Here is a 45,159-nt window from a genome sequence, read left to right on the forward strand (position 1 = left end):
GCTCCGAGTACCGCCGCCCCGACCCGGAACCCGCTGTACGGAGCGTACGCGTTCTCCATCGCCTGCTTGCTTGCTTCGATCATTTCATTCAAAGCCATATCAACCGCCGATGAACGCCGATGGACGCAGATGGAAAGCTCTAGTATTTATTGACTACTCGCTTGACCTGCACTCTAGGCGTTCCGAAGTTAATTAGAAGACAGAGATTCAGCCCCGTTGCCTTCAGGTAGTTCAGACACTGAGCCATATGCACGTCGTCGAGCGCCTTGACTGTCTTCAGTTCAAGGATCACACAATCATTGACCAGGATGTCGGCGAGGTACTCCCCTACGACAACGCCATCATACAGCACGTTGATCGCGTGCTGTTGTCTGGCTGTCAGTCCCGACTTTCGAAGCTCATGCGCCAGCGCATTCTCGTACACCTTTTCGAGGAAACCGTGCCCGAGGTTATTCCCGACAGTGTACGCGCAGCCGATGACCGTCCTCGATATCTCATCCAATCCCGATCTGCGTTCATCCGCGTCCATCGGCGGTCCCATATCACGCTCCGAGTTCCGCCAGCGCCTGCTCGACCTGTTCCGCGTTCGGGGCCTTGCCGTGCCAGTCGCAGACGCCCTCCATGTACGAGACGCCCTTGCCCTTGACGGTGTGCGCGACGATCATCGTCGGCTTGCCCTGTACCCTCCGCTCGGGAGCGAGCGCGTCGAGGATCTGCCCGAAGTCGTGCCCGTCTATCTCGATCACGTTCCACCCGAACGCGCGCCACTTGTCCGGGACCGGCATGACGGTCATGATGTCGCAGAGCGGGCCGTCAATCTGAAGGCCGTTGAAGTCGGTGATCGCGGTCAGGTTGTCGAGCTCGAAGTGGGCCGCCGCCATCGCGGCCTCCCATATCTGCCCCTCCTCCGACTCGCCGTCGCCGACCATGCAGAAGACGCGGTAGTCCTTCGAGTCGAGCTTGCCCGCGATCGCCATCCCGCACGCGCCGGAGAGCCCCTGCCCGAGCGAGCCGGTGGTGAACTCGACGCCGGGGAGCTTCTTCATGTCCGGGTGGCCCTGGAGCCGGCTGTCAATGCGCCGGAAGGTGGTGATCTCCTCCTTCGGGTAGTACCCGGCCTCAGCGAGGGCCGCGTAGAGGACGGGGGAGGCATGGCCCTTGCTCAGGACGAAACGGTCGCGGTCGGGCCGCTTCGGGTCCTTCGGGTCGTGCCGCATGACGTGGAAGTAGAGCGCGGCGAGGATGTCCGCCGCGGAGAGCGACCCGCCCGGGTGGCCGGAGTTCGCCGCTCCAACCATCGTGATGATGTCCTTCCTCATCTCCGCCGCCTTGCTCTTCAGGCGCTCGATCAGTTCTTCAGGGTATTCTGTCATGTAGTTGCTCCTTGGTTACGCTTTCGTGCTGAACCCACTCTGAAGAGTCCGTATGTACAGGGACCAGCACCGCCAGTCCTGAGTGCGTCCTCCGGGACGTGTATCGAAGGACGGTCGGGCCTCCAATGAGGTCCGGCAACACAAGGCCGCCCTTCGATACATGCCGTCATTCACCGGCACACTCAGGGCTGACGGTTCCCGCTACTCCGATCCCTTTCTATCCGCGTTCATCGGCGGTCATGATTTCTTGAACGTGACGACGGTCGCGCCCGCGCCGCCTTCCTCGCGCTCTCCCAGGCGGAACGACTCCACCGCGTGGTGGTTCTGCAGGTAGTCCCAGACGGCCTTCCTGAGAGCGCCCGTCCCCATCCCGTGGATGATGCGCGCGGACGGCAGGCCCGCGAGGTACGCGTCGTCGAGGTACTTGTCGAGGTTCTCGACGGCCTGCTCCGCCCTCTGCGCGATGAGTTTCAGCTCCGGCGAGACCGTTCCCGCCTTCGAGGTCGAGATCACCGACGCGCCGGAGGCCTCTTCCCTCGGCTTCTCCGCCGCACGCCGCGTCGGGCGAAGCGCCGCCACCGGCACGTTCACCTTCATCGAGCCGATCAGCACGACCGCCTCGCCGCCGCCCGGGTCGGTGAGAAGCTGACCGTCGAGGCCGAACGTCGTCACCGTCACCGTGTCGCCCTTCGCGAGGACGTACGGCTCGTCCGGCTCCTCGTACTCCGGCTCGAGCGCCTCCGCGACCTCCTGCTTCAGCTCCTTGACCCGCTTCTTGAACCTCTCCCGGCCCTTCTGGACGACGCTCTCCTGACTCCTGGCTCCTGACTCCTGATTTCCCTGCTTCAGCTCCTCGATAATCTCGTCGAGTTCGGCGACCTTCTCCTTGACGCGGCGCTCGACCTCTCCGGCGAGCTGCGCGCGCATCTCCCGCCGAAGCTCCTCGATCTCCTCGAGGCGGTGCTCGTAGCGAGTCCGAAGTATCTCCGCGTCGCGGGACGTGCGCTCCGCCATCTGCTTCTTCTCGGCGGCCGCCTTGTGCGTCTCCTCTATCCGCCGGATGATCTCCTCGGACTTCTCCCCGCCCTGGATCATGCCCCGCGCGTCGGCCACGATCTCGTCCGGGAGCCCGAGCCTCGACGCGATCGAGAAGGCGTTGCTGCTCCCCGGCACGCCGATCATCAGCCGGTACGTCGGCGACAGGGTCTCCAGGTCGAACTCCACGCTCGCGTTCTCCACTCCCTCGCGGATGAACGCGAACTCCTTCAACTCCCCGTAGTGCGTCGTCGCGACGGTAAGCGCCCCGGCGTCCAGAAGGTGGTTCAGCACCGACTTCGCCAGCGCCGCCCCCTCGCCCGGGTCGGTCCCCGCGCCGAGTTCGTCGAGGAGTACGAGCGATCTCCCGCCCGCCTGCGCGATTATGTTCACGATGTTCGTCATGTGCGACGAGAACGTGCTGAGAGACTGCTGGATGCTCTGCTCGTCCCCTATGTCCGCGAAGACCTCGTCGAACACCGCCAGCCTGCTGCCCTCCCGCGCCGGGATGTGCAGGCCGGACTGAGCCATCAGGGTCAACAGCCCGACCGTCTTGAGCGTCACGGTCTTGCCGCCGGTGTTCGGGCCGGTGATGAGCAGCGTCCTGAAGCGCCGTCCCAGCTCGATGTCAATCGGCACGACCTCGCCCGTCAGGAGCGGGTGCCGCGCCTCGATCAGCTCCACGTACCCCTCGCGGTCCAGCTCCGGCTCCACGGCGCTCATGTCGCACGAGAGCCTGCCCTTCGCCGCCGCGAAGTCGAGCCGGCCCAGGGAGTCGAGGGTCAGCCGAAGCTCCGGCGCCGCGACCGAGACCATCCCCGTCAGGCGGCGGAGTATCCGCTCCACCTCCGCCTCTTCCGCCGAGACGAGCGTGCGGATCTCGTTGCCCATCTCCACCACCGCCGCCGGCTCCACGAACACGGTGGCGCCGCTCGCGCTCGAGTCGTGGACTATGCCGGGTATCCCGTGCCGATGCTCGGACTTCACCGGCACGCAGTACCGGTCGCCGCGCTGGGTGATCACCGGGTCCTGGATCATCGTGCGGAACTCGGCCGAGTGGATGATCGAGTTGAGCTTGTCCATCATCCGGTTGTGGATCGTCTTGAGCTTGCTTCGGATGCGCGCGAGTTCCGGGCTCGCGGTGTCTCGGATTTCGGCCTTGTCGCTGATCGCATCGCCGACCGCGCGCTCGAGCTGCGGGAGCGGCGTGATGTTCGCGGCGATCTCCATCAGCCTCGGGCTCTTTTCCTCGCGCTTGAGGATGAACGCCCGCAGCCTCTGAGCCGACGAGAGCGTTCCGGCCACGCGGAGAAGCTCCTCCGGCTGGAGAAGCGCGTCCACCGCCGCCTTTCCGACCAGCGGGCGGACGTCGTGGATGCCGCCGAGCGGGAAGCTCCCTTCCTCGCGTATGATCCGCGCGGCCTCCGAGGTCTCACGCTGGCCTTCCTCGATCCGAAGCGCGTCCGAGACGGGTTCCAGCGCGCGGGCGAAGTCCTCTCCGAGGGGGGAGGCCGTCCGCTCGACGAGCATGTCGGCGATCGCTTGGTATTCCAGAACCTGCAGGGAATGTGAGTCCATAACCGCACAATCTTACCAGAAACGGCACGCTCGAACAAGGCTTGGGGCCCGGGGCCGGGCGCCTCTCGATACGGCCGCAGACGGCCTACTCGAGGAGATCGGTGGGGTTTCTCGGGAGGCAGGGCCCGACTGATGTCGAGTAGCGAAGCATATCGAGACACGGCTCCACCTTAGCGCGAATATGGTATAATGCCGGCAGTTGGGAGGTCGTGCTCGTCATGAAACCGATACGACTGACCGCGCATGCCCGAGTGCAGTGCTCCGAGCGCGGCGCGTCCGAGGATGAGGTCGCCCGAGCCGTGCGGGACGGCACTCGCGAGCCCGCGAAGAAGAGCAGGCTGCAGTGCCGGTACAACTTCCCGTTCGGCGGCACATGGCAGGGCAAGCGCTACCCGGTCAAGCAGGTGGCTCCCGTGATCGTCGAGGAAGCCGATGAGATCGTGGTGATCACCGTGTACACCTACTATTTCTGAGAGAGGCCGACGATGAAGATAACATACGATCCCGAAGGCGACGCGCTGTACATCCGCCTCATCGAAGGCGATTGCGAGTGCCGTACCGTCAGGCTGAACGAGGAGATTGCCCTCAACATTGGCCCGGACGAGAAGTTGGTCGGCATAGAGATAATAGACGCCAGGGAAGTCCTCGGCAAGGGCGAGCTTCCCAACGTCGTGCTGGAGAACCTGACCCTCGCCTCCGCGGCATGACCGCGTCCGATCTTCTACGGGGTTCATCCCACCAGGAAGGGCAGCGTTTCCGGCCGCCTCGATTTCGCGCCCCAAGGGTAGTGGCGGAAGAGGCAGGGCCACGTCGGCCTCCGGAAGCTATCAAATGGAGTTAACAGAGAAAACCCTCGAATCTCAGCGGATATACGACGGCAAGATCGTCAACCTGCGGGTGGATACGGTCGAGCTGCCGAACGGGCGCGTCTCGAAGCGCGAGGTCGTGGAGCACAAGGGCGCGGTGGCGGTCGTGCCGATGCTCGACCACGAGACGCTGATCCTCGTTCGCCAGTACCGCCAGCCGGTCGGCGGGACGATATTGGAGATACCGGCGGGGACGCTCGAACGGGGAGAGGACCCATTCGACTGCGCGCGGCGGGAACTCGTCGAGGAGATCGGTTACTTCCCGGAGAAGCTGACCGAGATGTTCCACTCGTATCTCTCTCCCGGCTACTCGAACGAGCTGCTGCACACGTTCTTGGCGGAGGATTTGCGGGAGGAAGAAGTGAACAGGGATTCCGACGAGTTCCTGGAGATAGTACGGATCAGGCTGAGCGACGCGGAGGAGATGATCCGCTCGGGAGAGATCGTGGACGCGAAGAGCATCTGCGGGATCCTGCTGGCGTCGCGGCTTTTCAAGGGGTGCTAGATGAAGTCAGGGAGTAGGCTCGAGCGGCTGCTCGAGGCGGGGAAGTTCGCGGTGTGCGGGGAGCTCGGGCCGCCCCAGAGCGCCGATCCCGAGGCCGTGACTAAGAAGTGCAAGAACTTCGCGGGATTTGTGGACGCGGTGAACCTCACGGACAACCAGTCCGCGATAGTCCGCCTGTCGAGCGTGTGCAGCGCGGCGCTGGTGATGCGGGAGGGCCTCGAGCCGGTCATCCAGATGACGTGCCGGGACCGCAACCGGATCGCGATACAGAGCGACATCCTCGGCGCGGCGGCGATGGGCGTGAAGAACATCCTCTGCCTCTCGGGCGACCACATGACCTCGGGCAACCATCCGCAGGCGCGCGGAGTCCACGACCTCGACGCGGTCAGCCTCATCGCGATGGTCAAGAAGATGCGCGACGAGAAGGCCTTCCAGTGCGGCGAGGAGATCAAGGTCGAGCCGCGGATGTTCATCGGCGGGGCGGCGAACCCGTTCGCGGAACCGTTCGACTGGCGCGTGAGCCGGCTCGAGAAGAAGGTCAAGGCGGGCGCGGATTTCATACAAACCCAGGCGATCTTCGACGTGCCGCGATTCGAGGAGTTCATGGCGGACGTCCGGAAGCGCGGCCTCCACAAGCAGGTCTACATCATGGGCGGGGTCCTTCCGGCCCGGTCGGCGAAGGCGCTCGGGTACATGGCGAGCGAGGTGCCCGGGATGCGCGTGCCCGAGGAGTACCTGAAGCGCATGGAAGCCGCCGAAGACCCGAAGGAAGAGGGAGTCGCCATCTGCGTGGAGATCATCGAGCGGCTGAAGGAAATCGAGGGCGTCGCCGGGGTGCACATCATGCCGGTGATGTGGGAGTCCATCACCCCGACGATCGTCGAGCGGGCGGGACTGCTCCCGAGGCCCGAGCCGCCGGAGTACGCGGAGACCGCGGAGTGAACACGGAATGGGACGCATGGGTCACATAGGTCCCACAGCATCATAAGGAGAACTGATTATGCTCATCATCGGAGAGAGAATCAACACCAGCAGGAAGATCAAGGGAGAGCCGGTCATCGAGAACGCCGTCAGGGCGCGGGATGCCGACTACTTCGTTGACCTCGCCCGCAAGCAGTACGAGGCCGGGGCGCACTACATTGACGTGAACGCCGGCACCCTCGTCGGCGGCGAGCCCGAGGCGCTCGAGTGGCTCGTCACGACCGTCCAGGGAGCGCTCGACGTCCCGTGCTCGCTCGACAGCCCGAACCCGGTCGCCATCGAGAGGGCGCTGAAGGTCCACAAGGGGCAGGCGTTCATCAACTCGATCACCGCCGAGAAGGACCGCTACGCGGCGATACTGCCGTTCGTCAAGGAGTACGGCACGAAGGTCGTCGCGCTCAGCATGGACGACGAGGGCATCCCGACGACGGCCGATGGGCGCATCCGAGTCGCGCGGAAGCTGGTCGCCGACCTCCTGGACGAGGGGATCAAGCCGGAGAACATCTACTCCGACCCGCTCGTCTACCCGATCGCGACCGGCGGCGACTACGGGCTGGCGGTCCTCGATACGATCCGCACCGTCAAGGCAGAGTTCCCGGACGTGCAGACGATCGGCGGCCTGAGCAACGTCTCGCACGGCATGCCGGTCAGGAAGTACCTCAACCAGGCGTTCGCGGTGATGTGCATGACGGCGGGGATAGACGCGGCGATCATTGACCCGATGGACAAACAGCTCATGGCCCTGATCTGCGCGACCGAGGCGCTTCGGGGCCGGGACGAGTACTGCGCGGAGTACATCTCTGCCTCCCGCGAGGGGAAGTTCGAGTAGGAAGCATTCAGGAGCCAGTAGTCAGGAGGCAGAATGGGGGCAGCCCAGTTGTGTACCTGCCCCCATTCCTTGTCCGAGGTAGTCTGCCATGGCGAATGCCCCAAGTACCGGCAAATGGCGTTTCGTGCTGATCGTCCGGGTCGTCGGAACTACGCTCGATGCGACGACGACGCGCTACTATCACTTCGATGCGCTCGGCTCGACCAGGTTCCTGACGGACGGCTCGGGAACGGTGACCGATACCTACACGTATGACGCATGGGGGAAGCAGACGGCGAGCACCGGCTCGACCGCCCAGCCGTACCGCTTCGTCGGGCAACTCGGGTACTACTCCCACTACCAGGACTCGAACCTGTTCGACCAGTCCGGCTACCAGTTCCTCCAGCTTGGGGTGCGGTTCTATGACGCACTCAGCGGACGGTTCACGCAGAGGGATCCGGCTAGACACGGCATAGACTCGTATATGTACGTGGAGGGGCGTCCTACCATTGCAACTGATCCGCAAGGCTTGAAGTCATACTGGGAGTATGAGAAGGAGTTCCTGGGTTGCGTATGGGATTGCCTGGGCATTCCCAGCGTTGCCGGCGCATCCACAGCGTTAGGCTCAGCTCTTGGAAACTGCTTCAAGAACGGTAAGTGGATTGGTTTCAACTCGTGCGCAAAGTTACTTTGTGATGCGACCAAGAAGCTGGCGAAAGTGTTTAGAAGTAAACAAGGAGGAGGCGGGCTCAGAATCGGAGCACAACGTTGCCTACTTGTGGCCGAGCTGACAGTGGTAGCGTGTGAAGGGTATTGCTACTATAAACTCTTGCGCTAGGCAAGCGGAGGGTGGCAGAGGACGAGACTATGGGGGATAGACACCTTACTTGGCAAGATGTGTGGCCTGCCCTGTTCTGGATTGTAGGGCTTAGCATATGGCTCTTGATATCTGAGTACCTTCGTGGGCTAACGTGGTGGTGGCAGAGAGGTGCGGAGGCTTTCCTGATAGTGATTTGGGTGACGGCATCCCTCTACCTGCGACAGCTGACATCCAAGCCTCGTGAGCAGAGGTTGCCCGTGTGGACGCTTCTGGTTCTGGTATCACTGGTGACCCTCTGCATCATGCTACTGGTGAACGTAAGACACTTGGTATGACTCTATGATCGAACGGCCTCCGGGGTTGCTGACCCGGGGGCAGTTCGACGCTCGAAGGCCCTGTGCGGTGGCAAGGCGGATGTGGATACCATCGCCCAGAGGGAATCAGCGTATGGCCGGCGAATATGGAGGCGTGCAGAACTCGCCGTCGAGCAGCATGACGTGGGATGCCGACGGCAACCGGGTGAGCTTCACCAGTTCTGAGGACAACACGACGACCGAGTTCGTGTACGACACGACGGCGGGCATCCCGGCGGTGATCGAGGAGAACGACGGTGATCCGGTCTACTACATCCGCGAGCCGGGCGGACAACTCGTCGCTCGAATCGGTGCTAACACCCACTACTATCACTTCGACGCGCTCGGCTCGACGCGCATGCTCACCGGAGCGAGCGGAACCGTCACGGATGAGTATACCTACGACGCGTGGGGGAAGTTGCTCGATCACGACCAGGAGACCGGTTCTGTAGATCAGCCGTACCGGTTCGTGGGGCGACTCGGGTACTACTCGCACTACCAGGACACGAACCTGTTCGACCAGTCCGGCTACCAGTTCCTCCAACTTGGGGTGAGGATGTACGATGCGCTCTTGGGTAGGTTCACACAAGTTGACCGGGTCAAGGACATGACGCGCTCGACCTATCTTTACTGCAGAGCAGATCCGCTCGGCTTCATTGATCCCAGCGGTATGGCTAGCGTCGAGATGTGCTACGATCCGTATTTTCCGTTGGGTTCACATGCGTACATCTGTATCGGTGATAAGTGCTACGGGTTCTATCCCGGAGAGAGCGTTACGCACGGGCGCGGCGAAGTTGTAGATACGGATGCCCGCAAGAAGAACTCCAAGTGCTACATCACCTGCGTGTCCGACAAGGCTCTAGCTTGTATCAAGAACCACATCCAGCGTGACTTGCGCGAGCAGGATCATTACTACGCATTCCACGGCTTGAGTAGTTGGGGAGGAGTATACAACTGCGTGACCTGGATCGTACACGTGTTTACGGAATGTGGATTCAAGTGCCCTGCCGTCCTCGCCCCTGCCGCGATAGGCAACTATGCAACATGCATAGATCCTGACGGTAAGGAATGCTGTAAATAGAGTAGTAGGAGGCAGGTGTGTTTTCGCCGTCGAAGACGAAGGTTACGGTCATCTCACTGCTACTTGTGGCAACAGGAGCCACTCTTCTCAGTGTGAGTTCCATACTTCGCACTGGTCGCCGCCTGGAGTGTGGTGCCAATCAGTGTACGTCCGTGATCGCATTCCTCGACCGGCAGACAGATGCAGTATGCGTCTACTCGGCAGAGCATGGGACCAGCGTAGCAGATGGGTGTGTGGATGGATGGCACGTAGTATCATTGCTCAGCGGGATGCGGCGTCCACAGGGATGGTTGTGCAAGGCCTGCAGTCCGAACTCCGAGACTGGCCAGTTTGTCATGCTGGGTGACGGCAAGATCCACCCGATACCAGTCCGAGGCGGCGGCGAAGCCGGTGTGTATGATGGCCGCATTGGTATTGCAGATGCAGCAGATGGTAGGGCCGTCTTGACCTGCTATGACCTGAAAGGAAAGCGCTCTTCAGCGCGTATCCTGAAGGTGCCAGGGCACCACGTCACTGCCGTGCACAGCCCGGTAACGTGGAGCACTGATGGACTCGCTGCCGTTGCACTGTCAGTCGATTTGGAGCGGGAGAGCCGCGTCTATGTGTTCTCAGAGTCAGGCACGTTGCTGGCCGATCTCGGGCCTGGCCACCTACCAGCAATCGATCACAAAGGTGGTCGTGTGGCTTACTTGCTGCCAAGTAGCTCCTCCTTCCACCAAGTACAGGTAGGGCTATATGACATCAAGGCACGGACGAGAACGCAGATAGCCGCTTGGTATCCGACACGTCCCGCAGAACTGCTTCCGTATTGTGGAGCGACCGATGTCCATGAAGTCAAGTGGTCGGATGATGGGAAGTGGCTGATATGCGCGCTAGGGGAAGCGACGCGTCCGGATAGCCTAATATGTGCGGTACAGATGGATAGCCGGCGCTGGTGCCGACTGCCGATTCGTGTATTGCATGGTAGGTGGGCTGTAGGAAATGGGGACATGAAAAAGGGGACAGAGAGAAACGGACAGTAATGGGGGACAGGGGGGCTGCTGAAGAAGGCATCGGTAGTTTAATCTATAAGAAGGACAATATGCGGCTCTAGAGGCTTCTATGCTAGGGCAGGATCACTCTTTCTAGGAGACGCCCGTGTTCCGAGACAAACGCCCAACCCAGGAGACGATCTTCGTCCCCGGAAGGCCTGCCGACTACCTCTACTACGCGAACGGGTGGCTGAAAGAGGTGCAGGAAAACAGCGCTTCCATCGCCGAATACATCTATGACGAGGTAGGCAACCGGACGCGGGTTGAGCTCGGGAATGACGCGTATACGACGTATGACTACCATTCCACCGATCCGAGGTACTTCGTGAGCGAGATCGAGCACTTCCAGCCCGATGATCAGAGCATCGGCGCGATAACCTACTCGCAGCGGGACGACTCGGGGAACCCGACCTCCGTGACGTATCCCGGCGGGGCGGTCAGCTACACCTACGACGTGAACAACCGCCTCGTGAGTGAGAGCTCGTCGTCCTTCGGGTACGACTGGGTCGGGAACCGGCTGAACCCGCCGGCAGACCCGAGCCCGATGGTCTATGACGACACGGACAAGCTGGTGACGTGGCCCGGTGAGCATCAGTATACCTACTACCCGACGGGGAGTCTCTATCAGCAGAAGAACAGCCAGGGGAGCGTTCAGAAAACGTTCACCTACACCGGAGCCGAGCTGCTGGAGTCGGTAACGCACGCCGGAGTGAACGATCCGAGCGAGATGGAGTGGGACGGTGATGCGAACCGGGTGAGCTTCACGAGGAGCACGACTCCCATAGGGACCTGGTACTTCGTGTACGACACGACGGCGGGCATCCCGGCGGTGATCGAGGAGAACGACGGTGATCCGGTCTACTACATCCGCGAGCCGAACGGGGCGCTGATCGCCCGGGTGGACGGCGCGACGACGAACTACTATCACTTCGACGCGCTCGGCTCGACCAGGTTACTGACGAACGGCTCGGGAACGGTGACCGACACCTACACGTATGACGCATGGGGGAAGCAGACGGCGAGCACCGGCCCGACCGCCCAGCCGTACCGGTACGTCGGGCAACTCGGATACTACTCCCACTACCAGGACGAGAACCTCTTCGACCAGTCCGGCTACCAGTTCCTCCAACTCGGCGTCCGGTTCTATGATGCCTTGACGGGGAGGTTCACGCAGAGAGATCCGGCTAAGGATGGGCTGAACTGCTTCGTGCATGCTTCTGACGATCCTCTAGGCCGAGTCGATCCTTCTGGGCTTGCATGCACAGCTATCGAGAGGGCAGTTCGCGATGATGCCCTGTCTCTTGTCCCGGCTCCAACGTTGGTCAGGCATCTCCGGACTGAGCATTCGTGGAAGCAGGTGGGATACGAGCCGACCTGGGGTATTGCTTGGGGGAGCGACAACATGGTTGGCTGCAACTGCATCTGGCAGCGGAGCGAGAGGAGTGTGGACCTCTGGAAGCGTCTCGAGCCGATGAAGCAGAAGATGTCCTGCCAGACCTGGGGGCCGTGCGGATACGGCGGCAGTTGGACATACTGGCGGCACTTCGTCAGACCAGTGTTCTACGAACACGCCGGGGATTGGCGTTTGCTCCCAAGGTTGTCACTTCAGGACACGCGGAAGACGCCCGGATTCGTTATTCTGACGAGTACCGGGGAGGATTGCTTGTGCCGTATGCCACAGTAAGCTGTCTGAATGACGGCGAGGATCTCGAATAGAAAGGTGGGATAGGTGATATCTATGTCAAACCGTTCTCAGAAGAGACTGCCCATTGCTATCGTGGCGGTGCTGCTCCTAGCAGTGGTGGCGGTGTTCTATGCGGTGCACAACCGGTCAGGGTCGCAGCCCGCAGCCTTCGTTGTTCTGCCGAACGCCGAGGGGCCTGAGTTCGTGACCTTCCAGGGCACTAGACAGATGCGATACGAGTTCATTGAGCCGTATCCGGGAAAGGCAGCGCTCAAGGGCATCTCAGACCGACTTGGCCGCCTTGGCTGGAAGCCGCTGCAGAACAGCTATCTGCAGCCGGACCGCCCCTCGTCCCATGTAACCGGTTGGGAGGAATTCCAGGACGGCACAAAGACGCCTTGGGTATACGTCAGACAATGGATGGGCGAGTGGACAAGCCCCAGTGGCGACGTCGTCTCGTATATCTTGCGGTATGAATGGCCGAATGATGCATCGGCTCCAAATACCGACAGGGTGCGTTTGAACAGCATACTCATCCCCGCGAAAGTTGCGGCGTCGCGAAGAGCGGCACTACCGAAAGGCACGAACTCAGACAACTAGTGCTGGGTGAGAGATGGCCGTGGACGAAAGGTCAAGTGGGCATGTCTTGCTGTGAACCCCGAGTCCTCACGGACTGGAAGGGAACGGTCAGCTACACGTATGATGCCTGGGGGAAGCAGACCGCGAGCACCGGCTCGACCGCCCAGCCGTACCGGTACGTCGGCTGGCTCGGGTACTACTCGCACTACCAGGACGGGAACCTCTTCGATGAGGAGGGCCCGCAGCTCCTTCAGCTTGGGGTAAGGTTCTACGATCCCCAGACCGGGAGGTTTACGCAGAGGGACCCTGTGCCTTCCGTGAAATTGTCCAACTACGCTTACGTCAGCAATGAGCCAGTGTTGGCGGTAGATCCGTCTGGGGAGATCGTAGAGCAACTCCTGTGTGCTGCAGCCAGATGGTTCATTTCCTGTCACAGTTGCAGTCGGCGTGCTGCCAACGAGGGCTGGGTAGAGGCAGAGAAGTATCTGGCAAAGAAGAACATCCAACTTGATGACAGCGGTGGCGAGGGCAGAAACGAGAAGAACGCCGTTGGTCACTGTGTTCGAGCCTGCCAGACGATGAGGGACTGCAAGGGGGTGTTCGACTGCGTCGGGGCGACTGGTGTGCGCACCTATCTCAATACTGTTTACGAAGCTCCGCTACCCGAGTTCTTAGTGCCAGACCGGGCAGAAGAGTGCAGCATGGATAAGCACAATAACAACATTGGCATGTCATGCGCCGCAGCCAAGAGCAAGTCGTGTATCGAGTGTTGCATGGAGCACCACAAGGAGTTAGTGATCCTAGACCCTCCCAAGCCTAAGCGATGAGAGCACTACCCCGTGGTAGCAACGAACAGAACTGGAAGGAGTGATCAGGCCATGAGGAAGCGCCAGAAGCCAGCTCTCCGTTATCTCCGAGTCCTGTGCGCTACTGTCTCAATGCTGGTCGTAGTCCCTTGTGGCTGCTCAAAAGGGGACGCTAGGCGCGACCAGTTGGTCAGGGCCATTAGGAACAACGACTACACAAGCGCAGCTCAACTCCTGAGGCAGTCGCCCAAGCTGGCAAACGCAGAGGTTTCGACAATGAGGGCTATCCGGACTCCGCAGTCTGTATTGATCATAGCTGTGGAGAACAACCATGCGAGCATTGCGGAGCTTCTGATTCGCAAGGGAGCAGAAGTGACGTATAGGGATTACCGTCAGTGGACGGCGCTGCATTACGCTGCCGAGCGCGGCAGTTCTCAGATCATAGAGCTGCTGCTGGCTGCAGGTGCCGATCCGGACATTTGTGACAATGACGGGCTGACACCCATGATGCTTGCGGTTGAAAGTGGAGAGCGTACCGCAGTTGACCTGCTTAGGAATTCGGGAGCTAAGTCTGGGTGCAGACTACATGAAGCTGCCGCGCTGGGCGACTTTGATGCGGCAATAGCCGAGGTGAAGCGTGCCCCACAGGCTATCAACTCGAGACAACACTATTGGTCACCTTTGGCTCTTGCTGCGCGACATGGGCACCTCGAAGTAGCTGCGTTTCTTGTGAGAAACGGTGCGTGCGTGGACGATGAGGCATTCAGAGAGGCCGCTAGGTCCGGGCATCTCAGCGTGGTGAAACTACTGCGTCCCCACATCCTCAATATCGACGATAATGGGGGAGGATCTGTCCAGTACACGGCCCTGCAGGTCGCCGCAATGGAAGGGCACACGGCGGTAGTAACCTACCTATTGCATGAAGGAGCAGACCCAGAAGTGGTGACACAGGGCTTCACAACTATCGAGCTAGCGCGAAATGCCGATCAGAATCGAATCGCGGACTTGCTAGTACGTCACATGCAATCCAAACCATGACTGATCGACCTACGGCTACGACGCAGGATCCCAGGTATTTCGTGGATGAAATCGGGCACTATGACTCGTCGAACGCGTTGTTGACCAGCGGTCCGATCAGCTACAACACACGGGACGACTCCGGCAACCCGACCGAGATCCAGGACTGGGACGGCACGCGGAGTTACGGCTACGACACGAACAACCGCCTCGCGAGCGAGAGTTCGTCGTCCTTTTGGTACGACTGGGTCGGGAATCGGCTGAATCCCCCCACCGCTCCGAACCCGATGGAGTACAACGCCGCCGATCAGCTGACCAGGTTCCCCGGTGAGCACCAGTACGACTACCTCGGGACCGGCAGCATGGAGAACCAGTACGACGACGACTCGCCGAGAAACCTGGAGAAGACGTTCGAGTACACCCCGGCGAACCTGCTTTCGTCCGTGACCCACGTCGGGGCTAACTATCCCACTGAGATGGAGTGGGATGCTGATTCCAACCGAGTGAGCTTCACGAGCAGCGACACCGACACGACCTGGTACTTCGTCTACGACACGACGGCGGGGATACCGGCGGTAATCGAGGAGGAGACGCCGAGCGGATCGGTATACTACATCCGCGAGCCGGGCGGACAACTCATCGCCCGAATCGGTGCCAGCACCCATTACTACCACTTCGACGCGCTCGGCTCGACCAGGTTCCTGACGAACGGCTCGGGAACGGTGACCGACACCTACACGTATGACGCCTGGGGGAAGCAGACGGCGAGCACCGGCTCGACCGCCCAGCCGTACCGCTTCGTAGGGCAGCTCGGGTACTACTCCCACTACCAGGACTCAAACCTGTTCAGCCAAAGCAGCTACCAGTTCCTCCAGCTCGGCGTCCGGTTCTACGATGCGCTGACGGGGCGGTTCACTCAGAGGGATCCGATCCAGGATGGACTGAACTGGTACTCCTACGTCGGCGGCAAGCCGCTAATGTGGGCGGATCCGTTCGGCCTTATGAGCCGCTGGCGTTTCGTGGACATGTGGGACGCATACATAGGTGGCACACAGAACAGGCCTTATCATCTGCCGATAACCGAGCTGAATCTCGACGCGATAGATATCTCAAAGTGGACCACCATGTATGGGCTGATCAATGGTGGTAGACCCGGGAAGTACCAGATTGACGAGTACCGACTGGTCAGTTTCGACCCAACGAAGAGCCTTTTCGACGCCTATGCTGTCGGCACACTAGAGTTGCGAATAAAAGGCACCCTCGAGATCTGCTCCGCGAATTCCTGGACGTTTGATGGTCGGGTGGTCGGGGATCGTGACACGTTCGACTTTCAGAGAAGTACTCACCGGACGAGAATGGCTGAGTTTCTAACGACTCTGGGGCGCTCGTTTGAAGGAGTGGGCGCAAAGCCGTACCCTGTTAGCATAGACGGTTATGCCCCCGTGGCCTGGGCATCGTTCCACCGACCGCCTGGTCAATACACAGTACCAAGACCACTTCTTGATCCGCTTAGGCTTATGCCAAATGTGCGGATGCCCTATTTCTAAAGGTGTTTGTACATTCTCAAAGAACTCGAAGGAGTGCTCAGATTGACTATACAGACGGTCGACGAAGCAGTTAGACGAATCGCATTCGGCCTTGCGGTCTTGTTGTTGGTGATGAGCGTGATCGGCTGTACACCCAGGAAGAAGGTCACGTATGCCGAGGCAGAGCAGATCGCGGATGGGTACATGGTCGAGCTCTGTGATAGATGGAAGTTGAAGACGACGGATTTCACCGGGCCCCGTTCATTCGGAGCGAAGACACTCGACGGTGTCAAGTGGTGGAGTTTCTTCTACCAGTATAAGTATGCCACCAATGCGAAGGTGCATATTGCGGTGAGCGAGTTCGGCGACTCAGATGTGGCCGCTATTGGGCCAGGGGTTCCCGATCGGAGCGCAGGAACAGATCGGAGTGACAAAGGCAGTGGCAAGACGGCACCCTAGTGCAGCATCCAGAATCCCGGCGGTGATCAAGGAACTGCACGACGGGACTCCGGTGTACTACATCCGGGAGCCGAACGGAGCGCTGATCGCCCGTATCGACGGCGCGACGACCAACTACTATCACTTCGACGCGCTCGGCTCGACCAGGTTCCTGACGAACGGCTCGGGAACGGTGACCGACACCTACACGTATCCCCATTCCGACTTGCGGCTCCTGTATCCCTCACCTACATGTAGAGCAGATACGGCCGCCGCTTCACCATAAACTCCTCGAGGCCGCTCCGCCACGGGAGCATGATCTCCTCCACCGACGCGCCCGACTCGATCCCCTCGCGAACCTTGTCCGTGCCGAGCAGGAGGTCGAAGTACCGCTTGCCGGACGCTCCCGGCGCGCGGAACTGGAAATCCTTCGGGAAGAGGTCGCGCAGCGCCTTCACGAGGTGCAGGCCGAGCGGGACGGTCTGCAGCTTGCCCCGATCGGTGACGTGCGCCTGCACGCCGAAGCACTGCGCCTCCTTGTGCTTGGAGAGGCTCGGGTAGAAACTCGTCGGCCGGAAGCGGACGCCCGGCAGTTCGAGCGAGTTCAGGCGGTCCGCGAGCTTGTAGCCGTCAATGAAGGGCGCGCCGACCATCTCGAACGGCTTGCTCGTGCCGCGCGCCTCGGAGACGTTCGTGCCCTCCATGTAGCAGAGCCCGGTGTAGAGGACCGCCGCGTCCATCGTCGGCAGGTTCGGAGAAGGCATGATCCACGGGAGGCCGGTCTCGTCGTAGTACATCGCGCGCTTCCATCCCTGGCACGGGACGACCTCGAGGTCGGCGCCGAATCCCAGCTCTCCGTTGAAGAACTGCGCCGCCTCGCCGACGGTGAATCCGTGCCGGATCGGGATCGGGTGCAGGCCGACGAACGATGCGAACCCGGTGTCGAGGATGTTGCCCTCGACCGCCGTGCCGTTCACCGGGTTCGGGCGGTCGAGCACGACGAACTTCGTGCCGTTCTGCGCGCACGCCTGAAGGCAGTACGACATGGTGTAGAGGTATGTGTAGAACCTCGCGCCGACGTCCTGGATGTCGAATAGCATGAGGTCAATGCCCGCGAGCATCTCGGGCGTCGGCTTCCTGGTGCGCCCGTAGAGGCTGTGGACCTGAATGCCCGTGCGGGGGTCCAGGTACGAGACGAACTCCCGGCCGTCCGCGACGTCGCCCCTGACGCCGTGCTCGGGTCCGAAGAGCGCCCTGATGTCGGCGCCCACTGCGAGCAGGGCGTCCACGACGTGCGTGAAGTCGCCCGTGACGGCGCTGTGGTTCGTCACGAGGCCGATGCGCTGCCCGCGGATGATCTCCATCTTCTGCTCGAGCATTACTTCGAGGCCGGGTTTGACTCTCGGCATGTTTGATACTCCTTGTCCATCCGTTGTGTGCATTCGGGTTCGGTCGGCGGAGATGCCACCGTCTCTCGATATGCCCTGCGGGCTACTCGAGACTGGACGGGGTTTGGGCCTGGGCAGCCTGGCATACCATCCAACCAATCTCCTCGAGCAGCCGCGGGTTACAGGCCCGGGGCATCCTCAACCGATCTCCTCGAGCAGCCGCTCCGGCGGCACATCGAGAGGCTTGCCCACTCTGCAGAAATGCCCCCCGCGGTCCAAAACTCGTTGACTTCCGCGGCGGGACTCTGGTATAATGCCGTCCGAGTGGGGCAGTGGCTCAGTTGGGAGAGCGCATCCCTCGCACGGATGAGGTCGGGGGTTCGAATCCCCCCTGCTCCACCACTCCTCCTCTGATTTCGTTTCTCCTGTTCGCAGCCCCGTAGCCGCACCCTTCATGGGTGCGCTCTGGTTTCGCAGGTATAAAGCCTGCGGCTAGGGGCTGAACTCCCAGGCCCCGAACCCGTTAGTCCTGAGTGCGCGCTCCGGCGCGTGTATCGAAGGACGGCCTCATGCCGCAAGCCGCCCTTCGATACACTCTCCGCTTCGCTTCGAGCACTCAGGGCTCACGGAGCGGGAGGGCAGCCGCACCCTTCATGCGCGCGTGTTGCGCGCAGACACAGAGCCTGCGGCTACGGGCCGTACCTAGTACAGCAGATACCTCTCTCGCTGCTTCTTGAACCAATCGAGGCCGTCCATGTACGACGCATAGATGTCATCCGCGGGGACTCCCGCCTCCAGCCCGGATTGAGTCTTGAGGCTGCCGACGACGTGCGCGAAGTGGTTGCGCCCCGACGAGTTTACCGGCAGGAACTCGAAGTCGTTCGGATGCAGGTCGCGCAGCGCCTTCACCACGTGCAGTCCCGTGCGGACGGTCTGGACCGCATTCCGGTCCATGAAGTGGATCTGCACCCCCCTGCAGGAGACGCCCTGGTGCTTCGACGTGCGGGGGATGAAGTGCGCCGGCCTGAACCGCACTCCGGGCAGCCCGACCGCGTTCAGGTGGTCCGCCAGCTTGAACGGGTCAACGAACGGCGCGCCGACGATCTCGAACGGCCGGGTGATCCCGCGCCCCTCCGAGAGGTTCGTCCCCTCGATCAGGCAGGTGATCGTGAACGCGAGCGCGCTGTCCACCGTCGGTATGTTCGGCGAGGGCACGACCCACGGCAGGCCCGTCTCCTCCCACCACATCCCGCGCGACCATCCCTTGCACTTCACGACGGTCAGGTTCGTGCCGTATCCGAGGGTGTCGTTGAACATCGCTGCCAGCTCGCCGATCGTCATGCCCGGGCGGTCGGGGATCGCGTGCAGGCCGATGAAGGAGGTGCAGTCCATCTCGAGCACCTGCCCGTCCACGGTCACCCCGTTCACCGGGTTCGGGCGGTCGAGCACGATGAACCCCTTGCCGCTCTCCGCCGCGGCCTGCATGCAGTTCGTCATCGTGGACATGAACGTGTAGTACCGCGCGCCGATGTCCTGCAGGTCGTAGATCAGGACGTCCACATCCTCCAGCATTTCGGGCGTCGGCTTCCCCGATCCGCCGTAGATGCTGTGCTCGGTGATGCCGGTGCGCGAATCCTTGCCCGAAACCACCTCGCCGCCGTCCGCGATGTCTCCCCGGATGCCGTGCTCGGGGGCGAAGAGCGCGGTGATGTTGACGCCCGCGCCGAGCAGCGCGTCGAGGATGTGCGTCGTGTCGCTCGTGACCGCGCTGTGGTTCGTGATGAGACCGACTCGCTTGCCCTCGACGAGATCCATCCGCTCGCCGATCAGCGTTTCCAGACCGGGCTTGACTTTTGCCATGGTTACCTCTTGCGAAAAGATTGATCATGAGACCATAGTACTGTTCACTGTGCGCCGCTCGGTGACCTCCGAATGCTCAGCACGACAATCTCCGGGGGGCACAGGAAACGGACCTGCGGGGCAGGGCGCGGTTCGAGGCCGATCCCTCTAGTGACGAACGCCTGCATCTGTCCAACGCGATAGAGTCCGTACTCATAGCGCTTGCCGGTGTGCGACGCCGTGATGATCGCGCCCCAGAACGGCAGTCGAACCTGGCCGCCGTGAGTGTGTCCGCAGAAGAACCAGTCGGGCTTCAACCCAGCGGCGTAAGGGATATTGTCCGGCGTATGGTCGAGCACGACGTACAGAGCGCCATCGGTCTTCGGGCGCTGCTCAGGATGAATGCGGTCTGACGGCCCGAAGCCCTGGATGACGATCTTCGTCCCGCGAACCTCAGTCGGCATGTGTTCCGACGCGAGCAGCACGCCGTCGCTGATCGGGCTTCCGGCGATCACGGCCTCGTCCTCGTAGTAGCCCGGGACGGCGTACACAGGGGCGATCTCGCGAAGTCGCCTCAGCCATTCGTGCAACTGATCTCGGTCAAACGGCCCGAGTTGCGGGATGTCGCCGGTCAGCAGGATGATGTCCGGCTTCTCCCTGGCGATTGTCCGGAGCGCCCTGTCGGTCGAATGCGAATTCCTCTCGAAGTGGATATCGGAGACATGCGCGATTCTGAGTTCACCGGTGCCGGACGCAACCTTCGGGGAGGTGTCGCTGATTCGCGTGACGGTGAGCCTGTGCGGCTCGATGAGCCACCCATCTGCCAGACAGAGCAGCAGCAGCGCGTCGGCGGCCAGCGCCAGCCTCGGAAGCCATCTTCGCCTGCGAGCGCCGGTCAACCGCGACTTGAGCCAGTCCATGAACGCGAGGAGCGTGAGCAATGGCGGCGCGAGCGCGAGGGCCACCAGCATCGCCAGACCATTCAACTCGTAACGTTCAGCCATCATCGGGATCACTCGTCGCATCTCCTGTCCGGATTATCTACCGCCTATTCGACTGTTCTGCTTCGTAGAGGGTTCCCCTCCAGGCGCTCGGGAAATGCTTGTCGGGGGGCTCTTTTTGTGCTATAAGAAGTGTGCAACTCTCAGGGCATCGGGCGTTCCCGGGAAAGAGGCATCCACATGGCGTATCTGCTCGGCATAGACATCGGCACCAGCGGCACGAAGACCCTCCTCATCGAGGAATCCGGCAAGGCGGTCGCCTCCGCGACTGACACATATCCCCTGAGCACGCCGAAGCCGCTCTGGGCGGAGCAGGAGCCGGAGTACTGGTGGCAGGCGACGGTGTCCACGGTCCGAACCGTCCTGCGCGAGTCCGGCGTCTCACCTGCTGAGATCAAGGGCATCGGCCTCTCGGGTCAGATGCACGGGGCGGTCTTCCTCGACGAGCGGCGCCAGGTCATCCGTCCGAGCATCCTCTGGTGCGACCAGCGGACCGGCGCTGAGTGCGACTGGATCACACAGACCATCGGGAAGGACAAGGTCGTCGAACTGACGAGCAATCCCGTCCTGACCGGCTTCACCGCGCCGAAGATCGTCTGGCTGAGGAACAACGAGCCGGAAGCCTATTCCAGGGTGCGCAGAGTGCTCCTGCCGAAGGACTACATCCGCTTCCGGCTGACCGGCGAGTTCGCCACCGAGGTGTCGGACGCTTCCGGGACATCGCTTTTCAACGTCACGAACCGCCGGTGGGCGGATGAGATGCTCGACGGCGCGGGGATACCTCGCGACTGGATGCCGACGGCGTATGAGTCGCCGGAGATCAGCGGCCGGATCACCGAGGAGACCGCGTCGCTCACCGGCTTGAAGGCCGGTACTCCGGTTGTAGGCGGCGGAGGGGATCAGGCCTCAGGCGCGGTCGGGAACGGCATCGTCGAGAACGGCATCGTCTCCTCGACGGTCGGCACGTCCGGGGTGGTGTTCGCGTTCGCCGACAAGCCCGTCGTGGACCCGGGCCTGAGGGTGCACACGTTCTGCCACGCGGTCCCCGGCAAGTGGCACGTCATGGGAGTGATGCTCTCCGCCGGCGGGTCGCTCAGGTGGTACCGCGACACGTTCGCTCAGGCCGAGATCGAGCAGGCGCGCGCCGCCGGGTCGGAGGTCTACGACATCCTCTCCGCGCAGGCCGCCGAGATCGAGCCGGGATGCGAGGGGCTTGTCTTCCTCCCGTATCTGACGGGCGAGCGGACTCCTTACCCCGATCCGAACGCGCGGGGGACGTTCTTCGGGATCACGCTCAGGCACGACAAACGGCACTTCGTCCGCGCGGTGTACGAGGGCGTGGCATACGGCCTGCGCGACTCGTTCGAGATATTCAAGGAGATGGGCGTGCCGATCTCGCAGGTCCGCGCGTCCGGCGGGGGCGCTCGAAGCGCGGTCTGGAGGCAGATACAGGCTGACGTCACGGGCAACGAGCACGTGCTGATCAATGTGGACGAGGGCCCGGCGTTCGGTGTGGCGCTCCTCGCGGGAGTCGGCACCGGGGTCTACCCGAGCGTGGAGGCGGCCTGCCGGAACACGATCGAGGTCTCGTCGTCCACGAAGCCCGATGCGTCGGTCGGGGCGGTCTACGATCGGTACTACTCGGTCTACCGCAGGCTCTACCCGGCGCTGAAGGACCAGTTCAATGCGGTCTCGGAGATAGTGGCCCTGTAGGGGAGAAGCATCGGCCCGTCGAATCACTCCGCGGTGGCGGGTCTGATGCCGATGCTTCGCCCTGATCGAGTACGAGTACGAGTAGGAGTACGAGTACGATTGGGAGTGGGAGTGGGGATGGCGGTTCTCGGGATAGATATCGGCGGGACCAAGACCATCGCCGCGCTTGCGGATGACGCCGCGCGCATCCTCGCCCGGCGGAGGATCGCGACTCATCGGGAGGACGGCCCGCGCGCCGTCCTGTCCTCCATCGAATCCGCCCTCCGCGACCTGATGCGCGAGACCGGGACGCCGTCCGTGAGCGCGATCGGCGTCGGGTGCGGGGGGCCGCTCGACCGGAAGCGGGGCGTCATCCTGACGGCCCCGAACCTGCCGGGCTGGGACGACTTCCCGCTAGGCGGGTACTTCGAGGACGCTTTTCAGGCGCCGGTCATGCTGGACAACGACGTCACGCTGGCGGCGCTGGGTGAGGCTCGCGAAGGGGCAGGGGTCGGGGTGGACCATTTCGCCTATTTCAACGTGGGGACGGGCATCGGCGGCGGGATCGTCATCGAGGGCGAGGTCTACCGAGGCTGCGGGAACGCCGGCGAGTTCGGCCACCAGGTCATACTCCCGGACGGCCCCTCGTGTCTCTGCGGGAGGCGCGGGTGCCTCGAGTCGCTCGCGTCGGGCACGTCCATCGCCCGCCGGGCGCGCGAGCGCCTCGAAGGAGGGGTCCGGAGCTTGATCGCGGACCTCGCCGGGAGCGTCGGAGCGGTCACCGCCGAGCACGTGTGGCAGGCGGCGCGTGAGGGGGACTCGCTTGCCCTGAAGATATTGGCCGAGACCGGCGAGTACCTCGGCCTGGGCGCGGCGAACGTGGTGAACATACTCAACCCGCGCAGGATCATCCTCGGCGGGGGAGTCGTCACCGGGTCGGGCGATCTCCTGCTCGACCAGGTCAGGAAGACGGTGCGCGAACGGGCGATGAGTCAACTCGCGGACGATGTGGAGGTCGTCCCGGCCGCGCTGGGGGATCAGGCCGGGGTGACGGGGGCCGTCCGTCTTGCGGCAGAAGGTTCAGAGAGGTTCTCACGATGATAGTCGGGACGCCGAGAGAGATAAAGGACAACGAGTACCGGGTAGGGCTGGTCCCGGCGGGAGTCGAACTGCTCGCGAAGGCGGGGCACACCGTTCTGATCGAGAGGTCGGCGGGAGTCGGCACGGGAATCTCCGACGAGGAATACCGACACGCCGGCGCGGAGATCGTCGGGGGCGCGGAAGAGGTCTACTCGCGCTCAGATATGATCGTCAAGGTGAAGGAGCCGCTTCCCCCGGAGTACCCGCTCATCAGGCGCGGGCAGATGGTGTTCACCTTCTTCCACTTCGCCGCGAGCGAGCAACTGACCCGAGCGATGATCGAGGCCGGGGGCATCTGCGTCGCCTACGAGACGATCCAACTGGCCGACGGGTCTCTGCCGCTTCTGACCCCGATGAGCGAGGTCGCGGGGCGGATGGCCGTTCAGGAGGGCGCGGAGTACCTGGAGCGGCCGATGCGGGGCAGGGGAATCCTGCTGGCGGGAGTCCCGGGCGTTTCCCCGGCGAACGTGCTGATACTCGGAGGGGGAGTCGTCGGGGCGAACGCCGCCAAGATCGCCGCCGGGATGGGCGCGAACGTCACCATCATGGACGTGAACCTGGAACGCCTGCGGTATCTGGACGACGTGATGCCGAAGAACGTGACGACGCTGTTCTCCGACAGCTACTCGATCTGCGACAGGATCCGTGAGGCCGACCTGCTGATCGGGGCCGTCCTTCTGAAAGGCGCTCGCGCGCCCGTGCTGGTTACCCAGGAGATGCTGAAGCTGATGAAGCCGGGCGCGGTCATCGTTGACGTTGCGGTGGATCAGGGCGGCTGCATCGAGACGATCCGCCCGACGACTCACAGCGAGCCGACGTACATCGTGGAGGGCGTGGTGCACTACGCGGTTGCGAACATGCCGGGGGCGGTGCCGGTGACCTCCACCTACGCGCTGACGAACGAGACCCTGCCGTACGTCCTCCGGCTGGCGAACGAAGGCTTCCCGGGGGCTTTCAGAGCCGATCCCGCCCTTCGGGAAGGCCTGAATGTGGTCGGCGGCAAGGTCATCCTCAGGGAGCTAACGGACCAGTTCGGGCTTCCGGCGACCTGCGCGGAGGAGGTCCTGGCGTAAGGGCCTACAGCTCCCAGTCGTCCGGGATCGGGACGTCTTCGTCGTCGAGCCGGCCCTCGGCGATTTTCGACTGCGGGCAGATCCCCTTGAAGTTGCACCTCGGGCAGCGCGCGAGGTTGCCGGTCATCGGGAAGTCGTCCATCGCGGCGATGTCGCGCGAGGGGTTGCGGAGATGGCTCACCATGCCCTTGAAGCTCTGCTTGAGGTGCTCGCGCACCTCGTCCATCTCCGGGACGCCGATCAGATGCTCCCGGGGGTCCAGTTCCGGATGAAGATGCACCGCGCAGACCTTCGTGTTCTCGATCGGCACGCCCCACTTGTCGGAAGCATACATCGCGTAGACGGTCAGCTGGAGGAGTTCCTGGGCCGTCGGCTTGCCGGTCTTCCAGTCGTAGACGGTAAGCTGAGCCCCGTCGCGGAGCGCGAAATCGAACTTCACGTAGACGAGCAGGCCGTCCATCCGGAACGAGGCGTACTTCTCGATGGGAAGCCAACGGTCGGCCGGGGCGCCGGCGATCTCGCGCAGGATGTCCGACTCCATGAAGCTGCGGACGCTGACGTAAGTCTTGTCCTTCACCCGCTCGACGGCCTTGTCACCGACGGCCATGCCGTAGTAGTGCTCGAAGAGGTTGGCGTGGCCGCCTTTCGGCTCGGTCTTCCAGAGCTTGCCGGCCGAACCGCGCCAGCCTCTGCTCAGCCTCCGTTTCGCTTCGGCGCGGGCTTCCTCGGCGGAGGGCGTCCCTCCGCCCCTGATCGCCTCGAGAGTCCACTGAATGGTCGAGTGGACCACTTCGCCGGCCCACATGTCGAGCGACTGGATGCCCTTCATTTCCAATGCGAGTCGGGCCTCATCGGGCGCATCGAATACGTTGCCCGCGCGAGAGAGGTAGTAGTGGTAGTAGTAGCGCCGGGGACACTCCTCGAACGTCCGCGCCTTCGTGAGCGACCAACTCAGTTCTTTGTTGCCGGCTGTCATGGGCGGGGCCTCCCCGTTCAGTTCCCGTCAGCGGGCGCGATGTCCTGCCTGACGCTCGGAAGGTGGAACCGGGGCCGGCGGGGAATAGTCATAAGAACTGAGAGCGGCTGCTCGGCGGGGTGACGGCGGAAGCCGCCTCCGCCGATTTTCGGGTATAATGGTGCAGGCTATGACAAGTGTTCTCAACAAGGAAATCGAACAGAAGGCGAATCTGGTCCTGGACGAGATCGAGAATGTCATCATCGGCAAGCGCGACATGGTGCGGCTGGTGCTGGCGAGTGTCCTCTGCAACGGGCACATACTGATCGAGGACGTTCCGGGCGTCGGGAAGACCACCCTCGCCAAGGCGCTGGCGCGGGCGCTGGGATGCTCGTTCAAGCGCATCCAGTTCACCCCGGACCTACTTCCGGCGGACATCACCGGCACGTCCATCTTCAACCAGAAGACCTCCGAGTTCGAGTTCCGCCCGGGGCCGGTCTTCGCGCAGTTCGTCCTAGCGGATGAGATCAACCGCGCGACCCCCAAGACGCAGTCGAGCCTGCTCGAGTGCATGGAGGAGAGGCAGGTCACGGTGGACGGGACGACGCACCCGCTCCCGTCGCCTTTCTTCGTCATCGCCACCGAGAACAACATCGAGTACCAGGGCACGTATCCGCTCCCGGAAGGACAACTCGACCGGTTCATGGTCCGGCTCTCCGTCGGCTACCCGGACACGGCCCAGGAGTCGCTCATCCTCGACAAGCACGTGCCGGGGCAGCCCCTCTCGAACATGCGCCAAGTCCTGTCCGCGGAAGAGGTGCTGACACTGCAGAGCGCCGTCAAAGACGTCTTCCTGGAGACCTCCCTGCGCGACTACATCGTGGCGGTGGTCGCGGCCACGCGCAATCATCCCAGCATCGCCCTCGGAGCCAGCCCGAGAGGCTCGATCAATCTTTCTCAGTTGTCGCGCTCGCTGGCCTTGATATCCGGCCGGGAATACGTCCTGCCGGACGATGTGAAGACGCTCTCCGGCCCCGTGCTCGCGCACCGCATCATCCTGAAGCCCGAGGCCAGAATGCGCAAGATCGTCCCGGAAGACGTGGTGGCGGAGATTCTCTCGACGGTGCCCGTCCCCGTCGCGTAGCGCCGCCGGGGCGGTGACTGCCGTCCGCCGCCGATGCCCGGCGTTCGACCTGCCATGACGCACACGAAGCTGCTCACAATCCTGATGGCGTCGCTGTTCCTGCTGGCGGTGTCCCTCGCGCTGAGGATGCGCCAGTTGTACGTGATGTCGGCCGCGCTCGCCGCGATCCCGTTCATCTCCTATCTGCTCGGGCGGTACGCGCTCCGAAGCCTGAGCTGTTCTAGACAGGCGCCGGAATATGCGTCCGAGGGCGAACTGCTGCGCCTGTCGCTCCGAATCCGCGGGCATTCGCGGCTGCTGGGCCCGATACGCGTCGAGGACACCCTCTCGGAGTGGCTGGCTCCCGCCGAGGGCGGCGCGCCCGGCTCTTCGGGTGACACGCTCGAAGTAGGAGTCGTCGGAGCGGCGGCGGCCGTCCGGGCGAGCGCCGACGGCGTCGCGTTCTCGTACGGCGTCGTGCCGACCAAACGCGGAGAGCACCTGATAGGCCCTGTTCGGGTGCGGGCCACTGACCCGCTCGGCCTTTTCGACTTCGGCGCCGGGTACCCGCTCCAGTCGCGGATCCTGGCGTTCCCGACTCCGGTGCGCCTCGACGAGATTCGGTCCGCGGCCGGCGGGGAGTACGGCGACTACCAGTTCGAAGGCTCAGGGGCGAGCGGCAGCGGCATTGACTTCCACGGAGTGCGGGAGTACCAGCCGGGTGATGAACTCCGGCGGGTCTACTGGAAGTCCACCGCCAGGCACGGTCGGCTGAACGTGATCGAGTTCGAGCACAGCCTCGCGCAGGATACGGTGATCGCCGTCGAGCTGAAGAAGGGCACAGAGCTGGGGCGCGGGCGGTATTCCTCCCTGGAGCACGGGGTCCGGCTGGCGGCCGGCATCGCCCAGGACGCCGTGACAGGCGGAAGCGCCGTCCGGCTGATCGGCGCGGGCATCGAAGGCCCCGCCGCCGCGGCCGGGAAGGGCCAGGACCAGTACTACGCCGTACTGCAGGCGCTCGCGCTGGTCGAGGCAGACCGGGAAGAGGCCCTCTCGGACGTTCTCATGCGGCACGCGGACGTCATATCGCAGAACTCGGTGATTCTGTGCGTCACTCCGGAGATAGACGACCGCCTTGCGGAGTGCGCCGGCGGCTTCAGGGCGCGGCACGTGCGAATGACGGTGTTGTTGGTCTACATGATGCCGGACCGGCCGCGCGGACTGGACGGCCGGGTGGCGGAGCTGGCCGCGGCGGGGGCATCGGTGATTGTGGTGGCCTGTTCGCCGGAGAGTCCCGACGCGAAGGTAACTTACAGATATGCAGCATAGCGAACTGCCGGAATCCACAACATACGCGAGGGTCTCGCTCTATGCGGCCGGCCTGGGCGCGGCATCCACGGGGGTGCTGGTCATGGGGCGCGCGGTCGGCGACGCGGCGTTCACTCTTCTCGCGATGGTCAGCCTTCTATTGGGCTTTGCGGCAAGCCTTGCGGTTCGGCTCGGCAGGCTGCGCCGCGCGTTCGCCGAGGCCGCTCTTCTCCTGCTGCTGACGGCCGGCACGGTTCTCATCTTCGCCGACCCCTCATTCAGGTACATCGTCCTGCCGATCCAGACCCTCACGTCGCCGGACCTCGTGCTCGCGGCGATGCTGGTATGGCTGATGATCGTGTACAGCTTCAACCTGCGGTCCGACAGGGCGGTGCTGTTCATATGCGTTCCGCCTCTCAGCCTGATCGGCCTGATGTCCACGTTCGATCCGAGCGGCCAGCCGCTCGTGTACTTCATCATGTACCTGTGTTTCGGGTGCTTCATTCTCGTCCAGCAGAACGCCCTGAGCCACGCCGCCCCGGACGAACAGCGGCGCGTGAAGGGCAACCTGAAACTGGCGGTCGGCATCACCGTACAGGCGCTGATCGTCGGCGCGGTGCTGGGATGGGCGCTTCAGACGACGCTGGAGCGGGCCGCCGGCCCGTCGCTCATCGCCCGGAACGCGCGCACCACCCAGGAGCCCTTCGCGGACAGCGATTTCATGGAGGTGGCGACCGGCCCCTCGGTCCTGGGCGAGCGAGAGGTCATGATGGTGATGTGCAGGGAGGGCCTGCTTTGGCGGTCGCAGGTCTACGACCGGTACACCGGCCGCGGATGGATGAGCACTCTCCGGCCCGGCGACCAGCCCGAGCTGTCCTACTCGCCCGGAGGCGGGCGCACCGGGACGGGGTCGCCTCGCTTCCCGTCTTACCCTTCGTCCTTCACAGTGCCGTTGGACCCGGAATCGCGGGCGCGGGCGAAGGTTCGGCGCGTCGATCAGATGTTCCGCATAACCGGCGGCCGGATCTCCAGCGTCTACGCGGCGGCGGAGCCGGAAGTGGTGGCGTTTCGCGGGCCGCAGATGCTCCTGAGTTCGAACGGGCGGGTGAGCCTTCGACTCCCGTACGGCGTGGGGGGCGTCTACGCCGTAAGCTCGCTGGTGAGTTCCGCGACTCCACGCGACCTGAGGCAGGCCTCGACGCTCTACCCCGCGGATATCGAGGAGATGTACCTGCAGGTCCCCGACTCCTGCATGCAGCTGCAGGCCGCCGTGGACGAGTTGGTCAAGGCGCTTCCGACGTCCTATGACAAGGTCATGGCGGTGCAGAACTACCTGGAGTCGAACTACACGTATGACCTCACCGCGCCGGCCGCGCCGTTCGACGAGGACGCCGTCGTGCACTTCCTGCTCAAGTCGCGCCGGGGCTACTGCGACATCTTCGCAAGTTCGATGGCGGTGATGTGCCGCATGGCCGGGGTGCCCTGCCGTGTCGCCGTAGGATATGCGCAGGGCAAGAGGGAAGACGACAGGCCCATCTACCACGTACTGCAGAAGGACAAGCACGCCTGGGTGGAGGCATTCTTCCCCGGCCACGGGTGGGTCTCGTTCGACCCCGCGCCGCAGGAGCGCGGCCTGAGCATCGCCGACCGCGTGAGAGGCGCGTGGAAGCAGATCGTCGCCGGAATCGGGTCCAGGGGCAACTCTTTCTGGTTGTTTGCAGCGCTGTTTGCCCTGGTCGGATACCTCATGAAAGTCGAGCTGCTAGACAGGCTTCTGCGCCGGAGAGGCGCGAGGGCATCGGCGTCAGCCGTCGGCCGCGCCGGGGAGAACTTCCGGCGAATGTGCGACGCGTTCGCGCGGCTCGGGCATCCCAGGCACCCTTCGACGACTCCGATCGAGTACCTGCGCGGAATCGAGGCGGTCCTGCGGCCGAACTGCTCCGATCTCCTTCCCGCGGCGGAGGCGGTCACGTCTGATTTCGTCGAGGCCCGGTACGCCGGCCGGACTCTGACCCGGCAGCGGGTAGCCGACACCTCCGCGCTGCTCCGCGACCTGCTTCGCGGCGCTCGCCAGGCTTCCAGGCGCAAGATGCTCAACGATCGAGGAGAGACGATTGCCTGCTAAGAAAGACGCCCGCCCCGACGCGGCTTCGATATCGAGAGTCTACCTCTTCACCGGCGAGTCGGACGTTCGCCGGCGCAGCGCCGTCGCCGATCTGACAGGCACGTTGGTCGCACCGGCATCCGAAGGGTTCGACCTCGAGACCGTAGACGGTGACTCTTCGTCCGCCGAGGCCGTCCTGTCCGCAGTCTCCACCGCGCCGTTCATGTCCGAGCGCAAGGTTGTGGTCGTGGAGCGGGTGGAGCGCCTGCCGCAGGACGATCAGGAGGCGATCGCGGCCTTCATCCCGAAGCTGCCGGCGCTCAGCTGCCTGATCCTCCTGGCCGGCGAGAACGCGGCCTCCGCCTCGAAACAGTCCAACTCGAAGCCCTCCGAGGAGGACGACGAGGATGAGCAGAAGGGCAGACGCGAGAAGAAGGGTCTGAGCACCGCGCTGCAGAAGGCGGTCAAGGCTCACGGGACCCTGGTGAGCTTCGCCAAGCTCAGGTCCAACGAGATGCAGTCCGTCGCGACAGCCACCGCGAGGAAGCTGGGCAAGACGCTGAATCCCGGGGCGGCGGCGGCGATATCTCGCGCCGTGGAGGGCAGTGCGGCGCTCTTGGAGCGGGAGATCGAGAAGCTTGCGGCATACGTCGGCGATCGGGAAGAGATCACGATGGCGGACGTCCAGTCGGTCGCCACCCTGTCGCCCGAGGACAGGGTCTTCGCGCTGATCGACGCCATCGGCGGCAAACAGGCCGGGGAGGCGATGCGGCTGCTCGACGAGACGCTGGCCGCCAGCCCGAAGCCCGAAGGTGAGGTTCTGCGCATCCTCGCACTGCTGGCCAGGAACTTCCGCCTGCTCTACCAGATGCGGTTTATGAAGGAGGCCGGCGTCCGCTCACATGAATCCGCCCCGGAGGAGATCCGCGACCTGCTGCCTAAGGATCAGAGTGTGCTGTCGCTCTCGGAGTGGCAGTTGCGCAAGCTCGCCCCGCAGACAGGCTGTTTCACTTCCGCGCAACTGGTGCAGTCTCTCAGGGCGGTGCTCGACTGCGAGCTTGCGATCAAGGGCCTGGGCGCGGAGGCCGCATCGAACCGCCTGAGCCTCGAGATGTTGTTGGTGAAACTCTGCGGGCTGAAGTAACAGAACGCCCGATCTGAACCGAGGAGGAACGTCTTGGAGATACTCGTAGCGCATGGTGAGATCACGAACGTGCCGGGCGATGTGCTCATCGTCAATCTGTTCGAGGGCGTCTCGACGCCGGGCGGGGCCACCGGCGCGGTGGACTCCGCGCTCGGGGGGCTCATCTCCCAACTCATCGCGAGCGGGGAGATCAAGGGCAAGCTCAATGAGACGACGCTGATCCACACGCACGGCAAGATCGCGCCGAAGCGGGTGCTCGTGGTCGGCCTGGGGAAGAGCGGGGACTTCGATCTCCTCGCCGTTCGACAGGCCGCGGGCAGTGCGGTGAGGTTCCTTCGCAAGAAGTCGTTCAGACAGGTCACCACCATCGTGCACGGCGCGGGGATAGGCGGGCTTCCTCCCCGGGAAGCGGCGCAGGCCGTCGCGGAGGCGAGCATCATCGCCGACTACGACCCGGATCTCTACAAGGCGGAGAAGGACTCGGCCCCGCTGGAGACGCTGACCATCGTGGAGCGCGAGGCGGACAGGGTCACGCTCTTCGAGTCGGGCGTCCGCACCGGCGTCATCCTCGGCCGCGCGACGAACGACGCCCGCACTCTCGGCAACGAGCCGTCGTGCGTGATGAATCCCGAGACGCTGTCGGATCGGGCGAGGGAGACGGCGGAGCGTTTCGGCCTCGAGTTCGGGTCATATGACGGGGATTGGATGAAGGCGCAGGGCATGGGGGCGCTCCTGGCGGTGGCGTCCGGAAGCGTTCAGGCCCCGCGGATCATGGTGATGAGATACCGGTCGGAAGGCGCCTCGAAGACCCTGGGATTGATCGGCAAGGGACTCACCTTCGACAGCGGCGGCATTTCGATCAAGCCGAGCGACGGGATGCCCGACATGAAGTTCGACATGAGCGGCGGCGCGGCGGTCATCCAGGCGATGCGCGCCATCGCGGAACTGAAACCGGCGATCAACGTGATCGGCATCGTGCCGGCCGCCGAGAACATGCCGAGCGGATCCGCGTACAGGCCGGGCGACATCATTCGCACGAAGGCAGGCAAGACCGTAGAGATCATTACGACGGACGCCGAGGGGCGCATGATACTCTCCGACGCGATGGCGTACGCGAAGGACCTCGGGGTGGACTTCATGGTGGACGTCGCGACCCTGACCGGGGCGTGCGTGGTGGCTCTCGGCCACGACTACACGGGGATCATGGGCAGCGATCCCGTGCTCGTCAGCTCGGTTGAACGGGCCGCCGCCGCGGCCGGGGAGAGAGTGTGGGAACTCCCGCTGCCGCCCGACTACATGGAGCAGCTCAAGAGCGAGTACGCCGACCTGAAGAACTGCGGAGAGCGGTGGGGCGGGGCGATCACCGGCGGCCTCTTCCTGAAGGAGTTCGCAGGCGACACGCCGTGGGTCCACATGGATATCGCCGGTCCGGCGGACTCTCCCAAGGCGACGTCGTACCGCTCGGCGGGGGCGACCGGCGTGGGCGTCCGGACGCTGGCGATGCTGGCGGTGGGACTCGCCGAGGAGCCGGTCTGACGGGGCGGCGCGCTAGAACTGAAGGCGTACGCCCGCGCTCAGTCCTATCCCGCTGAAGTCAACGCCGTTGTCAAGCTCGCCTGAATAGTAGTATCGCAGCTCACCGTAGAACGAGTCCTTGAACTGATAGCCGGCCGCCACGGTGATCCCGGGGTTCGAGCCTTTTCTGGAAACCCAGGGCTCCCATATGAAATCCCTCGCCTTCGAGCTGAGGAAGTTGTAGCCCAACCCCGCGGCCACGTAGGGAGACGAGACGTTTTCCTGGTTGCCGTACCACCGCTTCTCGTACTGCACGCCGACCATGCTCGCCCGAACCAGGTCGTTGTCGCCGTTGGTCAAAAACGCGCCGACGGAGGTGGTCGGCCGATCGAGTTCATCGAGATCGAGCGCGTATTCGAGGCCCAGGGAGCGCCAGTAGTCCTCCAGCTTCCCGCCGAAGTCCGCTCCCGAAGGTGTGTAGAGCCCCACCTTGAATGACAACTTGGCGGGGGCCTCGTCGCCGTACTGAGCTTGTGCGCGAGGCATGGGAGCCAGCAGAATCCCGGCGGCAAGTGCGGCAAGCAGAAATCTCTTCACAGTCCGACCTCCGTTTTCGTATTCCGTCCCGGCGGGTGAGGCGGCCGAGACGACCCTACTCTGTGGGATTATACGAAGGGCGGCGGGGTTTGTCAAACATGAGAGGGTCGGGTAGAAACAGAACGAGCCGGCCTGCGCTGGCCGGCTCGTCCGGAGGAGGCAACAGTCACACCGGAAGTCTGTGCATGAAGCGCAGGTGCTCCATGTACGTTCTCAGAGCGCTCTTGCCAAGTAAGGATAATAGAGTTTGATAATTGCGGTTTGATACGGTCTCGAGGTGCGAATCGGGTACATAGATATGCAGCACCTGCCCGCTCCGCGGGAACACCAGGTCCACTCGCACACAGTCCTGCAACATCGTCACCACCTTTCCATCCGGGTTATTGTCGGTAAGCATCCCTCCCTGAATCGCTCACTTACTTTGACGCAGTTGCACCGCCGGAAGTTGCATTGTTTCGCAAAGTTATCACGGTGACCTCGGGCCGGCACATGAATCGCGCGCGAATCCCGCTTCCGCCGAGTCCCCGCGACACGTACATGCGCAGGTCGCCCAGGTCGCGCCCGGCGACAGCGGAGAGCGTGTCAGGCCCGTACAGGCCGTCTGAGATCGCCAGCCCGGAATGCCTGCTGTGGAGCCAGAGCGCCCCGGTGAAGGGCAGGCGGATCTGCCCGCCGTGCGTGTGCCCGCAGAGTATCAGGTCCGGCACTTCCGCGCCGAGGTCCTTCGCGATGTCCGGCGAGTGGGCGAGGAGCACGCGCAGGCCGGCGGAGGCGGTGCCGGCAAGCGCCTTCTCGGGGTCGTCGAGGCCGAGGTAAGGGTCGTCAACGCCTGCGATCGCGATCTCGACGCCCCTGACGGTTATCGTCTCCGCTCGATTGACGAGCGCGCGGATGCCCCGCTCTTCCAGGCGCTCGGCCACCGGAAGCCCTGCCGCCCAGGGGTCGTGCTCGGCGTTTCCCGGCACCGCGTAGATGCCGTGCCGCGTCACGAGGCCCGACAGGGTTCTTGCGAGCGGATCGAACCCCGAGGCGTTGTGCAGAAGGTCGCCGCTGATAAGGCAGAGGTCAACCTCGAGTCCGCAGAGCTTGCGGTAGAGCGCCTTCTCCAGGCGTCGGAACGCGCCGACGTGCAGGTCCGAGAGGTGGCAGATGGTCAGACCGTCGAGAGGCTCGGGAAGGTCGGGTATCTCGACGGTGGGTCTCACGACCTGGATGCGGTACGGCTCGATTCCCCAGGCGTAGGTGATGACCCCGAGCGCGACGAGCCCCGCCGCGCGAAAGCCGTCTGAAGATGTTATGGCGTGTGCGTCCATTGTGAGCGACGAGGGCCGAACGCCGGTTCCGCGCGGCGGCCTCGAATCCCTATTCCCGAATCCCCACTCCGACCACGGAGAGGCCGAAGGGGAGGTTCATGTGCTTCAGGAGGCCCGCCTCCGCCCTCATCAGCGCCGTCAGCGCGCGGTTGAGCGGTCCGGGCACCTCGAACATGTCGCTCCCCGATCCTCCGCCGAGTAGCCTCCGGACCAGTCGGAACACGACCGCAGCCGGAAGCGGGGCCGCGACGGCGTATGTGATCCGCGTCGGACGAAAATCGGCATCGCGCATCAGTCGCCGGAGCCGGGGCGCGCCGTAGCGCCGATAGTGCCCGAGGGCGTCGTCGTGAGGGCTGCGCAGCCATTCGTAGGCGGGAACGGTGACGACCAGCCTGCCGCCGGGCTTCGTGATGCGGTGGAACTCCCGCATCGCGCCCTCGTCGTCCTCGATGTGCTCGATGATGTCGAGCGCGACCACCAGGTCGAAGGTTTCGCCGCGGAAGGGCGAGGGGTTGACCGACGCGAGGCAGAGCTGCTCGGCGGATTCGCACGACCGTCCCGCGACCGCCTCGGCGGCGATGTCGAGACCGATCACCGTGCCCATCGGCGAAAGCACCTCCTCCGCGAGGCCGGTTCCGCATCCCGCGTCGAGTATCAGGGCGTCCGGCTCGATCCGGCGGCCGAGCAGGACGCGGAGGAGGTGCTTCCGTCCCGCGAACCACCAGTGCGTGCCGACCAGCGACCGCATCTTGTCGAACTCACTCTTCTGCATTGCGAACCGTTTTCTCGACCCGGGCGTGCATCAGGCGTATCCGCACGAGGCCCGCCAGCATCCGGAGGCCGTCGCGCAGCATGCTCACCTTCGAGCCTTCGCGGTGATACCAGCGCACGGGCACTTCGGCGATCCGGTATCCGAGCCGTCGCGCAAGGTAGAGAATCTCGATGTCGAAATCGAAGCCGTCGCGCCTGCTCAGCCCGAAAAGACGCCGCGCCGCCTCGCCCCTGAAGAGCTTGAAGCCGCACTGCGTGTCATGAATGCCCGGGACGGCGGCAACCCGCACGGCGAGATTGAAGAGCCGGCCCGCTACTTCACGATAGATCGGCTGGCGGCGCACCAGGTGCGATTCCCTGAGCGGCCTCGAGGCGATCGCTATGTCCGCCCCGCTCTCGAGGTGCTTCCAAAAGCCGTCCAGTTCCTCGATTGGGGTCGCGAGGTCCGCGTCGCACATGAGGACGTAGTCGCCCGAGGAGTCCAGCACGCCGAGTCTCACGGCAGAGCCCTTCCCGAGGTTGTCGGGGTTGTGAAGCGGTCTCAGCCACGGGTGGCGCCCGGCAAAGTCCTCCGCGATTGCGAGAGTCGCGTCGGTGCTGCCGTCGTCGGATAAGATCGCCTCGCAGGTATAATCCCGCCCGGCGACGTACTCGGCGATCCGATCCAGCGAATCCGAGAGCCGCGCCTCCTCGTTGTATGCGGGGATCACGATGGAGAGACGCGGGCGAAAAGGCTCGTTCCGGCTGCTGCTCAAAGGATTCGCTCCGAAATGCCCAAATACAGGCGGGACTGAACGGACGGACTGATTATACTTTTGCGCGGAGACCGGAGTCAAACAGAAGGGGCGATACCCTCCGGCATGGAGCGCCCGGCTGCTTGTGACAGCTTGCAAATATGGGGATTTTCAGGTACAATTACCAGTATCAGAAATCCCTTCCGACCGGAACTTTGCGGGGCCGAGGCCCGTATATATGAAACGGCGAGGAAAGAGCATGGAACTGAGCGATTCGGCGGTTGCGGCCGCTCAGAACGAAGACAGAAAGGTGTTTGACGAGCTCGTGCAGAGATACCACAAGCACGCGTACAACGTCGCATACCGGATGACCGGCAACAGCGCCGACGCCGACGACCTGACGCAGGACACGTTTCTGAAGGCGTACAGGTTCTTCGGCAACTACAACCGCTCGATGCCCTTCGAGAACTGGCTGTACCGGATCATGTCGAACATCTTCGTTGACTGGCTGCGGCGGAGACCGAAGGCTTACATCCGGTCGCTCGACGAGCCGATCCGACAGGACGAGGGTGAAGTCACCCTCGAGGTGCCGGACCGCGCCGAAGGGCCCGAAGCGATAGCTCTTTCCGGCGAACTCGATGCCAAGATGCAGGCCGCGCTGAGCACGATACCGGAGGATTTCAGGCTTGCCGTCATCCTCTGCGATATCGAAGGCCTCTCTTACGAGGAGATCAGCGAGATAATGGGCTGCTCGATCGGCACGGTTCGTTCCAGGCTGCATCGCGGCAGGAAGCTGCTCAGAGAAAAGCTGAAGCCGTATTTCGAGTAGGATCATGTCGCTTGCCCGCCCAGTCGAAGCTGCGCGGCGCGACAAGGATCCGGGTCTCGGTCAGGGGGATGCGAAAATGAACTGCCAGAAGGTACAGAGTCTGATTTCCGCTTATGTTGACGGGGAAATCGCCGGCCATGAGATGCTGGCGATCCGGCATCATCTCGCGGGTTGCCCGGAATGCGCCGCCGAGCACGAAGCGCTGCTCTCGATGAAGAGGGCGTTCGGGAAGCTGTGTCCTCCGCGCCCCGCGGAAGACCTGGCGGCCAGGATCTGCGGCAGGCTGGTCGAGGTGCATGTCCCGTTCTACGTGCGGATGACGGCCGCAGTCAGGGATTACTTCCACGCGTTCCCGGCCGGCGTGCGCTTCAGCATGGCGGCTGTGGCCGTTATCGCCGGCCTGCTCATGATCCGGGGGGGCGACGCGGGCGAGGTCCCGGGTTTCGGCGGAGTACCGATATCTTCGGCTACCTTCCAGACATTTGCTGAGGAGCGGCCCTTCTTCGTCGGGACCGCGACCCCCGCTGCGGCGGTCACACCGGCGGCGGTATATCAAGAGAGCTCGGACAGATGGAATCCCGCGCGGGACACGAGATACACCTACGGGTCTCGCGTCGGCGGGCTGGTCCTGTCCGGATACACGCCTTAGGCGGCGCAAGCCGTTAGCTGAACACCCAATTCCAACTCATCATGGAGGTTGACGTTGAACATTCGACAACTGATCGGATCGCGAAGACCGGGAACGCTGATCATAGTCGCGCTGTGCGCCGTGCTCGCAGTCTCCCTGTCGGCGAACATTATGAGCAGGCGCGCCTACGCGGCTGATGCATCCCCGGCCGGATCGCAGAGAGCGGTCCTCCACGGCCTGGAGGATGCGTTCAGTTCGATCGCAGATGAGGTGCTTCCTTCCGTCGTCAGCATCACCAGCGAGCGAACCGTGACCGGTTCGACCAACTCGCCCTTCTTCGACGAGGACTTCTTCAAGAACTTTCCGTTCAACATCCCGGCGCCCGAGAATGCTCCCGAGAGCCGGAGCGTGCCGAGTTTCGGTTCGGGCGTGATCGTGCGGGCCGACGGATATATCCTCACGAACGATCACGTAGTCGGCGGTGCGGACACTGTGACCGTGACGCTGAAGGACGGCCGGGAGTTCAAGGGCACCGTCTCGAGGGATCCCCGGGGCGACCTGGCGATCATCAAGATCGACGCGAGCGGTCTGCCCGCGGCGAAACTCGGCGATTCGGACGGCGTGAAAGTCGGGTCGTGGGCGATCGCGATGGGCAGCCCGTTCGGATACGACCAGACCGTCACGGTCGGCGTCGTCAGCGCGAAGGGCCGTCACGCCGCCGTGTCCGACGGCACGGAAGGCCGCTACTACCCGAACCTCATCCAGACCGACGCGTCTATCAACCCGGGCAACAGCGGGGGGCCGCTCATCAATATCGAGGGTGAGGTCATCGGCATAAACACACTGATCCGCTCATCGGCGGGCGGCAACATCGGCATCGGGTTCGCCATACCGGTGAACACCGCCAAGTTCGTCATGGACCGGCTCATCGAGCACGGCAAGGTCAGCCGGGGGTTCCTTGGGGTCGCTCCGACGGACCTCACTCCGAAGAGCGCCGAGCGCTACGGGGTAAAGAAGGGAGTGCTGGTGCTCACGGTGGACGTGGACACGGCCGCCGACAAGGCCGGGATGCAGGTCGAGGACGTGATCGTTGAGTTCGACGGCAAGGCCGTGGAGAATGAGATCCAGTTCCGCGACCTGGTGGCGACGAGCGTGCCGGGCAAGACCGTGGACATCGTGGTCGTGCGCGACAAGAAGCGCGTGACGTTGAAGGCGACGCTTGCCGAGGCGCCGGGTCTGGTGTCCGAGAAGCCGGCGGAGGAGGTCACCGGCAAACTCGGCTTCAGCGTGGAGCAGTTGACGCCTGATCTGGCGGGCAAACACGGCCTCGACTCGACTGTGACCGGCGTCGTTATCACGAAGGTCAACCCGACAAGCCGGGTGGCGCGCGCGGGCCTGCAGGCCGGATCGGTTATTCGAGCGGTCAACAGCAGGCCAATAGAAACCGTCGCCGATTTCAACGCGGCCGTGAAGGATGTGAAATCGGGCGACACTCTCTATCTCAGGCTCGAGACCAAGCAGCGCACGATGCTCATCGAGGTGCCCGTCGAGTAGATCGGCCGGGCCGTGTCGGCAGGCACGAGCAAATATGTTGCGCGCGGGCCTTTACAGCGGCGGTATCGCGTGGTATAATACCTCCGATACTGCGGGGTGGAGCAGTCCGGTAGCTCGTCGGGCTCATAACCCGAAGGTCGTTGGTTCAAATCCAACCCCCGCTCCCACTACATTCACCAATGGCTTCGGGTATCTTGTAGTTGATTTCGACTTCCAAGGTATCCGGAGCCAGCTTTATCTGGTCTACGCACGACCTCACCAACTGCTTCTTGTCCGTCAAAGTCCCAGTTTCCATTATCTTGTCCGCCTTTGATCGATAGGCCAGCGCAGTCCTCGCGTCGATCTGGGGCGCTTCCGCAATCGTCCTGACTTGGCTCGACAGAGACTCCCGTTCCGCTATCAGTTCTTCCATTCTCGAAAACGCCCACTGAGCGTCCGGCATACCGGTCTCGACAGCCTTCCTGATGTTCGCGATCTTAGCGTCAATCTCGCCAAGCCTGTGTGGGATCGTCGGATCATGGCCCTCTTCGGTCTCCCACATCCGCCGAAGCTCTGCATTGACCTCTCGCGCGAAACCTTTCACATCGCTGCACACATCGAGCAGTTCAGCCATCCCGGCAAGAACTTCCGATTCGACCTCACACTGCGGGACGTACACAGCCGTTCCGCAGCCCAGACCCTTGCGATGCGGCTGGCTTCCACAGATGTAGTAGCTTGCGCTAGCCGTCTTGCGCATTCCTAGGAGGTTGCTTCCACATCTGCCACACGTGAACAACCCGCCGCTCAAGAGGTAAGGCGAGTCCTTGCTTCTCCCGTAGCCTGAGTCGAAGCACCTCCGCTTGCTGCCGCTCCGGGCTTCAACGATCATCTTGGCCTCGTCTTCACTGATGAGCGCCTGGTGAGCATTCGGAACTACCACCCATTCTGATGCGGGGTTGTACCGCTGATTCTTGCCGCGAACGTTCCAAACGCCGTATCCCGCGTACTGAAGCAGGCAGTGGGGGTGAAGCAGGCTGTTCCACGTCGTATGTCCCCAATACTGTTGTCTCGGGGCTGAAATGCCACGCCCGTTGCAGAAATCCCTGAGTTCGTCCAAGGAAGCGCCTTTGCCGGCCAATTCCACAAGACAGTATCTCGCCCATTCCGACACGGGCTTGCCCGAAACGATGCGGTCGTCAGGAACCCAGATGCTCTTGACGAGCGGTCTTCCTTTCTTGACCTCTCCCCGGATCAATCTCTCGGCTCGATATCCCCAAATCGGTTGTCCGCCATTCTTGTAGCACCAGCCTGTCTCCGGGTCGCGTGTCTGAACGTTGGATCGGCATCCCTTCTTCGTATGGAACGCGATCTCCCGACTGTACGCCTCGTTCTTCGCCAGTAGGATGTGCTTCATGTAGGTTCCTGCCACAGATTCGGGGTCTATGTCCGGGTCGGTGACCGATATCACCTTGATACCGGCACGTGTCAGGTCCTGAAGGAGTATCTGCGCCTCAAGGCTGTCGCGGGAGAACCTGGAGAGATCGTGCACGAGAATCGCCGATATCTCTGGATTGCCGCGAGCCGATTCCAGCATGCGCTCGAATTCCACACGCTTGGACTTCTTCTGAAAGGCACTGGCTGCCTCCGAGAACGTCTGCACGATCTCGATCCCGTTCGTCCCAGCGTATGCTTCGATCTCCCGCAACTGCTCCGGGAGAGACAATCCCTTCTCCTCCTGCATGTCCGTTGACACGCGTGCCCACGCGTATGCCTTGATCTGCTTGTCCGATGCCGATCCGGCCAACTCAGGCTGTGTGATTACGAGGTCGAGTAGGGCGCTCATTTCTCTTTCTCCTCCGGTACTTGCACATCGGCAAGAGCCTGATCAAGTATCTCTAGGAGTACCACCTGCTGGCTTCTCCGCTCCCGGAAGCACTTCCAGCGCAGTTTCTCATGCAATTCGTCAGGCAACCTGATCGTCAGTCTGACCATGATGATCCACCTCCTTCCCGATTATACCAGCATACTGCTATGCTGTCAATAGCTCATTCAGAATGTCTCCGACATCACGCCTGGCAGCAGCCACACCGGTTGATGGTTGACGGTTTGGAGGGATAGTGACGCCCGGTCCGCGGTACAGGATATTGTCTCTTCGGCTTAGAAGACATATCTGTCTCGGTTTCCGCGCTTAGGGTACATTACCGTCCACAACCCTCCACATCTGCGCTATCAGAGTCTGGATCCTGTGGTCGGAGGTGCCGTGAGTTGGTGCTAGTCCCGCCGCAATGATCATCTACTGCTACCAGCCATGTATTGCCATTCCTCCTCTGCGGGCCCTTTTCCAGTCTGAGCCCTCGTGGGCCGTATCGTCGTCCCAGCCGAGCCTTGAACTGATATCCGATTCTGCTCCACCGGTCGCCTTTGCCGTGCACGGCATCGGCAATCGAGACCGGAACCGATTCTGCAACAGGACGCTCAGCTTCGATATCGCTCACTAGCTCCTTGGGCGTAATCGGCTGTGACCCGTAAACGTCCAACCAGTTGGCGAGGAATGCTTCCCACTCGGTTGACTCCGTATCCGACTGCTCCCAGAGCTGGTCTCTATTCTGCAGAAAGCCTTTGATGCCTGCGTGGGCCAATACGCCACCAACGGTTCGGGTCCATTCCCCAAAGGATCCGAAAGCGCGAGTCGGATACTCCGGACGACCTGCCGCATACCAGGACCGGCACAACGTCAGCAGCGCGCTGAGCAGTCGCCCCCTGTTCTCCGTCACCCACTGCTCGAGGCATGGGTGCAGGAAACTGTCTCGCTCGTGTGGCTTGGCTACCCCGGCGTCTATCCGGATCCATACGCACCTTCGCGGGATATCGCCGCCGAGTTGAATGTTGTTTCCCGTAGCGATCCATGTTGCACGGTTGGGCAGCACGACGGTTTCAGTGTTCTTTCCGAAGATACGCTCCTTCCAGGTCCTTGAGGTCAGTAGCCTTGCGAGGTCGCCGCTCTTCAAAGTGCACTTCACGTTGTCGATGACGACGAGCGATGGCCCGGCTGACAGAATCGCGGTGATCTTCTTTGGCCACTCGTCCTCCTTCGTTGGTGCCCCGGTGAAATCAGGTATCGCTCCGCTGCTGATGATGCCGGCTACTAGTGCAAGCAGGCTCTTGCCAGTTCCGGCGGCCGGAGCATCGATCAGGGCAAGCGGTATAAGATCTGCAATTGCAGGTTGCAGTATCGGGGAGAGCAGCAGCGCTATCGCATTGGCCTTGCTGGCCTGACAATCGAACGGAAAGTCGTGCAGCAGTTCGTCTATTAATGCTATCGCGGAGCTGCGTTCCGCCGGGGTTGGGTTCTCGGCAACGTTGGGAACAACTGATCCGGATGCCTGTTGATAGAACAGCTTAGTGACGGGGTCATAACCGGGTAGCTGTGCTATGCTGCCGTCAGGTCTCACTGTAGGCGAACGAGTTATGGCTTCAAGCGCGGGAAACGGCCAGTTGGCCTCGGACAGGATGTAGGATGCCAGGCTTTTGTGTGGCAGGGCGTTTCTCCGACCTGCTTCGGCCTCAACCACGATATCACAAACCTTCGCCAAGCGTGCGAGGATGATATCTTCCGTCACCAGGCCGATGGCTGGTCGCCCCTGCTCATCCTCTACCATCCGACACAGCAGGCCTGATCGGACAAACAGTACTGGCGGCACGTTCGACGCTTCCAGCAGTCTGATCGCCTCATCTCCCATTTCCCTAAGCTGACGATTACCCACGAATAGCTCGGGCAAACCAGAGGTTGCACCTGGGCGCTGCGATCTGCGCGCCTTGGTCACGGCCCCCTTCAGTTCCCGCATATCGAGTTGCGGGATGGCTTCCTTTAGTTGCCTGACCGTGTCTGCGTACTCGCCAATGTCCAGCAACGCGAGACTGTCCACAACTGCAAACACTGCCGCTGCGGTTCCTACCGTCTTGGCCTGCGCTATCCGGTCACGCGCGCCCTCCTGTTCGTTCTTCTTCGGCATACGTCTCGCCATCCTTTCCGATGAGCCGTGGTAGGCCTCTGACGTTTCCCTAATCGCCGCTTCCACTGTCATCTCTCCGTAGGTCTTGTCGCCGTGCTTCTCATCCCACTTATCACGCATGAGTCCCGATTGCCGAAAAACCTTATCAATCCTAACACCGCTATGCCCCGTCCAGAAGGACAGCATGCAGCACAAGGCCATATCGGCTACGCTGTGATCCCCGCCGTAGTCGCTGGTATCTCCATTCCAGAGCCGTCCAAACTTGTCACCGTTCGATGATGACATGGCCTTCTGGATCAGTTCGCAATCAGACAAGTCGGCAGCGCGCCGAGCCCCCGCGAGTTGATCTGAAGGCTGGGCGGGCAGATCATGTCCGAAGACTTGCCAGTAGATCTCATTCACCACTGACTGGGCTTCTTTGATCTCTTGGGAGGATCCTGGGCAGAGCTTGCCTGTGAAGACGACCAGACGCGCATTCTCATAGATTTCGAACTTCGGGAACTCGTGTGTCCGGCATCTCCCTCCTGGCTTTCTGGCCCGCACCATGATGTGGATGCCACTACCTGACCGGCTGAACTCGCTGTAGGAGTCGGCTTTCGCGATAAGCTTCTCCCCCCAGTCTTCGATCACACCATCACTCACCACGTGGTCGAGGTCGATGAAGACGTAAGGATCGGCCTCTGAGAGCATGAAGCCAACGCCGTCGAATCTATTGCCACGCTTGCCCGCCGCTTCGACCACATCCGGAAATGAGTGCCACGTGGATGGATCGTTGCTCTTTGCGCGCCTCCGCCCTGCTTGGTACGGTACCTTCGTCGGCTTCCCGTTACGCTGCTCGATTCGGTAGCAGACCCACTGGGGCCGTGCCTTGAGTTCTTCGGGTATGCTCGCGTACTCATGCTCACTTGACATCCGCTTCGTCTCCATTCATGCGTGCCATGTGAGGGAACAACTCCGGGTGATCGGCGGCGAAGGCGCGAGCGACAACCCGCGCGAGAATCGCCTCCATCTTTCGGACGTCACACGCCGACATCGGCACTTCCGATGTCTTGCTGACGATCTTGAGCTTCTTGTGCTGCCCGTCACCCACTCCGAAATCCCCCGCCTTGTTCACGCCAAGATAGGGAAGCCCCGAGATTGGCCCGTAGCACCCTACCGCCGGGTCGCTGGCTTCCATAATCTAGGTGTGAGAATGGGCGTCACACTGTGAAGAACGGCTTCACAGACGGCAGTGCGGAAACTTTTCCTCAGAATTCCCAGTGAATGGGAGTGGTAGGACGGTAGGAGATTTGCTTCCCGGAGGTAATTGAGGCGCGGAAGTGGCCATAGCAGGCCGGATCTGATCTCCGCAGTTTCTTCAGCACGCGGTTGATGGCATGAGATACGCTACTGCGCGCATTCTCTACGTCGTCTTCATGCAAACCGATGGAGTCCAGACCCTCGCTTTCAAGTTCCTCTCTGCTCATCGACGAGTATTGGGGGTCAGGCTCGGGAATGTTGCCATTGACATACATTACCAGCTGCAATGCGAGATACGCTCGTTTGGGGTTCTGCAGCAGAAAAGCCAGGTACTGTAACCCTTTGCAGTCATTCAGATGTGTCTCCTTGCCTTCGTATACGATTGTCCAGTAGTCCCCTGCCTTCTTGAATATGTACGTGGGGGCTTGGGCCCGAGCATCAACTGCATCTTTGGATGCTACTCCATCTGCGCGAGGAAACGCATTACCGGTTTTCAGTAGGTCAACTATCGGCTCGAGCATTGGTACGACGTCGGCGTCTACCGACACCGGTATCTTGGGTACAGCAGAGCCTTCCCCGTTCAGCCGCCGCAAGTCCTCTGGACTCAGCCAGTGCGGAGGGAAGAACATATAAGTGAACCTGCCTGGCTTCGGCTCCTTGGGCTTCATCAGCCCGGTTACCAAGCTGTCCTGGGTGTGGCGCCAGAGCAGAATCAACTTGTCAACAGTAGTGAGAGGGT

Annotated in this window: 41 protein-coding genes and 2 tRNA genes; 27 read left to right on the plus strand and 16 right to left on the minus strand. The window is 62.6% G+C overall.

The window, feature by feature from the left end:
• Window positions 1–139: 139 nt before the first annotated feature.
• From KBC96_11575 to KBC96_11585, 3 genes are all read right to left on the minus strand, one after another.
• Window positions 140–529: a GxxExxY protein gene (locus tag KBC96_11575; GenBank protein ID MBP6965036.1), complete on the minus strand. Its 390-nt coding sequence runs from the start codon at window positions 527–529 to the stop codon at window positions 140–142.
• 13 nt (window positions 530–542) lie between these two features.
• A complete protein-coding gene (locus tag KBC96_11580; protein ID MBP6965037.1) occupies window positions 543–1,373 on the minus strand; it encodes a transketolase in 831 nt (276 codons plus the stop codon).
• Window positions 1,374–1,610: 237 nt separating this feature from the next.
• Window positions 1,611–3,986, minus strand: a complete 2,376-nt coding sequence (locus KBC96_11585; protein MBP6965038.1) for an endonuclease MutS2 — start codon at window positions 3,984–3,986, stop codon at window positions 1,611–1,613.
• 218 nt (window positions 3,987–4,204) lie between these two features.
• Between KBC96_11585 and KBC96_11590 the strand changes: the two genes are divergently transcribed.
• The 14 genes from KBC96_11590 (at window position 4,205) to KBC96_11655 (ending at window position 16,767) form a co-directional block, all read left to right on the plus strand.
• Window positions 4,205–4,459 (plus strand): DUF4258 domain-containing protein, encoded by a 255-nt coding sequence (locus tag KBC96_11590; protein ID MBP6965039.1) that lies wholly within the window; start codon window positions 4,205–4,207, stop codon window positions 4,457–4,459.
• A 12-nt stretch (window positions 4,460–4,471) separates the two neighbouring features.
• Entirely contained in the window at window positions 4,472–4,693 is a 222-nt protein-coding gene (locus KBC96_11595) for a DUF2283 domain-containing protein (protein ID MBP6965040.1), read from the plus strand.
• A gap of 124 nt (window positions 4,694–4,817) precedes the next feature.
• Window positions 4,818–5,357 (plus strand): NUDIX hydrolase, encoded by a 540-nt coding sequence (locus KBC96_11600; protein ID MBP6965041.1) that lies wholly within the window; start codon window positions 4,818–4,820, stop codon window positions 5,355–5,357.
• Window positions 5,358–6,299, plus strand: a complete 942-nt coding sequence (locus KBC96_11605; protein MBP6965042.1) for a methylenetetrahydrofolate reductase — start codon at window positions 5,358–5,360, stop codon at window positions 6,297–6,299.
• A 58-nt stretch (window positions 6,300–6,357) separates the two neighbouring features.
• Window positions 6,358–7,167, plus strand: a complete 810-nt coding sequence (locus KBC96_11610; protein MBP6965043.1) for a methyltetrahydrofolate cobalamin methyltransferase — start codon at window positions 6,358–6,360, stop codon at window positions 7,165–7,167.
• A gap of 88 nt (window positions 7,168–7,255) precedes the next feature.
• A complete protein-coding gene (locus tag KBC96_11615) occupies window positions 7,256–7,984 on the plus strand; it encodes a hypothetical protein (GenBank protein ID MBP6965044.1) in 729 nt (242 codons plus the stop codon).
• Between the two features lie 429 nt (window positions 7,985–8,413).
• Window positions 8,414–9,400: a hypothetical protein gene (locus KBC96_11620; GenBank protein MBP6965045.1), complete on the plus strand. Its 987-nt coding sequence runs from the start codon at window positions 8,414–8,416 to the stop codon at window positions 9,398–9,400.
• Window positions 9,401–10,537: 1,137 nt separating this feature from the next.
• Window positions 10,538–12,115, plus strand: coding sequence for an RHS repeat-associated core domain-containing protein (locus KBC96_11625; GenBank protein ID MBP6965046.1), 1,578 nt, complete (start codon window positions 10,538–10,540; stop codon window positions 12,113–12,115).
• A gap of 54 nt (window positions 12,116–12,169) precedes the next feature.
• Window positions 12,170–12,715 carry a hypothetical protein gene (locus KBC96_11630; GenBank protein ID MBP6965047.1) on the plus strand — a complete coding sequence of 182 codons (546 nt, stop codon included), beginning with the start codon at window positions 12,170–12,172 and terminating at the stop codon, window positions 12,713–12,715.
• 41 nt (window positions 12,716–12,756) lie between these two features.
• On the plus strand, window positions 12,757–13,521 hold the full coding sequence (locus KBC96_11635; GenBank protein MBP6965048.1) for an RHS repeat-associated core domain-containing protein: 765 nt from the start codon (window positions 12,757–12,759) through the stop codon (window positions 13,519–13,521).
• Between the two features lie 51 nt (window positions 13,522–13,572).
• Window positions 13,573–14,538 (plus strand): ankyrin repeat domain-containing protein, encoded by a 966-nt coding sequence (locus tag KBC96_11640; GenBank protein ID MBP6965049.1) that lies wholly within the window; start codon window positions 13,573–13,575, stop codon window positions 14,536–14,538.
• A complete protein-coding gene (locus KBC96_11645) occupies window positions 14,535–16,064 on the plus strand; it encodes a lipid II-degrading bacteriocin (GenBank protein MBP6965050.1) in 1,530 nt (509 codons plus the stop codon). The genes KBC96_11640 and KBC96_11645 overlap by 4 nt, the downstream gene beginning before the upstream one ends.
• A 42-nt stretch (window positions 16,065–16,106) precedes the next feature.
• On the plus strand, window positions 16,107–16,502 hold the full coding sequence (locus KBC96_11650) for a hypothetical protein (GenBank protein ID MBP6965051.1): 396 nt from the start codon (window positions 16,107–16,109) through the stop codon (window positions 16,500–16,502).
• The gene (locus KBC96_11655) at window positions 16,483–16,767 is read left to right on the plus strand and encodes a hypothetical protein (protein MBP6965052.1); all 285 of its coding nucleotides are present in this window, start codon (window positions 16,483–16,485) and stop codon (window positions 16,765–16,767) included. Before KBC96_11650 ends, KBC96_11655 begins: the two co-directional genes overlap by 20 nt.
• Here the strand turns inward: KBC96_11655 and KBC96_11660 are convergent.
• Window positions 16,730–17,890, minus strand: coding sequence for a DUF1343 domain-containing protein (locus tag KBC96_11660; GenBank protein ID MBP6965053.1), 1,161 nt, complete (start codon window positions 17,888–17,890; stop codon window positions 16,730–16,732). The genes KBC96_11655 and KBC96_11660 overlap by 38 nt on opposite strands.
• Window positions 17,891–18,195: 305 nt before the next feature.
• Between KBC96_11660 and KBC96_11665 the strand changes: the two genes are divergently transcribed.
• Window positions 18,196–18,271: transfer RNA gene (locus KBC96_11665), tRNA-Ala, on the plus strand.
• A gap of 300 nt (window positions 18,272–18,571) precedes the next feature.
• On the opposite strand, the gene KBC96_11670 is transcribed toward KBC96_11665, so the two are convergent.
• Both KBC96_11670 and KBC96_11675 read right to left on the minus strand, forming a co-directional pair.
• Window positions 18,572–19,729, minus strand: a complete 1,158-nt coding sequence (locus tag KBC96_11670) for a DUF1343 domain-containing protein (protein MBP6965054.1) — start codon at window positions 19,727–19,729, stop codon at window positions 18,572–18,574.
• Window positions 19,730–19,773: 44 nt separating this feature from the next.
• Entirely contained in the window at window positions 19,774–20,715 is a 942-nt protein-coding gene (locus KBC96_11675; protein ID MBP6965055.1) for a metallophosphoesterase family protein, read from the minus strand.
• A 174-nt stretch (window positions 20,716–20,889) separates the two neighbouring features.
• On the opposite strand from KBC96_11675, the gene xylB reads away from it, so the two are divergent.
• The 3 genes from xylB to ald all read left to right on the plus strand — a co-directional run bounded on the left by xylB (window position 20,890) and on the right by ald (window position 24,614).
• A complete protein-coding gene (gene xylB, locus KBC96_11680) occupies window positions 20,890–22,422 on the plus strand; it encodes a xylulokinase (GenBank protein ID MBP6965056.1) in 1,533 nt (510 codons plus the stop codon).
• Window positions 22,423–22,521: 99 nt separating this feature from the next.
• The gene (locus tag KBC96_11685; GenBank protein ID MBP6965057.1) at window positions 22,522–23,502 is read left to right on the plus strand and encodes an ROK family protein; all 981 of its coding nucleotides are present in this window, start codon (window positions 22,522–22,524) and stop codon (window positions 23,500–23,502) included.
• The gene (gene ald, locus KBC96_11690) at window positions 23,499–24,614 is read left to right on the plus strand and encodes an alanine dehydrogenase (GenBank protein MBP6965058.1); all 1,116 of its coding nucleotides are present in this window, start codon (window positions 23,499–23,501) and stop codon (window positions 24,612–24,614) included. The genes KBC96_11685 and ald overlap by 4 nt, the downstream gene beginning before the upstream one ends.
• 4 nt (window positions 24,615–24,618) lie before the next feature.
• Here the strand turns inward: ald and KBC96_11695 are convergent, their stop codons facing one another.
• The gene (locus tag KBC96_11695) at window positions 24,619–25,590 is read right to left on the minus strand and encodes a PD-(D/E)XK nuclease family protein (protein MBP6965059.1); all 972 of its coding nucleotides are present in this window, start codon (window positions 25,588–25,590) and stop codon (window positions 24,619–24,621) included.
• 169 nt (window positions 25,591–25,759) lie between these two features.
• On the opposite strand from KBC96_11695, the gene KBC96_11700 reads away from it, so the two are divergent.
• Genes KBC96_11700 through KBC96_11720 form a run of 5 tightly spaced genes read left to right on the plus strand, consistent with a single transcriptional unit; the run spans window position 25,760 to window position 32,784 of the window.
• Window positions 25,760–26,713 carry a MoxR family ATPase gene (locus KBC96_11700; GenBank protein ID MBP6965060.1) on the plus strand — a complete coding sequence of 318 codons (954 nt, stop codon included), beginning with the start codon at window positions 25,760–25,762 and terminating at the stop codon, window positions 26,711–26,713.
• A gap of 54 nt (window positions 26,714–26,767) precedes the next feature.
• A complete protein-coding gene (locus KBC96_11705; GenBank protein ID MBP6965061.1) occupies window positions 26,768–28,021 on the plus strand; it encodes a DUF58 domain-containing protein in 1,254 nt (417 codons plus the stop codon).
• Complete coding sequence (locus KBC96_11710) at window positions 28,011–30,125, plus strand: transglutaminase domain-containing protein (protein MBP6965062.1); 2,115 nt, start codon at window positions 28,011–28,013, stop codon at window positions 30,123–30,125. The genes KBC96_11705 and KBC96_11710 overlap by 11 nt, the downstream gene beginning before the upstream one ends.
• A complete protein-coding gene (gene holA, locus KBC96_11715; protein MBP6965063.1) occupies window positions 30,115–31,248 on the plus strand; it encodes a DNA polymerase III subunit delta in 1,134 nt (377 codons plus the stop codon). The genes KBC96_11710 and holA overlap by 11 nt, the downstream gene beginning before the upstream one ends.
• A 33-nt stretch (window positions 31,249–31,281) precedes the next feature.
• Window positions 31,282–32,784 carry a leucyl aminopeptidase gene (locus tag KBC96_11720; protein ID MBP6965064.1) on the plus strand — a complete coding sequence of 501 codons (1,503 nt, stop codon included), beginning with the start codon at window positions 31,282–31,284 and terminating at the stop codon, window positions 32,782–32,784.
• A 12-nt stretch (window positions 32,785–32,796) separates the two neighbouring features.
• Here the strand turns inward: KBC96_11720 and KBC96_11725 are convergent, their stop codons facing one another.
• From KBC96_11725 to KBC96_11740, 4 genes are all read right to left on the minus strand, one after another.
• Entirely contained in the window at window positions 32,797–33,360 is a 564-nt protein-coding gene (locus tag KBC96_11725) for a hypothetical protein (protein MBP6965065.1), read from the minus strand.
• Between the two features lie 416 nt (window positions 33,361–33,776).
• Complete coding sequence (locus KBC96_11730; protein MBP6965066.1) at window positions 33,777–34,673, minus strand: metallophosphoesterase; 897 nt, start codon at window positions 34,671–34,673, stop codon at window positions 33,777–33,779.
• A 49-nt stretch (window positions 34,674–34,722) separates the two neighbouring features.
• Entirely contained in the window at window positions 34,723–35,445 is a 723-nt protein-coding gene (locus tag KBC96_11735) for a class I SAM-dependent methyltransferase (protein MBP6965067.1), read from the minus strand.
• Window positions 35,432–36,199 carry a glycosyltransferase family 2 protein gene (locus KBC96_11740; protein ID MBP6965068.1) on the minus strand — a complete coding sequence of 256 codons (768 nt, stop codon included), beginning with the start codon at window positions 36,197–36,199 and terminating at the stop codon, window positions 35,432–35,434. Before KBC96_11740 ends, KBC96_11735 begins: the two co-directional genes overlap by 14 nt.
• A gap of 238 nt (window positions 36,200–36,437) precedes the next feature.
• On the opposite strand from KBC96_11740, the gene KBC96_11745 reads away from it, so the two are divergent.
• The 4 genes from KBC96_11745 (at window position 36,438) to KBC96_11760 (ending at window position 39,356) form a co-directional block, all read left to right on the plus strand.
• Window positions 36,438–37,007 (plus strand): sigma-70 family RNA polymerase sigma factor, encoded by a 570-nt coding sequence (locus KBC96_11745; GenBank protein ID MBP6965069.1) that lies wholly within the window; start codon window positions 36,438–36,440, stop codon window positions 37,005–37,007.
• A gap of 76 nt (window positions 37,008–37,083) precedes the next feature.
• Window positions 37,084–37,656 (plus strand): zf-HC2 domain-containing protein, encoded by a 573-nt coding sequence (locus tag KBC96_11750; protein MBP6965070.1) that lies wholly within the window; start codon window positions 37,084–37,086, stop codon window positions 37,654–37,656.
• Window positions 37,657–37,710: 54 nt separating this feature from the next.
• A complete protein-coding gene (locus KBC96_11755) occupies window positions 37,711–39,189 on the plus strand; it encodes a Do family serine endopeptidase (protein MBP6965071.1) in 1,479 nt (492 codons plus the stop codon).
• Between the two features lie 90 nt (window positions 39,190–39,279).
• Window positions 39,280–39,356, plus strand: a tRNA-Met gene (locus tag KBC96_11760).
• Here the strand turns inward: KBC96_11760 and KBC96_11765 are convergent.
• The 5 genes from KBC96_11765 to KBC96_11785 form a co-directional block, all read right to left on the minus strand.
• Window positions 39,335–41,011 (minus strand): recombinase family protein, encoded by a 1,677-nt coding sequence (locus KBC96_11765; GenBank protein ID MBP6965072.1) that lies wholly within the window; start codon window positions 41,009–41,011, stop codon window positions 39,335–39,337. The two genes, KBC96_11760 and KBC96_11765, sit on opposite strands and share 22 nt — an antisense overlap.
• Complete coding sequence (locus tag KBC96_11770) at window positions 41,008–41,160, minus strand: Arc family DNA-binding protein (protein ID MBP6965073.1); 153 nt, start codon at window positions 41,158–41,160, stop codon at window positions 41,008–41,010. Before KBC96_11770 ends, KBC96_11765 begins: the two co-directional genes overlap by 4 nt.
• A 206-nt stretch (window positions 41,161–41,366) precedes the next feature.
• Entirely contained in the window at window positions 41,367–44,093 is a 2,727-nt protein-coding gene (locus KBC96_11775; GenBank protein MBP6965074.1) for a hypothetical protein, read from the minus strand.
• Complete coding sequence (locus tag KBC96_11780) at window positions 44,083–44,358, minus strand: hypothetical protein (protein ID MBP6965075.1); 276 nt, start codon at window positions 44,356–44,358, stop codon at window positions 44,083–44,085. The genes KBC96_11775 and KBC96_11780 overlap by 11 nt, the downstream gene beginning before the upstream one ends.
• Window positions 44,359–44,428: 70 nt before the next feature.
• The coding region (locus KBC96_11785) for a hypothetical protein (protein MBP6965076.1) at window positions 44,429–45,159 on the minus strand (731 nt) is incomplete at its 5' end.

The organism is Armatimonadota bacterium, assembly GCA_017993055.1.
Taxonomy (GTDB): Bacteria; Armatimonadota; UBA5829; order DTJY01; family DTJY01; genus JAGONM01.

Excerpts from the sequence above, each read along its gene's own strand:
- KBC96_11615 (MBP6965044.1), top strand. The coding sequence starts at position 7,256 with ATGGCGAATGCCCCAAGTACCGGCAAATGGCGTTTCGTGCTGATCGTC.
- KBC96_11595 (MBP6965040.1), top strand. The coding sequence starts at position 4,472 with ATGAAGATAACATACGATCCCGAAGGCGACGCGCTGTACATCCGCCTC.
- KBC96_11575 (MBP6965036.1), bottom strand. The coding sequence starts at position 529 with ATGGACGCGGATGAACGCAGATCGGGATTGGATGAGATATCGAGGACG.
- KBC96_11780 (MBP6965075.1), bottom strand. The coding sequence starts at position 44,358 with ATGGAAGCCAGCGACCCGGCGGTAGGGTGCTACGGGCCAATCTCGGGG.
- KBC96_11695 (MBP6965059.1), bottom strand. The coding sequence starts at position 25,590 with ATGACAGCCGGCAACAAAGAACTGAGTTGGTCGCTCACGAAGGCGCGG.
- KBC96_11580 (MBP6965037.1), bottom strand. The coding sequence starts at position 1,373 with ATGACAGAATACCCTGAAGAACTGATCGAGCGCCTGAAGAGCAAGGCG.
- ald (MBP6965058.1), top strand. The coding sequence starts at position 23,499 with ATGATAGTCGGGACGCCGAGAGAGATAAAGGACAACGAGTACCGGGTA.
- xylB (MBP6965056.1), top strand. The coding sequence starts at position 20,890 with ATGGCGTATCTGCTCGGCATAGACATCGGCACCAGCGGCACGAAGACC.
- KBC96_11585 (MBP6965038.1), bottom strand. The coding sequence starts at position 3,986 with ATGGACTCACATTCCCTGCAGGTTCTGGAATACCAAGCGATCGCCGAC.
- KBC96_11735 (MBP6965067.1), bottom strand. The coding sequence starts at position 35,445 with ATGCAGAAGAGTGAGTTCGACAAGATGCGGTCGCTGGTCGGCACGCAC.
- KBC96_11710 (MBP6965062.1), top strand. The coding sequence starts at position 28,011 with ATGCAGCATAGCGAACTGCCGGAATCCACAACATACGCGAGGGTCTCG.
- KBC96_11700 (MBP6965060.1), top strand. The coding sequence starts at position 25,760 with ATGACAAGTGTTCTCAACAAGGAAATCGAACAGAAGGCGAATCTGGTC.
- KBC96_11640 (MBP6965049.1), top strand. The coding sequence starts at position 13,573 with ATGAGGAAGCGCCAGAAGCCAGCTCTCCGTTATCTCCGAGTCCTGTGC.
- KBC96_11750 (MBP6965070.1), top strand. The coding sequence starts at position 37,084 with ATGAACTGCCAGAAGGTACAGAGTCTGATTTCCGCTTATGTTGACGGG.
- KBC96_11745 (MBP6965069.1), top strand. The coding sequence starts at position 36,438 with ATGGAACTGAGCGATTCGGCGGTTGCGGCCGCTCAGAACGAAGACAGA.
- KBC96_11610 (MBP6965043.1), top strand. The coding sequence starts at position 6,358 with ATGCTCATCATCGGAGAGAGAATCAACACCAGCAGGAAGATCAAGGGA.
- KBC96_11775 (MBP6965074.1), bottom strand. The coding sequence starts at position 44,093 with ATGTCAAGTGAGCATGAGTACGCGAGCATACCCGAAGAACTCAAGGCA.
- KBC96_11660 (MBP6965053.1), bottom strand. The coding sequence starts at position 17,890 with ATGCCGAGAGTCAAACCCGGCCTCGAAGTAATGCTCGAGCAGAAGATG.
- KBC96_11590 (MBP6965039.1), top strand. The coding sequence starts at position 4,205 with ATGAAACCGATACGACTGACCGCGCATGCCCGAGTGCAGTGCTCCGAG.
- KBC96_11630 (MBP6965047.1), top strand. The coding sequence starts at position 12,170 with ATGTCAAACCGTTCTCAGAAGAGACTGCCCATTGCTATCGTGGCGGTG.
- KBC96_11770 (MBP6965073.1), bottom strand. The coding sequence starts at position 41,160 with ATGGTCAGACTGACGATCAGGTTGCCTGACGAATTGCATGAGAAACTG.
- KBC96_11600 (MBP6965041.1), top strand. The coding sequence starts at position 4,818 with ATGGAGTTAACAGAGAAAACCCTCGAATCTCAGCGGATATACGACGGC.
- KBC96_11605 (MBP6965042.1), top strand. The coding sequence starts at position 5,358 with ATGAAGTCAGGGAGTAGGCTCGAGCGGCTGCTCGAGGCGGGGAAGTTC.
- KBC96_11730 (MBP6965066.1), bottom strand. The coding sequence starts at position 34,673 with ATGGACGCACACGCCATAACATCTTCAGACGGCTTTCGCGCGGCGGGG.
- KBC96_11670 (MBP6965054.1), bottom strand. The coding sequence starts at position 19,729 with ATGGCAAAAGTCAAGCCCGGTCTGGAAACGCTGATCGGCGAGCGGATG.
- KBC96_11645 (MBP6965050.1), top strand. The coding sequence starts at position 14,535 with ATGACTGATCGACCTACGGCTACGACGCAGGATCCCAGGTATTTCGTG.
- KBC96_11765 (MBP6965072.1), bottom strand. The coding sequence starts at position 41,011 with ATGAGCGCCCTACTCGACCTCGTAATCACACAGCCTGAGTTGGCCGGA.
- KBC96_11675 (MBP6965055.1), bottom strand. The coding sequence starts at position 20,715 with ATGATGGCTGAACGTTACGAGTTGAATGGTCTGGCGATGCTGGTGGCC.
- KBC96_11635 (MBP6965048.1), top strand. The coding sequence starts at position 12,757 with ATGTCTTGCTGTGAACCCCGAGTCCTCACGGACTGGAAGGGAACGGTC.
- KBC96_11620 (MBP6965045.1), top strand. The coding sequence starts at position 8,414 with ATGGCCGGCGAATATGGAGGCGTGCAGAACTCGCCGTCGAGCAGCATG.
- KBC96_11705 (MBP6965061.1), top strand. The coding sequence starts at position 26,768 with ATGACGCACACGAAGCTGCTCACAATCCTGATGGCGTCGCTGTTCCTG.